Raw genomic sequence first — 55,675 nt, 5'->3', positions numbered from 1 at the left:
AGCCGCCCGGTTCGCGGGAAAGACTTCTCCGAGCCGGGCCGTCAGGACCCCGTCCTGCACGAGATCGACGACGGCTTCGAGGATTGCCTGGTCAGGCTCGACCCAGGTGGGGCGCAACTCGATCGACCGCTCGCGTTCGAGCTCGCCGGCCATCGTCGTGGCAACACCCCCGTCGCGTACGGCAGCCAACGCCCGCTGGTCGGCCGGACCGGCCGCCACCAGACCGTCAACCCCGTGCGGATAGATCTTGCGGATCTCGCCGGCGACGTCGGCGTCGCGGTCGATGACGTGCCTGGCACCGAGTCGGCGCAGGCGATCCACGTCACCGGACCGGCCGACCGTGACCACCTCCACGCCACGACTGGCCGCGATCTGTACGGTGAACCCACCGATCGCACCGGTGCCACCGGTGACCAGCAGCACCTGCCCCATCTGGACGGGCGCGCGTTCAAGCGCCCACACGGCAGTGAGACCGTTCAGCCCAAAAGTCGTCAGTTCGGTCGCCTCGATCTGGTCCTTGACCTGAACCACGGAGGAGCGGGCCAGACGGACGAGTTCGGCCTGGGTGCCGTTCGCCGCGTGGAACCACTGCGAGAAGCCAAGCACACGTGCGCCGACCAGATCCGGCCCGACGTTGTGGCCAACGCTCTCGACCCGACCCGCAAGATCCCACCCGGGCGTGTACGGAGCGGAGGAACCCTTGGGCAGCAGCGCCGACAGGTGGCCGGCGATCAGTGCACCGTCCACCGGATTGACGGTGGCGGCCTCAACCCGTACGACGACCTCGCCCTCCCCCGCCTGGGGCTCGGGACGCTCGGTGAACGTGATTTCGTCGGGTGATCCGAAGTCTGAGATCGTTACGGCTCGCACGGGAGTCGCCCTTCTGGAGATGGTTGAGATAGGGATTGCGTTGATCAGGGAAGGGCGAGAATCGCCTCTTGACGGCCGAGTTCGGTGCGCGCCGCGTCGAGCAGCCCTCGCTCCCCGGCGGCCGCCCAGCGGGCAGCGGCCACCCCGGCGGCCTGGCCGGTCGCGAAACACGTGCCCATGACACGCACCGACGCGCCGGCACGCATGCCGCCGCCCATCACCCGGCCGGCGCCGAAAAGGTTCCTGGTGTCGGCGCTGCGCAGCTGGTCGAGGACGACACCGTAGGCTCCCTCGCCGCCGATCCGCGTCCAGTCGGAGGCAAGGCCCCTCCCGCCGTGGTGCTCGGCCGGCCAAGCCGCGAGAGCGACCGAATCCGCCGGGACGATGCCCCCGGTCAGCCAGTCGTCCTTCAGCGGCTGGACGGTGACGAGGTGCCGCGACTCGCGGATCCCGAGTTCGGGGCCGGTCGACGCGATGAAAGCGCCATCGGCCCCTGGAAGGCTCCGGATCACCTCCAGATAGCTCCACGCCTGCGCCCGCGCGTCAACGGTCGCGGTCGCGTAGGCAATCGGGTCCAGCGCGTCGACATCCTCGTCGGCCAGATAGGTGACCAGGTCTCCAGAAGTGGGAAGCCGGAAGAGATATCCCACGCTGGAGGTGAGTCGCAGTGTCGGGCAGTCACGGCGTGCCGCCTCCACCGCGGCCTGAACAGTCGCTGGCGACACGTCGGCGTCCGGAGAGATCCCGCCGTACCGTACCCCCAGGGTCGCGGTCTGGGTTCGGCCGCCATTGCCACCGGTCACCGCGGCGCCGGACAGGGCGGCGAGATTCGCGTCCCCGGTCGCGTCGACATAGGCTCCCGCCGTCACGTCGCTCATGCGGCCGCCGAAGTCGAGGATGGTCACAGTCGCGAGTTCGTCGCGATCGCGGTGCGCCGCGCTGACCATGGCACCGAGGAGCACGTCCACGCCTGCCTCCCGCACGATCTCGTCCAGGGTGACCTTCACCGCCTCGGGATCGACATAGACGACCGCCAGATCGTGCTCGGTGGTGATCTCCCGGTTGCTCACACCGGCGCGCTCGCGCAACCGGCGCAGCACCTGGGATGCGATGCCGCCGACCGCCTGCACCGGATCGGGGCGGCAGGTGAACAGCCCGCAATAGCCGGCGACGTTGCGCTGAGTCGCGGCACCACCGAGAGCGGGCGTCCGCTCGACGAGCAGCACACTCGCGCCGGCCGCGGCGGCGGCGGCCGCGGCGGCGATGCCAGCCGCACCGCCGCCGGCGACGACCACGTCGTACGGGCCGGGCCAGTTCTTCGCTGCCATGATCGTCCTCGGGGGTCGGCCGGTAGAGCTGCGTCAGCTAAACACCGCCTGAGGGCCGCTTCTCGGTCGATACGGGAACCGGCGAATCGTCATGCGCTTCGGTTATCGTCCGGCCCGCTCGGCCATGTCCTCGATCCCGCGCGCATATGCCGGGACTACTGACGCCAGCACCTTGAGGAAGGAACGGAGCGCTGGATTGCGCAGCGGCGGCTGGATGACGACGACCAGGTCCGGCAGCGGTATCGCCGGGATCAGATCAGCCATCCACACGTCACCGTGGCCCAATGACCGCAACGAATTCGGGCCCAACCCGACCCCCAGGCCGGAAGCCGCGAGGGTGATGATGGAGTGCACTCCCCGGCCCTCGATCGGTTCGTCGTCGGGTGGGCGCGTGGCCAGAAGGTCACGAATAGCCGCGCCGGTCCGGGGTTCGTCAGCCGTCGGCGACAGGATCAGCGGCCAGGCGGTGATCTGCTGGGCGGTGACCTGTTTCTGCCCCGCCAACGGATGCCCGCGATGCACAACGGCGATCATGTGGTTGCGCTCCACCGGAGCCGACAGCAGAGCGGCGGCGTGATCCCCAGGTGGCATGCCACGTCCGATAGCGACGTCGATGTCGCCTTGAGCCACCGCCTCGGTTCCTTCCGACGTCGGCATCTGCTCGAGACGTACGTGTATCGCCGGAAAATCGGCCGTGAAACGAGGCAGCACTCGAGGCAGCAATTCCAGCAATGCCGAGGCTATGACCCCAATTCGAAGACTGCCCGTCTCACCGCGGCCCGAGTTGCGCGCCGCGCGTACGGCGTTGTCAAGTTCTTCGATTCCACGACGCGCGAAGCGCAGAAAATCGGCGCCGGCGGCGGTCGGCACCACCCGGACGCGATCCCGGTGGAACAAGACGGCGGCCACTTGGCTCTCGAGCTGAGCGATTCCTCGCGACAGGGCCGGCTGGCTGACCCCAAGCGACCGAGCGGCCCGGCCGAAGTGTCCCTCCTCAGCCAAAGCGACGGCATAACGCACCAAACGCGTCGAGATGTCGACAAGCATCACTACTCGGCAACGGGGCAGCGTGAAGGCGAAAGCCGGCCAATGGACACCGGGTGAAACTCCCCCTCAATCCGAACTTCGGCCCAGCACACCAACAGCGAGATGCACCCGGCCGGGCTAAGCCTAGTACGGCGACCATCATTTGTGATCATGGATGGAGTCTTGAAGGCGACCGAGGCGATAGCGCCGAGAAGAGATCGGGAGCACGTGACCCGCCTACCTGGCCGCGGCCGGCGACCGCCCTCCCGTCGGGGCAGGCTGGTAGTTTCCGGGCCAGGCTGGAGCGGCGGCGGTAGGTGATCATTCTTGGGTGATCCCCGGAAACGATCTCGGAGGGGCGCTCCGGCGCTGGCGTGAGCGGGCGACCGCGCCGCCGGGCGAGGCCGGCTCGCCCACGCGCCGGCGTACGCCCGGGATGCGACGGGACGAGCTGGCCGCCGCGGCGGGAGTCTCCGCCGAGTATGTCAAGCGTCTCGAACAGGGGCAGGGGCGCCCGTCCGCCCAGGTGCTGTACGCGCTGGCCCGGGCCCTGCGCCTGTCCAGCACCGAGTACGAGTATCTCTGCTCGCTGGCCGGACACGTGCCGTCCCGGGCCGGCCGGGTGCCGCACGAGGTCGGCCCGGGCCCACGGCACCTGCTCGACCGGCTCGGCGACGTGCCGATCTGTGTCCTGGACGCCGCCTGGACGCTGCTGGCCTGGAACGCGGCCTGCGAGGCGATGTGCTCCGTCTCGATGCTGGCCGACGGCCGGCAGCGGAACCTGGCCTGGCGTGCCTTCACCGGCGCGGAGGGATGGGCCCGGGCCGGGTCCGCGGCCGAACTGCGGTTTCAGCACGCGATCGTCGCCGATCTGCGAGCCACCGCCCTGCGTTATCCGGGCGACGACTGGTTGACCGATCTGGTCGCCGACCTGCGGGCGGTGAGCGAACCGTTCGCCGCCATGTGGGAGTCGCGGGTCGAGTACGACGACCGGCCGCATCGGCTCACCACGCGCCATCCGGTGGTCGGGGAGATCACGCTGGACTGCGACATCATGACGATCCACGAGGGCGACCTCCGTGCGGTCGTGTACACGGCCGAGCCCGGCTCGATCGACGCCGAGCGCCTGGCCGCCACCCGTTCGTAAACACGAAGGACGAATCCACTGCCATGAACGAAGAGTTGCTGAACGCTGCCCGCAAGACGGTGCCGACGCTGCTGGCGAACGCGGCGCGGACCGAAGCCGAGTTGACGCCGGCGCCGGACAGCGTGGCGGCGGTGCGGGAGGCCGGACTGTTCGCGCTCGCGGTGCCGCGCGCGGCCGGCGGTCAGGAGGCTGATCTGCGTACGCTCGTGGAGACGCTCGCCGAGCTCGGCCGCGGCTGCCCGTCCACCGCCTGGGTCACCGGCCTGAACGCCTCGAACAAAGGCGTGACCCGGCTGCTGACGGCGGATGCGGCCCAGGACGCGATTCTGGCCGACCCGGACGCGGTGGTCTGCGCCTCGGCCGTGGTCGCCCGGGGCAGCAGCGGGGTTCGGGTGCCCGGCGGCCTGCGGATCTCTGGGCGGTGGGCGATGGCGTCCGGTTCCGAGCTGGCGTCCTTCGCCATCGTCGGGGCGCCGCTTCCGGACAACGGGACGCCGGCGCCGGCGATGGTCCTGGTGCCGCTGGCCGACCTGGCGGTGGAGCGGACCTGGAAGGCGGCCGGCCTGGCCGGTACGAGCAGCCACACCGTGGTGGCCGAGGACGTCTTCGTGCCGGAGAGGTTCGTGAGTTTCCCGGACGCGGGCCGGGCGATCGCGCCGGAACTGTTCTTCACCGGCGGCCTGGCCGCGCTCGCCCCGATGATCGGGGCCACCCGCGGGGCCCAGGACCTGGTCGCCGCCGCGATCGCCGGCGGCCGGGCGCCCTACATGACGACGTACGCCCGGATCGCTGACTCTCCGCTCGGGCGTTACTGGTTCACCGAGGCGAAGCGGCGTACCGATGAGGCGATGCGGCGTGCGGTCCGGGTGGCCGGGGTGCTCGACGATCGGCCGGCGGGCGAGGGGCTGCCGGTGGCCGAGCGGATCGAGCTGCGCGTCGAGTTGTCGACGGCCGCCCGGGAGTGCCGTGAGGCGATGGAGTTGCTGCTCGATCTGCACGGAGCGAGCGGGTTCGCGGACGACAACCCGCTGCAGCGGTTCTGGCGGGACGTCGCCGTCGGAACCCGGCATCCGTTCTTCTCGCCGTACATCCTGGCCGAGGACCACGGCCGGCTGGCGTTCGACGTGCAGCCGCTCGTGTCGCTGGCACTCTAGGACCTGTCTCGAATTCAGTCCCGGTTGAAGCGCCCCGGCGGCGAATCTGCGACCGGTCCTGGCGGCCGGCGTACGACTCAGGTCGTACGCGACGGTTCATCATCTGGGTGGACGCCGGCGCCCCAGCCGCTCCCTAGCGTCGTGGATGTCCTCGATCGTCCACCTCGCCGGGAGTCGCCCGTGTCCTCTCCACCCCTGCTCGTCGCCGACGGCGTGAGCAAGTCGTTCGGCGCCACCCAGGCCCTCAACGGCGCGTCGCTGCAGGTCTACCCGGGCGAGGTGCTCGCGTTGACCGGGCCGTCGGGCTCGGGCAAGTCGACGCTGCTGCACTGCCTGTCCGGGATCCTCGACCCGGACTCGGGGCGGGTGAGCTTCGACGGGCGGGATCTGGGCGGGCTGAAGGACCGGGAGCGCAGCGCGTTGCGGCGGGGCGCGTTCGGGTTCGTGTTCCAGTTCGGGCAGCTCGTCCCCGAGCTGACCTGCCTGGAGAACGTCGCGCTGCCACTACGGCTGGCCGGCGTACGGCGGAGGAAGGCCGAGCGGCGGGCCGGTGACCTGCTCGACCGGCTCGAGGTGACCGAGGTGGCCGGCAAACGGCCCGGTCAGGCCTCGGGCGGGCAGGGTCAGCGGGTCGCGGTGGCGCGGGCGCTGGTCACCGGGCCTCGGGTGATCTTCGCCGACGAGCCGACCGGTGCGCTCGACACGCGCAACGGTGAGCAGGTGATGCGGATGCTGGTCGCCGCGGTCCGGGAACGAGGCACGGCGGTGGTGCTGGTCACCCACGAGGAGCAGATCGCGGCGTACGCCGACCGCAAGGTCACCTGCCGCGACGGGGTGGCCCGATGAACGACCTGGCCATCGGCGTACGGCTGAGCGTGGCCGGCGGAAAGCTGCGTCTGCTCCTGATCGCCGCCGGGGTCGGTCTGGGCGTGGGCATGCTGCTGCTCCTGGCGGCCGCCCCGACCGCCGTCTCGGCCCGGGAACAGCGCCGCAACGACCGCGTGTCGGGGCCCTCGGTGGACCGGGCGGCACCGAACACGCTGCTGTCCCTCGCGGTCGAGACCCGTTTCGGCGACGAGCCCGTACGCGGAAAGATCCTGCGCCCGGACGGTGACCGCCCGCCCGTACCGCCCGGACTCCCCCGGGTTCCCCGAGCCGGCGAGCTGTTCGTCTCCCCGGCGCTGAGCCGCCTCATCGACGGCCCGGGCGGCGCGGTCCTGGCCGAGCGCTGGTCGGCCCGGGTGGCCGGCACGATCGCGCCGCAGGGGTTGTCCGGGCCGGACGAGGTGTACTTCTACGCCGGCTCCAACACGCTCAGCATCGACGACGGCGCGCAACGGATCGCCTCGATCGGCGGCGGCGGCCCGTCCGAGACCGACCCGATGATCGTGGTGCTGGTCGTCATCGGGGCGGCCATCATGCTGCTGCCGGTGCTGGTCTTCGTGACCACGGCCGTGCGGTTCGGCAGCGCGAGCCGGGAACGGCAGCTCGCCGCGATCCGCCTGGTCGGCGCCGACGGCCGGATGACGCGTCGGATCGCCGCCGGTGACGCCCTGGTCGGCGCGCTCCTCGGGCTGGCCGTCGGCGGTGCCGTCTTCGCCGGCCTGCGCGGGGCGGTCGGCGGTCTGCTGCCGCATGACTTCAGCCCGTACGCCGCCGATCTGCGTCCGGTCCCGGCCCTGCTCGCCGCGATCCTGCTGGTCGTGCCGGCCGGCGCTGTCCTGGTCGCGCTGGCCGCGCTGCGCCGGGTCGTCATCGAGCCCCTGGGTGTGGTCCGGCAGAGCGGCGGCCGGCGCCGGCGGCTGTGGTGGCGGATCATCCCGCCGGGCCTGGGCCTGGTGCTGCTCTATCCGCTGCTCGGCGGGCTGTCCGGCCCGGTCGGCGACGGCACCCGGGCTCAGCTCGCGGCGGGCGCGATCCTGCTGCTGACCGGGGTGGTCGTGCTGCTGCCGTGGCTCGTGCAGGTCGTGGTCCGCCACCTCGGCCGGGGCGGCGTGGGCTGGCTGCTCGGCATCCGGCGGCAGCAGCTGGACAGCGACGCCGCCGTCCGCTCGGTGTCCGGCATCGCCGTGTCGGTGGCCGGCATCATCGCCGTCCAGGGGCTGCTCGGCGCGTCCATCGCCGCGTCCAGTGGCAGTCAGCCACCGGCCGACCAGTTCCAGGCCGTCGTCTACACCAACGGCGCCGACGGGACCGGCTGGGACAAGGCTCTGACGGGTACGCCGGGAGTCGAGGCGATGCGCACCGCCGGTTACGGCTACCTGCGGGCGGACTCGAACGACAAGGCCGGCGTGACGGTACGGGTCGGTGACTGTGCCGTGCTGCGGCAGTACGCGAAGCTGCCGTCCTGCTCCGACGGGGCCAGTTTCGCCGCCGTGCAGCAGGGCTGGCAGGGCACCGCGCTGCGGCCGGGCAGCACCGCTCCTCTGTTCGGCACCGACGACGCGGCGCCCCTCGCGCGCTGGGTCGTACCCGGCGATCTGCCGACCGTGTCGCTGTATCCGGGCGACGGCTTCCCGGTGTCGTACCTGGCCACACCGGGCGCGCTCCGGGTCCGGCCCGACCTGCGCGGCCTGTTCGTCGACGCGTACCTGCTGCGTTTGACGGCCGGGCGACCGGATGCCGTCGAGCGGGTCCGCAACACGATGACCGCGCTCGCCCCGGCCGCGCCGCTGCAGGTGTTCGGCGACGACCGGATCGGCGACCAGTTCGCCGGCGCCCGTCAGGTGACCCAGGCCTGCGCCGTTCTCCTGCTGCTCTTCATCGGGGCCAGCATGCTGGTCAACGTGGTCGAGCAGCTGCGCGAACGCCGGCGGCTGCTGGCCGTGCTGGCCGCCTTCGGCACCCGCCGCCGCACCCTGTCGGCGTCCGTGCTCTACCAGGTCGCGGTGCCGGCCTCGATCGGGCTGCTGCTGGCCGTCGTGGTCGGAAGCAGCCTGTCGGCGGCCCTGCTGGCGGCCACCCGCGCGCCGGTCGAGCTCGACTGGCCGGCCATCGCCGCGGTCACCGCCGCCGTCGCTGTGATGATCATGGGGGTCACGGCCGCCGGGCTCCCGCTATTGTTCCGTTTTCAGCAGATCCAGGAGCTGCGCAGTGAATAGGATCTCGCCCGCCGACCTGCTGGTGTCCGGTGCCGTGGCCGTCCTGTCGACGTGGTGGTGGCACCAGTTCCGGCTCGGCGGGCTGCTGTTCGGCGTACTGGCCGGGGTGGTGCTGTTGTGGCGGCGGCGGTATCCGTCCGGCGTACTCGCCGCCGTCTCGGCCTTGACCCTCGTGACCGCGACGATCGAGGTCAACGAGACCAAGCTGCACGACGGCATGCTGCTGCTGACGCTGGCGGTCGCGATGCACGCCGTCATCGCGCACGCGGCGACGCTGCGCCGCGCGATCGCCGGTGGGCTGGCCGCCTGGCTGGTCTCCACGCTGATCATGCCGCTGCAGAACAACTACGGCACCGAGTCGTGGTCGAGGATCTCCCTCGGATCGTTCACCCCCGGCCTGGTGGCCCTGCTCGGGTACGGCGGCCTGGTCTGGGCGGCCGCCCTCACCGAGCGGTACATCGGCCAGCTTCGGATCAGCGCCGGCGAGCGCCGGCACAGCGCTGAACGTGAACGGCAGCAGGTGGCCCAGATCGCCGTGGCCGAGGAGCGCACCCGGATCGCCCGCGAGCTGCACGACATCGTCGCGCACTCCCTGTCGGTGATCATCTTGCAGGCCAACGGCGCCGCGTACGCCTTCGACCGCGACCAGCAGCGGGCCCGGGACGCCCTCCGGACCATCGGTACGACCGGTGTGAACGCCCTGGACGAGATCCGGCAGCTGGTCGACCTGCTCCGCGGCGACGGCGACAGCGCCTCCAGCCGCCTCCCGGCCGCCCTCGACCAGGTCGAGGCCGTGGTCCAGCGGGCCCGCGACGCCGGGCTGATGGCTGAGCTGACCGTGCACGGTCCACCGCCCGAGGTGCCGGCCGGGGTGGCCCTGGCGGTCTGCCGGATCGTGCAGGAGTCCCTGACCAACGCCCTGAAGCACGCCGGTACCGACCCGGTCGCCCAGGTGACCATCAGCTACCGGCCGGCGGTCATCGACATCGAGGTGACCGACACCGGCACCGGCAGCGGGCCCACCTGGTCCGGTGGGCACGGCCTGGCCGGCATGCGCGAACGCATCGCCCTGTACGGCGGGACGTTCGAGGCCGGACCCGGCCCGGCCGGCGGCTGGCGGGTGCACGCCGGCATCCCGCTGGCCGGCGCCCGCGCGGTGCCGGCGTGATCCGCGTCGTCCTGGTCGACGACCAGCATCTGGTCCGGGCCGGGTTCCGGATGGTCCTGGACTACCAGGACGACATGACGGTGGTCGGCGAGGCCGGCGACGGCGCCGAGGCCCTGCGCCTGCTCCGCGCCACCCCCGCCGACGTAGTCGTGATGGACCTGCGGATGCCGGTGCTCGACGGGGTGGCCGCCACCCGGCGGATCTGCGCCGCCGGCCCGTCCCCGCGGGTCCTGGTCCTGACCACCTTCGACACCGACGCCGAGGCGTTCGCGGCGCTGCAGGCCGGGGCCAGCGGATTCCTGCTCAAGAGCGTGCCGCCGGACGAGCTGCTGACCGCGATCCGGGTGGTGGCCGGCGGCGACGCGGTGGTGGCGCCCCGGGTGACCCGGCGTTTGCTGGACCGTTTCGCCGGCCGGCTCACCGCGAACGCCGCCGTCGCCACGCCGCCGGCGGACCTGACCGACCGGGAACGGGAGGTTCTGCTGCTGGTCGCCCGGGGCCTGTCCAACCTCGAGATCAGCGCGCGGTTGCAGGTGGCCGAGGCGACGGTGAAGACGCACGTCGGCCGGATCCTGAACAAGCTCGGCCTGCGGGACCGGGTGCAGGCCGTGGTCTTCGCCTACGAGGCCGGGCTGGTCCAGCCCGGCCGTTAGCCGTTCGTTTCGTCGTACTCGGCCTGATGGGCGGTGACCTCGTCGACGTGGTCCTGGGCCCAGATCTTCAGCCCGCGCATCATCCGGTGCAGGGAAAGCCCCAGGTCGGTCAGTTCGTAGGAGACCGTAACCGGCACCGTCGGGGTGACGGTGCGGCTGATCAGCCCGTCGCGTTCCAGGTTGCGCAACGTCTGGGTGAGCATCTTCTGGCTGACCCCGGCCAGCACCCGGGACAGCTCGGAGTAGCGCATCGGCCGCGGATCTCCGGTGCAGTCGGGCCCGCTGCCCAGCGCCGACAGAATGAGCATGACCCATTTGCCGGAGATCCGCTCCAGCATCTTGTGACTCGGGCACACCGCGAGGAAGGCGTTGTACTGAGCCTTGGCCTCGGCCCGCTGCTGAGCCGCCGTCGTCGTCACCATGACGGCGATAGTGACTCGCTATCACCTCAGACGCCAGTGCCGGCGATCCGATCCAGCTCGGCGACGTCCCCGGCCGCGAGGGCGAGACCGGCGCCGGCCACGTTCTCGCGCAGGTGCGCGGTCTTCGAGGTGCCGGGGATCAGCAGGATGTTGGGCGAGCGCCGCAGCAGCCAGGCCAGCGCGACGGCCATCGGGGTGCTGTGCCGCCGGGCCGCCACCGCCGTGAGCGCCTCGGACTGCAGCGGCGAGAAGCCGCCGAGCGGGAAGAACGGCACGTAGGCGATGTTCTCGGCGGCGAGCCGGTCGATCAGCGCGTCGTCGTGGCGGTGGGCCAGGTTGTACATGTTCTGCACGCTGACGATCGGCGCGATGGACTGCGCCTCGGCGACCTGCTCGGCGGTGACGTTGCTGACGCCCAGCCGGCCGATCAGGCCGTCCTTGTGCAGCTCGACCAACGTTCCGAAGGCTTCGGCGAGCGAACCGGGCCGGGGTCCCTGGGCGTCGCCCATGCGCATGTGCACCAGGTCCAGGCGTTCGACCCCGAGGGTTTCCAGGTTGGCGTGAATCTGTTTGCGCAGGTCCTCGGGGGTCCGGGCGGTCGGCCAGCCGCCCTGCGCGTCGCGGAACGCCCCGACCTTGGTGGCGATCACCAGCGATTCCGGGTACGGGTGCAGAGCCTCCCGGATCAGCTCGTTGGTCACTCGGGGCCCGTACGCATCACTGGTGTCGATGTGGGTGATGCCGAGCCCAACCGCCTCGCGCAGGACGGCCAGCGCCCCGTCGTGGTCGGCGGGCGGGCCCATCACCCAGGGGCCGGCCAGTTGCATGGCGCCGTAACCGAAGCGGGTGACAGTCGAGTCGCCCAGCCGCCAGGTGCCGCCGGGAAGGGAGAGAGAAGACATGCGCTCCACTCTGTGCCGGTAACTCTCCATCGGGAAGTACGCACCTGAAGGTTTGTAAGTCTCCGGGAAGGTCGGCACCACCCCGTTAAAGAAGGTCGAGGGTCACCTCGCCTTCTTCCCGAACGGCCGGCACGTCGCCTTCCGCAACGCCGACGGCCAGCACGCGCACCTGCTCGGCTGGTACTGACGGTTGCCGGCCTGGCGGCGGGAGCCGTCAGGCCATCAGCTTGGCGCGCAGCGCGGCGTCCTTCTCGGCGACCATCTGCTCGAGACCGGTCTGGAAGTCGGCCATCCGCTTGCGGATCACCGGGTCGGCGGCGCCGAGAATGCGGGCGGCCAGCAGGCCCGCGTTGCGCGCGCCGCCGATCGACACCGTCGCCACCGGCACGCCGGCCGGCATCTGGACGATCGACAGCAGCGAGTCCATGCCGTCGAGGTATTTCAGCGGCACCGGGACGCCGATCACCGGCAGCGGGGTCATCGACGCGACCATGCCCGGCAGGTGGGCCGCGCCGCCCGCTCCCGTGATGATGACCTTCAGCCCGCGGTCGGCCGCCGAGGTCGCGTAGTCGACCATTTTGCGTACCGTGCGGTGGGCCGACACGACGCCGACCTCGAACGGGATCTCGAACTCGGCCAGCGCCAGCGCGGCCGCCTCCATCGTGGACCAGTCCGAGTCGCTGCCCATGATGATGCCGACGACGGGAGCCATCACTCGCCCTCCTGCAACCAGCGGGCGGCCCGGGCGGCGCGCGCGCGTACCGAAGAAAGATCGTCACCCAGCACTGTCACATGGCCGATCTTGCGCCCAGGCCGGACCTGCTTGCCATAGAGGTGCACCCGCGCCCCCGGATCCTCGGCGAACAGATGGTGCAGCCGCTCGTCGATCGAGATGCCGCCCGCCGGCCCGCCGAGCACGTTGGCCATCACGACAACCGGGGCGGTCAGCGTCGTCTCGCCCATCGGATAGTCCAGGACGGCCCGCAGGTGCTGCTCGAACTGCGAGGTGCGGGCGCCCTCGATGGTCCAGTGGCCGGAGTTGTGCGGCCGCATCGCGAGCTCGTTGACGACCAGCCCCTCGTCGGTCTCGAACAGTTCCACCGCGAGCAGCCCGACGACGCCGAGCGCGGTGGCCAGGTCGATGGCCAGCTGCTGCGCCTCGAGCGCGCGCTCCTCGGGCAGTCCTGGGGCCGGGGCGATCACCTCGACACAGATGCCGTCGCGCTGCACTGTCTCGACCACCGGATAGGCCGCGACCTGCCCGAACGGCGACCGCGCGACCAGGGCGGCAAGCTCCCGGCGCAGCGGGACGCGCTGTTCGAGAATGATGTCCTTACCATCCAGCGCGGCGACGTCGGCCATGCTGGAGAGCATCCAGACGCCGCGCCCGTCGTACCCCCCGCGAGCGGCCTTGGCCACCACCGGCCACCCATACTCTTCCGACATTTCTGAAATGTCAGAAGGGGACGGTCGCCATCCCGGCATCGGCGCCCCCAGCGCCCCCAGCCGCTCCCTCATCCGCCGCTTGTCCTGCGCGAAAATCAGAGCGTCGGCCGGCGGGTAAACCTTGAACCCGTCTTTCTCCAGCGCCCGGATCAACTCCCCCGGCACATGCTCATGATCGAACGTGACCGCGTCACACCCGTCCGCGAACTCCCGCAACGCCGCGAGATCGAGATGCGACCCCAGTCGCACATCCGCAGCCACCAGAGCCGCACTGTCATCCGCCGACTCTGCCAACACGCGCAGCGACTGCCCCAGCGCCACGGCAGCCTGATGCGTCATGCGCGCCAGCTGCCCGCCACCAACCATGCCCACAACGGGCAACCCAGTTCGACCATCCATGACCCGACCAGCCTACCGAGCCCCCCGAAGATCAAATTCCTCAAGGGGTACGCCGAACAAAGCCCCCAACCGCAACACCTCGCCCCCGCTGCCGCCGCAAGGCCGTCTCTCCCGCCGCAGGCCGTCTCTCCCGCCGCAGGCCGTCTCTCCCGCCGCAGGCCGTCTCTCCCGCCGCAGGCCGTCTCTCCCGCCGCAGGCGCCTCTCCCGCCGCAGGCGCCTTTGCGAAACGAAACAGTTTCGTTCAGGCCGGGCCCCGCCCGAACCCATCGGCCCGCACCGGACGCCCGACAATTGCCTCCCCCTACGAAACAAAACAGTTTCGTACAGGACGGCGGCCCACGCACCACCCTGCCGCGCGACCCCACCGCCCAGCCTGAGCGAAACGAAACAGTTTCGTACAGACCAACCCGCGGTTGACGCCCAGCGGCACGATCCGGACGTTGGCATCGACGACGGGCACGGCCGGCCGATCTTCGCTCCGGCCGGACCGGCGAGATCGGCTCGTGACCGGACAGGTGTGAGACGGCCGACCCTGTCCGGAGGTGACATGACCGAGGAAGCGTTCCGCGATTTCTTCGCAGCGCAGTTCGAGGCCGTCTGGTATTTCGCGGTCCGGCGTACCCGCTCGGCCGCCGAGGCCGACGACGTCGCGAACGAGACGTTCGCGGTGGCCTGGCGCCGCCGTGCCGACATTCCCAGTGACGGCGGCGACCGGATGTGGATTTTCGGCGTCGCGCGCAACGTGCTGGCCAACCATCGCCGTGGCGCCAACCGGCGCGACCGGCTGCGCGATCGTATGGCCGCCGTGCACGAGCCGCCGCCGGCCGAACACGAGGGCGGCGACCCGGCCGTCTGGCAGGCCCTCGCCGCCCTGGCCGAAACGGACCGTGACCTGCTGCTCCTGCGTTTCTGGGACGGTCTCGACGTGGCCGGTATGGCGACCATGCTCGGCGTCCGGCCGGCGCTCGTGTCGTCGCGGCTGCACAAGGCCAAGGAAAAATTTCGGCGCGAACTCAGGCGGCGAGATCGCGACGCCGCGGGACAGGTGATCGATGAATCCCACCCGGAGAGGAGCACAAGGCCATGAACGATGACGAACTGGACCGCCTGGCGCGGCAGGACGTGGCTCTCCGGTTCGCGCCACCGGCGCCGGGATCGGACCGTTACCAGCGTCTCCTGGAGAGAGCCATGACGACGAACGTGATCGAACTCCCGAAGCCCCGCCGCCGGCGGCTGGTCTGGACCGTCGCCGCCGCGGGGGTGGCCGCGTCGGCGATCGTGGCCGCTACGGTCGTGCTGCGGGTTCCCGCGGCGCCCGCGCCGGCCGAGCCGGCGGCGGTCACCATGCGCCTGGCCGCGGACCGCATCACCGAGGTCAGCTCCGTACGCGTCAAGTCCGGGATCCCCGACCCGAAGCCCGGCCAGAGCTGGTGCGAGTCCGAGGTCAGCGGCGACCGGATCCACAGCGCCTGCTACGACTACGGCAAGACGACTCCGGGCAGCCAGTTCACCCGGATCGGGGACACCATCTGGGAAACCGACGAGCACGGCAAGGTCACCAAGCAGAGTGCCAGCCGTCCGAGCGATCCCGACCAGGAGCCCCGCGACACCACGCCGGCCCCGTTCACCCAGGCCGCCAACCACATGATCGCCGCCGCGGCCGGTGATCCTTCCCTGCGTGAACTGGGCCATCAGCCGCTGTCCGGCGTGGACACTCGACACTTCCAGATCACGGTCGAGGAGCGTTCCTCGGCCGCCGAGCCGGTGCCCGCCGTCGTGCGGCTCCCGAAGTCCGAACTGATGTGGTTCGACCTGGAGGGTCTGGACGGCTATCCCACCACCACGCTGGACTTCTGGGTGTCCGACGACCACCTGATCCGCCGGGTCGGCGTGACCGCACCGTGGGGCAACTCGACGACCGACTTCTACGACTTCAACGAGCCCGTCACGATCGAGGCGCCGAAGGTGTGACGAGCGGCCTGACGCAGTAGAAGTTCAGGTTGTCCGCTCGGTCCGCCAGCCGGTGAGGATGGCCTGGAGGGCGCGCTCGGCCAGGCGCTGGGCGCGCACTCCGCCGACGGTGTCGAGGTGGCCGAGGGAGGCGATGCCGTAGACCGTGCCCCAGACGATCTCGCTCGCTTCCTCGAGGTCGGTCAGCCGCACGCCGCGGGCGCCGGCCCAGGTGGTGAGCAGGTCTTTGAGGACGTCGACGGCCGGTTCGGCGGCCTGGCGGCGCCGGTGGGCGTCGACGCCGGCGCCGTTCATGATCTCGAAGAGGTGGGGGTGCTCGCCGGCGAACCGGACGTACTCGGCGGCGATCCGGAGCAGGCGCCGGTCGATGTCCGGTTCCTCGGCGGCCGTCCGGAACTCGTCCAGCATCAGCCGGTGGCCGTAGGCGACCAGTTCCAGCACGAGCGCCTCCTTGTTGGCGAAGTGCTGGTAGACGACGGGCGCGGTGTATTCGACGTCGGTGGCGATGCGCCGGATGGTCAGCGCGGCGGCGCCCTCGGTCTCGAGGACGTGCAGGGCGGCCTCGATGATCCGTTCCCGGGAGCTCGCCCGTTCGCGGCCCTGTCGTCTGCTGATCGGCATGTTCCCGGACCTTAGCCGTCGCCTTGACGGTCCCGCGCGGCGGAGCTAACTTAACAGCGTTAGGAATCTAACAACGTTAAGTTAGCGAGTGTGGTCATGTCTGAGCATGTCGTCGTCGGCGCCGGTTCGATCGGCACGAACGTCGCCCTCCGGCTCGCCGGGCGCGGTGAGACCGTACGGATCGTCACGCGCAGCGGCTCCGGGCCGGAACATCCGCTGATCGAGCGGGTCGCCGCCGACGCCTCCGACCCGGCCCGGCTGACCGAGCTGGCCCGCGGCGCCGCCGTCATCTACCACTGCGCGAACCCGCCCACGTACCCGACCTGGGAACGCCTGTTGCCACCCCTGCAGACAGCGATGATCGCCGCCGCCCGGGCCACCGATGCCGTCCTGGCCCTCACCGGCAGCCTCTACGCGTACGGCCCGCAGCCCGGCGGCCGGATGGACGAGCACACCCCGCCGGCCGCCACCGATCACAAGGGCCGGCTGCGGAAACGCCTGTGGGACCAGGCCCGCACGTCCGGCGTCCGGACCGTCGAGGTCCGCGGCTCCCACTTCATCGGCAATAACGCGGCCAGCTTCCACTCCCTGATAATCGCGCCGGCGCTGAAGAAGGGCGGCACCGCCTGGGTCCCGGCCGACCTGGACGCGCCGCACAGCTTCACCTTCAACGGCGACATGGCGCGGGCCCTCATCACGCTGGCCGGCGACGACCGCGCGTGGGGCCGGCCGTGGCACGTGCCGTCCCCGCCCGCCGTCAGCGTCCGCGAGCTGGTCCGCCGCTACGACACCGCCGCCGGCCGGCCACCGACCAGACTGATCCCGGTGCCGCGCTTCGTCATGCGTCTGGCCGGACTGGTTGTGCCCATCGCCCGCGAGACGGCCCAGATCGACTACCAGTGGTACGCGCCGTACGTCATGGACGCGACCGAAACGGCCGCCACCTTCGGCCTGACCGCCACCGACCTCGACACCGCCGTCAGCGACGAGGTCGGAGTAAAGGTGTAGGACCCACCGACAACGCACCCGTGTCGCAACTCACGTTCGGCTTGAAAAAGCGCGGAAGAGGCCGATGGCAGGCTCAGTCGAGAGGAGCAACCGTGCCCACCCTGAGCCCCGCCGCACCCGCCCCGCTGCGCCCGCCCACCGCCACCTGCATCGTCGTGGTCGACGACGACGAGGACATCCGGGAACTGGTCGCGTTCAAGCTGCGCGCCGCCGGCTACCGGACGCTGACCGCCGCGGACGGCGACGCCGGCCTCGAACTGGCCCTACGCGAACGCCCCGACCTGATGATCCTCGACGTGTCGATGCCGGGCATGGACGGGCTGGCCGTGTGCGGCCAGGTGCACCGCAAGGCCGAGATGGCCGACCTGCCGGTGCTGATCCTCAGCGCCCGGGCCATGCCCTACGACATCGACCTGGGCCTGGCCGTCGGCGCCGACGACTACATGACCAAGCCGTTCAGCCCGGCCGAACTCCTCAGCCGGGTCGACGCGCTGCTCGCCGGCAACCGCCGTTAGGCCAGTCCCGCCACTTCCCCAAAACCGGTGCTCATTCAAGCATCCTGTCCGGGACTCGACTCTTTCGTTGCCCCGGCCGCGCGAACCGGGCGAGAGTGAATGAAATCCATCGATTCAAGTGGGGAGGGTACGGCGATGAACGGCAACGGGCTGGGCGGTATCTGATCCGGAGGAGCGCCCGGCGGCGGACGGGCGCGCGACCGGGTCAGAACCGGGTGAGCAGTTCCTCGACCGTGGTGGCGGGACTGTCGCAGACGAATCCACGACACACGTACGCGGTGGTCACACCGCCCCGCAGCGGCCGATCGGCCAGCAGCGGGACGCCGGGACGATCCGGTTCGCCGGCCACGAGCACGGCACCGGGCGGGGCGTGTTTCAGCGCCGCGGCGAGCAGTTCCGCATCCTCGGACAAGGCGATGGCGATCTCGTACGGGCCGGAGAGGGCCGCCTCGGCCACCATGGCGGCGTACCCGGCGAACCGAGGGTGACCACCGATCAGCGGGCCCACCGTCTCGAGGGCCGCGTCGGCAGCGGCCCGGTATCGCTCCTCGCCACTGAGCGCGGCGTACGCGACCAGCGCCGCGCAGATCGCCGACAGCCCCGACGGGGTCGCGTTGTCGGTCGGGTCGGCGGGCCGGGTGACCAGGCGTTCGGCGTCGTCGGCGGTGTCGTAGAACCCGCCCTCGCCGGTGCCGAAGTGCTCCAGCGCCACGTCCAGCAGCGCCCGCGCCCGGGTCAGCCACACGCCGTCGCCGGTGAGCTGGTGCACCGCGCAGAACGCCTCGGCCACGCAGCCGTAGTCGTCCAGCACCCCCACCGGCGCGCCGGCGACACCGTCCCGGGAGGCCCGCCGCAGCCGCCCGTCGACCACATGCCGCTCGGCGAGCACCTCGGCCAGGGCGACCGCGGCATCAGTGTGATCGCCGGTGAGCTGCGCGTATTCGGCCAGCGCGGTGATCGCCAGGCCGTTCCAGGAGGCGACCACCTTGTCGTCGCGGGCCGGCTGGGGCCGCTCGCCCCGTTTGGCCAGCAGAACCCGCCGGACCGCCCGCCACCTCTCGACGACGGCCGGGTCGGCGTCGTCGACGTCCCGGGCCAGCACCAGCACACTCTGGCCGTGTTCGAACGTGCCGCCGGCCGTGACCCCGAACAGGTCGGCCGCCCAGGCGCCGTCGGCGTCGCCCAGCGCCTCGGTCAGCTGCGCCGGCGTCCACGCATAGGTCAGCCCCTCGACGCCGTCGGTGTCCGCGTCCAGCGCCGACGCCAGCCCACCGTGGGTCGTGGCCAGATCACGCAGGAGGAAGGCGGCGGTCTCATCCGCGACGCGCCGCGCCAGCTTGTCGTCGGTCAGGCGCCAGAGCTGGGTGTACGCGCGGAGCAGCAGCGCGTTGTCGTACAGCATCTTCTCGAAGTGCGGCACCGTCCACGTGGCGTCCACCGCGTACCGCGCGAACCCGCCGCCGAGCTGGTCGTAGATCCCACCGCGAGCCATCTGCTCGGCGGTGTGCCGGACCACCTCCAGCGTCCGCTCGTCGCCGGTCCGCTGATAGCCGCGCAGCAGGAACAGCATGTTCATGTGCGGCGGAAACTTGGGCGCCCCACCGAACCCGCCGCGCACCGTGTCATGGTCCATGACCAGCCGTTCCACCGCCTGATCGAGCAGTTCGACCGAGATCGGCGCGGTGGGCCCGCCGACCAGCTGTGCGCCCCCGATGGCCTCCACCACCGCCGCGCCCTGTTTGAGAACCTGCTCCCGCTGGTCCCGCCAGGCCGTCCCGACCGACTCCAGCAGCCGCACGAAGTTCGCCTTGGGGAAGTACGTCCCGCAGAAGAACGGCTCCCCTTCCGGGGTGGCGAACACGGTCATCGGCCAGCCACCCTGCCCGGTCATCGCCTGCGTGGCCGTCATGTAAACGGCGTCGACGTCGGGCCGCTCCTCCCGATCAACTTTGATCGCCACGAACCCGTCATTGATCACCTTGGCGACGCCGTCATCCTCGAACGACTCGTGAGCCATCACATGACACCAGTGACAGCTCGAATACCCCACCGACACCAGAACCGGGACGTCTCGCCGCCGCGCCTCCTCGAACGCTTCCGGGCACCACGGCCACCAGTCCACCGGGTTCTCGGCGTGCTGGAGCAGATACGGCGAGGTCACAGCACCCAGTCGGTTCACGTTGACCAGCCTTCCACATTCGGAACGGCCGCCCGATTCGCGTACGTCCTTCACTCATCGGCCGTCACGTGATCGATACGAATCACTTCTCTCTGGGTGCCACCGCGACCTTGAAGCGCTTGCCCGGGTTAGGGCCCGGTGTCGCGGTGATCCGCAGCGGCTGCCCGGGGCGCGGTAGCTTGACGGTCAGCTGTCTGACCAGCGTCGCCACCGTCGCGACGGCGAGCACCTCGGTCATCCCGGCACCGAGGCAGGTGTGACCGCCCACCGAAAACGGCGCGTACACCGAAGCCTTGCGCGCCGCTGCGAAATCACGGTCGATGTCGAACCGCTCAGGCGCGGGGAAGTGCTCCGGCAGCATGTGCGGCACCGATGCGGCCACGATGACCCGGCGGCCCGGCGCGATACGGAAACCCTCGAAGTCGAAGGCCTTTGTCACCGTACGTGCGGAGCCTGGCGCCGGCGGGTAGACGCGCAACGTCTCGAGCACCAGCCCCTGCAGCGCCGGCATGTCGCGCAGCCGCTCGAAGGTGAGGGGTCCCCCGGCGTCGGCCTCGGCGCGTACGCGCTCCAGCACCTCGGGGTGCCGCAGCAATGCGTACAGCATGAAGCTGTAGAGATAGGCGACGGTGTTGATGCCGGCGAAGTAGCCCTGCAACGCCATCCCCGCCCGCACCTCCACCGGATACGGCTGCCCGTTCTCGTCCGTCGCGGCGAGCGCCCGGTCGAGCAGGTCGGCGGGTCCCCCGGTCGGATGTTGGGCGCGCTGCTCCAGCGACTCCCGGGCGAAGGACAGGATCTCGGCCCGGGCCCGCCGGTGGGCCGGCCGGCGCAGCACCGCGCGCGGCCACTTTCCGGTGATGGTGGCGTCCAGGACCAGCTCGAACGCTGACCGCAGCTGCTCGAACCGGGCCGCCGAGCTCGCCCCGGTGAACGCGATCGAGAGCTGATCGGCGGCGAGACGCTGGAACCGGTCGACCACCGGCAGGGCGGGGTCGCCCTCCCATGACCGCAGGGTGCGGTCGGTGACCGCCATGACGTCGTCCCAGCGCGCGGCGAGCAGGTCCCGGGACACGCCGGACGCCAGTTGCTTGCGCAGGTGCCGGTGCGGGCGCCCGCGCAGCACGTGCACCCGCATGTTGAACTGCTGATCCAGCCCGCCGAAACTCTCCTCGCTGGTGAACACCGCCTCGCCGTGCTCGATCAGGAATCGGTTGGCGCGCTCGCCGGCCATGATGACGAACGACTGGTTCAGAGCGCGGACCTGGAAGACCGGGCCCATTCTGCGATATGTGTCCACCAGGAAACCCTGGACGTCGCCCATCATCCGAAGCGCGTTGCCGAGCAGCGGGATCCCGGGCACCGCGGGCGGTGGCGCGAGTTGGTCGACGGCCATGGGGGGCTCCTTACCTCGGGGATCAGCGAAGCCAGTGCAGAGTGTCGTCCGGAGGGATGCGGTCCCGGGCGTCCGGCCGCTCCGCCGTGCCCCGGCCGATCACGTCCGTGCCGGCCGGGGTGACCAGGGAACGGTCGAAAGTAAGGACGATCAACTCGTGGTCGTCGCTGAGATGGGTCACCCGCCACCGGCTCGACAGCGGGCCGAGCAGCCCGGTGCCTCGCCACGTGAACCGGCCCGATGCGGCGTCGAAGCGGTCCACCCCGGTGATCCGCCGGGTGGCGCCCGCCTTGGTCCGGTAGCTGACCTCGTCGCTGAGGACGAGCGGCGAGCCGGGCAGCAGTCCGTACGTGAAACAGGGGTTGACCCGTCGCCCGGTCAGCCACATCGGGAACGTCGTCGCCAGCACCCGCCATTGCCCCGGCAGGGTCTCGCGCAGCACGTCGGCATCGATCATCGGGGGAATGCCTCGGCTCTCCGCATCCGCAGAAACATCGCGATCGCCCCGAGCAGCCAGGGCAGGTAGGCCCCGAGCACGACACCGAAGTGCGGGCTGGCCGAGACGCCGAACCGCTGCTCCATCAGGATGATCAGCACGTTGGACGCCATCATGCCGGCCCAGATCAGGGCCGGCACCCGGATCCAGGACCGCGACCGGACGAACGCGTAGACGGCGGCCAGATAGAACGGGCCGAAGAGCAGAACGTCGATCCAGATGGTCATCTGCCAGAACGCCGGCCGGGCCATCAGCAGCGGGTCGAACGACCGTCCGTACCAGTGGATGAAGTCGACGACGGCCGGCGGCGGCCAAAGTGGATAGCTGAACCGATCCGGATCAGAGATGACCAGCTGCTCTATGTCGATCGTGTAGGTGACGACGACCGCGTTGAACACATAGAACACCACGAACAGCAGGTCGATCGGCCGTTTGCGCAACGGCACCGGGGGCAAGGGTTCCATCCCCGTCGATCTTAAGCATCTTTCCCGAGCAGGTCCATCGCCTGCCGTCGGCCCGGGGCGCCGGCGAACGCGACGCCGCACGCATCGGCTACGTCCGGGCGAGGGACAGCAATGCCGCGAATCCCATCCGGGTGAGGAAATCGTCCGCCTCGGCGTGTGCGGCGTTGGTGACGGCCTCGACGTTCGACCGGGTGAAGTCGACGACCGATCGGAAGGGCTTCTTGCCGGGCGGGAACACATCGAGCTCGGCGACGTCGAGCCGCAACCCGTCGCGGCGTCGGACCTCGGCGATTTCGGCGGCCACCGCGGCGTTGCGGCCGGTGAGATCCCGCATTCCGGCGAAGACGTGATGGCCGGCGCGGGCGAGGGCTTCGGCGGTCAGCCGGCCGATACCGGTCGATGCTCCGGTGACGAGAACGACGCTCATGAGGTGATTCCTTCGTCGATGGGAAGCTTGCCCGTGGTCAGCCAGAGCGCGGCCTCAGCCTTGAGTTTCCGCTCCGGTTCGCTGCCCCTGGTCGGAAAGACGTTCGCGACCGGGAAGCCGCTGGCCTCGAGGAGGTAGGCCAGAGCGGCGTACTCAGGGGGAAAGGTGTCGAACGCCGTACGATCGACGGGGGTTTCGGCGGCGACCGGGAAATTGAAGGTGCTGAAGTCGTACACGCTCTTGCGGTCGACGATGCCCCAGCGGCCGGCCCTGCGCTCGATGCAGTCGACGAAGGCCGGCCATCAAGGCGCCGATATCGTACGCGTCCTGCGGTCCGAGGCGGTCATTGTTACTCCCATCGAACGGTGTCTGCTCGGCCCGGAGGGCATCAGCGGGTCATGGACCTAGTCAACGGGTGCCGCGGCCCGCGTAGAAGGACACGCGCTGCCGCTGAATGACAGATCGTGGCTAGCTCGTCGGGCTGCGCTGTAGTCCTCTATCGAGACATCCAAATAGGGAGGGGAAGGGCGTCCGTGGCGCGTTCCTTCGGCCGGCCTGGTTAGCCTGACGCGCCCGCGCGCGACGGTGTGACCGCTGCGCGTATTCCCTCACCCCCACGAGGAAGCGTCCGCATGAATGAACACCGTCGACGGCGACCCCCGGCGCGTCGGGCCGGTCTGCTGTCGTTGCTGGCCCTGCCCCTGCTCGTTCTCACCACAGCGGCCGGGGTCCCGCAGCACCCTGTCGCCGCACCGATGCCCAGTGAGTCCAAAGGAGAGGAGCCCGGCGGTCCGGATGCCGGTGATGTGATCCCGGGCCGCTACATCGTCACCGTCAAGGCGAGCGCCGCTGACAAGATCCGGTCGGACGCTCGCGATCTGGCCGCTGACTATGACGGCCGGCTCGGCGATGTCTGGACCGCGGCGTTGCACGGCTTCTCGATGCAGCTGTCGGCCGCACATGCGGGCCGGCTCGGCCGAGACCCGCGTGTCGTGTCCGTACGGCCGGATGTGGTGGTCACTACCGCCGGCACGCAGAGCGATCCGTCCTGGAGTCTGGACCGGATCGATCAGCCGGCTGGTCCCCTCAGCGGCACCTACGACTACGACAACGACGGGTCGGGTGCGCACATCTACGTGTTCGACTCCGGCGTACGTACCACGCACGAGGAGTTCGCCGGCCGGATCGGTGCTGGTCCGCCCGGCACCGATCACAACGATTGCGGCGGGCACGGCACGGCCGTGGCGGGTGCCGCCGCGGGCACGGTCTACGGGGTGGCGAAGAAGGCGGTCGTGCACCCGGTCCGCGTGATCGGTTGCGATGGTGCGGGCGCCGCCGCGGACGCGCTGACCGCCATCGACTGGGTCACCGGCAGCGCGCCCCGTCCGGCCGTGGTGAACATGAGCTGGATCACGGGCCCGCAGGACAGCCTGGACAATGCGATCCGCGCGTCGATCGCGGCCGGAATCACGTACGTCGTAGCGGCCGGGAACGACAACTACGGCGGTTGCACGAATTCGCCTCAGCGAGTCGCCGAGGCGATAGTGGTCGGCGCCGTCGACGACCGGGACCGGCGTGCTGGATTCTCCAACTTCGGACCGTGTGTGGATCTGTTCGCACCGGGCACCGACATCACGAGCTCCCACTGGGACAGCGACGACGCGATCGGCGCGGCCGGCGGCACGTCCCTGGCGGCACCGATCGTGACCGGTGCGGCTGCCGTCTATCTGGCCGCGCATCCGTCGGCCACCCCCGTTGAGGTCCGGGATGCGCTGGTCGGCTGCGCTACGGCCGGTGTGATCTCCGACCCGGGCACCGGATCGCCGGACCGCCTGCTGAACACGCGCTGCGGCGGCCCTGTGGTCACCAACCCGGGCCAGCAGTACACGGCGGTCGGCCAGTCCGTGACATTGAAGAAGATCGGCGCACCGGCGGGGACCCGGTTCAGCGCTACCGGCCTGCCCGACGGCCTGTCGATCAACCCCACGACCGGCGTGGTCAGTGGCGTCAGCAGTTCCGGAGGACAGAGCGTCACTCAAGTCACCGGGACCGACACCGACGGTGCCAGCACCGTTATCTCGTTCCGCTGGAACGTCGTGCTCGGCCGCGGCCGGATCACCGGGCCGGATTCGCTCTGTGTGACCAGCCGGGGTCCGGAGACCAACGACGATCATCCGATCGTGCTGTTCACGTGTCAGGTCGACGATCGGGAGAATCGTTTCACCCTGCGGCCCGATGGCCGCTTCGAGGTGAAGGGCACGTGCATGACCGCGGGCTCGCCGGTGGTCCAGCGATCCTGTGACGGTTCGGCCGAGCAGGTATGGAGCGCGCGGAGCTCCGGTGAGATCGTCAACCCGGCCAGCGGTCGTTGCTTGACCGCCGCATCGGCCGACTGGGATGCCGCGCTGTCGCTGACCGCCTGTGCGGCCGGTCCGTTGCAACTCTTCCGGGCACCGTCCGGCTTGGACCAGGATCGGATCTCGGTCGAGAATCCGCGCTTCCAGGGAACGCTCAAGGGCACTGCGATCCGCAAGCGCTTGTTCGCCTCGAACCTGGACACGACGCAGCGGCTCACCTGGGCCGCCACCGGTCTGCCGGCCGGCCTCTCGATCGACGCCACGACCGGGATGATCAGCGGCACGGCGACCACGACGCAGACGTCGCAGGCCACGATCACCGTGACGAACGAGACCGGTCAGACGACGACCGAGTCCTTCACCTGGCAGGTCGGCGACGGCCGGATCCTCGGACTGAACGGCTACTGCGCCGACTCGACCGATGCCAGCGATGCCGACGGCAACCCGATCCAGCTCTTCGACTGCGGCACCAGCAACGCACAGCTGTGGACGGTCCGCCCCGACGGCCGCCTCGAAGTGCTCGGCAAATGCATGACCGTGGCCGGCGACGACGTCTCGATCGTGCTGAACGCCTGCGACACCGCGGCCGCTCAGGTCTGGGCCGTCTCCGGCAGCACGGTACGGCACACCCTGACCGGGAAATGCCTCACCGCGCCCACCGCCGACCGCAACGTGAAGCTCACCATCACCGCCTGCGGTGACGGTGCCGGTCAGGTCTGGAATCTGCCGACCGCCCCGGTCGTGCTCGACGCCGTCACCAAGCGGAAGTGGACGACTTCCACCCCGCCGGTGCTCGACGTCACCGCCCGATCGGCCAAGCCCATCAGCCGGTACACGGCCACCGGCCTACCGGCCGGCCTGACGATGAACCCGTCGAACGGCCAGCTGTCGGGCACACCCACGGCCGTCGGATCCGGCGAGACCGTCGTGACGGTGACCGACGCGGCCGGTGACAGCGGCGCTACCGCGTTCCAGTGGTCGGTGTTCCACGGCCAGATCCGGAACACGAGTGGCTGGTGCCTGGACAACTCACGCGGCGGGACGTCGGACGGTAACCCCATCCTGGTCTGGTCGTGCAGCGACAGCGACACGCAACTGTGGAAGGTCCGCTCGAACGGCGCGCTGGAGGTGCAGGGCGGCTGCATGGTCGCGTCCACCCTGATCGTGCGCCGAGGCTGCGACGACGCGGCGGACGAGGTCTGGCAGGCGACCGAGAAGGGTGAACTGCGTAACCCGGCCTCCGGCAAATGCCTGAGCGCACCGTCCTTGGCCTACGACGTGCAGTTCACCCTGGCCGACTGCGCGGCGACGGCCCTGCAGATGTGGGCGCTGCCGACCGCACCACGACTGACCACGCCGATCACCCAGCAGTCGGTCATCGGGACCGCCACGTCGCTGACCCTCGGGCTCACCTTCAACGGTGGCGCGAAACCGACCGTCACCGCGACCGGGCTACCGGCCGGTCTGAGCCTTTCCGGCACCACGATCTCCGGCACGCCCACGACCGCGGGAAGGTACCCGGTGTCGGTGCGGGCACAGTCCACGTCGGGCGTCGCCGTCACATCGTTCGATTGGCTGATCATCGCGCCGGGCGCGGCCGGGCTGATCATCCACCCGGCCGGCAATTGCGTCGACCGCGGCGGTCCGAACAACAGCCTGTGGCTGTTCGGCTGCAACTTCACCGGTGCTCAGATGTGGAAGATGCGCGCCGACGACCGGATCGAGGCGTCGGGCACCTGCATGATGCCGCTCGGCGGTGGCACCGCGGCCGGCACACAGATCGGCACCGGTCCTTGTAGCAACACCGACGCCACCCAGACCTGGACCGTCGAGTCCGGGACCGCCCTACGGAACACCGCGGCCGGTTTGTGCCTGACCGCGTCCAGCCCCAACGGGTCGTCGCCCCTCTCTCTCGGCGCCTGCCCCGGAACCACCTGGGCGCTACCCGCCCGCGCCTGACCGTGGTGGCCGGGCCGCATCGAGCGGTCCGGCCACCACGGCATCCGAACGACCGGTCGGCCGTTCCGGCGCAAGGCCGCCCAGACCTGTGCCATATCGGAACCAGCAGGCAACCGCATGGATCGCGCTGTGCGGCGGCCGAAGCGGTACCTCACCGACCCGGCCCACGGCTCCCCGTCAGACGATGGCCAGGCGTTGCCACGGATTCTGGACCTCGAACTGGCCCGCGATGGACAGCAGGAGGGTTTCCGAGTCGGGCGGGCCGACCAGCTGAACCGCCAGCGGCAGGCCGTCGGGGCGGGTGCCGACCGGGACCACGATGGCGGGCAGGCCGGCGAAGTTCCAGGGCGCGTTGAACGGCGCGTACTGGGTGCTGGCCTGCATGCTCTTGCGCCACGAACCGTTGGCCCAGCCGTCGGCCGGTGGGGGCGGGCCGGCCAGGGCGGGGGTGAGGAGGACGTCCACCTTGCGGTCGGCGAAGAACGCGATCGCCCGTTCGCGCCAGGCGTCGCGGTGCTCCTGGCGTACCCATCCTCGCTTGTGCACGAATTTTCCCAGGCGGGCGTGCACGCGGCTGCGGGTCTGGAGGGCCGAACGGTCGACGCCGCTGGCCTCGATCTCGCGATGCGCCGCGGCCAGCCAGGTGGCCACGACCCGCGGGCCGAGGGCCGAGCCATACCTGGGCTCGGCCGTCAGGGTGCTGTGGCCGGCGTCGACCAGCAGTTTGGCCGCGGTGGCGACGGCGTTGCGGTTGGGCTCGTCGGCCTTCGTACCGGCGACGGGCGAGCGCAGCGAGACGCCGACGCGGAGGCGGGACGGCTCGGTCAGTTTCACCGGGCGGCGGCCGGCCAGCACGCTGAACCCGACCGCGGCGTCCCCGACCGTGGTGGTCAGCACGCCGTTCTCGGCCATCCCGAACCAGCCGTCGATGCCCAGGTCGCACGGGATGACGCCGCGCCCGGGCTTGAGACCGACCAGGCCGCAGCAGGCCGCCGGGATGCGGATCGAGCCGAGGCCGTCGTTGGCGGTGGCCATCGGGACCAGGCCGGAGGCGACCGCGGCGGCGGAGCCACCGGACGAGCCGCCGGGCGTACGGTCCAGCGACCACGGGTTGCGGGTGGCGAACTCACCGTCGTCGGTGAACGGCCACAGGCCCATCTCGGGCATCCGGGTCACACCGACGACGACCGCGCCGGCGCCACGGAGCCGGCGGACCACCTCGTGGTCCTCCTCGGCGACGTCGGCGGTGCGGGCGGCGGCCGAGCCGTTCCAGGTCGGCAGGCCTGCCACCGCGGTGTTCTCCTTGACCGCCACCGGCACCCCGGCCAACGGAAGGTTGGAGAGGTCGTCCTGGTCGTCGACCTTCTCCGCCTCGGTCATCGCCTCGCCGCCCCGGATCACCCGGAAGGCGTGCAGTTCCGGATCGCTGATCGCGATCTGTTCCAGATGATCGGCGACCACCTGGGTGGCCGAGGTGTCGCCGCGGCGCACGGCCCGCGCTATCTGTTTCGCGGTGGCGCCCACCAATGTGGTCGGTACGTGTTCCATCGCGTATCCCGTTCTCGGCGGAATGAGGCTTTATACGCTCAGGGCCTGCTCCAGATCGGCGAGCAGATCCTCCAGCGTCTCGATGCCGACAGACAGTCGCACGAGATCCGCGGGGACTTCAAGCGCCGAGCCCGCGGCGGAAAGATGTGTCATCTGTCCCGGGTGCTCGATCAACGACTCGACACCGCCCAGCGACTCGGCCAGAACGAACAGCTTCGCCCGGTTGCACACGTCGATGGCCTGCTCACGGCCACCGGCGACGCGGAACGACACCATTCCGCCGAAGCGCCGCATCTGCTTGGCGGCGGTTTCGTGTCCGGGATGCGACTCCAGACCGGGGTACAGGACTTCCGCGACCTTGCGGTGGGAGAGGAGGTACTGCGCGATCCGCTCGGCGTTGTCACAGTGCCGATCCATGCGTACGCCCAGAGTCTTGATGCCGCGCATGGTCAGCCAGGCGTCGAACGGGCCGGTGACGGCGCCCATCGCGTTCTGGTAGAAGGCCAGTTCCTCGCCCAGCCCGTCGGTCGCCGTGACCAGCGCGCCACCGATCACGTCGGAGTGCCCGCCCAGATATTTGGTGGTCGAGTGCACGACCACGTCGGCGCCCAGCGCGAGCGGCTGCTGCAGGTAGGGCGAGGCGAACGTGTTGTCGACCACGAGCATGGCGTCGTACTCGTGGGCCAGGCCGGCCAGCGCGGCGATGTCGGCCACGTTGAGCAGCGGGTTGGTCGGCGTCTCGGCCCAGATCAGCCGGGTGTGGCCGGGGCGGAAGGCGGCCCGGACCGCGTCCAGGTCGTCGAGCGGCACCGCGGTCCAGTCCAGGCCCCAGTTCTCGGCGACCTTGGCGAAGAGGCGATAGGTCCCGCCGTACGCGTCACCCGGGATCACCACGTGGTCACCCGGCCGGCAGACCGCCCGCAGCAGGGTGTCCTCGGCGGCCAGCCCGCTGGCGAAGGCCAGGCCGCGGCGGCCGCCCTCGAGCGCGGCCAGGCACTCCTGCAGCGCGTCGCGGGTCGGGTTGCCGGAGCGGCTGTACTCGTACCCGAGCCGCGGGGCACCGACGGCGTCCTGCGCGTACGTGCTGGTCTGATATATCGGCGGAACGACCGCCCCGGTCCGCGGATCGGGTTCCTGCCCGGCGTGGATGGCGAGGGTGTCGAATCCGTGCTGATCGGCGCTCATCCCGGCAAGGCTAGTCTTCCCCCATGGCGGGTTGCCTGTTCTGTGCGATCGTGGCGGGGGATGTGCCCGCCTTCCGGGTGGCGGAAAGTCCTTCCTACCTGGCGTTCCTCGACATCCGCCCGGTGTTCAAGGGCCATGTCCTGGTGGTGCCGCGTCCGCACGTACCCCAGCTCACCGACCTTGACCTTGACCTTCTGCCGGGTTTCTTCACCTTTGTGCAGGAGGTCGCCGCCGCTGTTCCCGCCGCCCTCGGGGCACAGGGCACGTTCGTGGCGATGAACAACGTGGTGTCGCAGTCGGTGCCACATCTGCACGCACACGTCGTACCCCGGACAAAGGGTGACGGACTGCGCGGATTCTTCTGGCCGCGGACGAAGTACGCCTCCGACGACGAGGCTGTTTCCTACGCCGAACGCATTGGTAAGGAACTGGGTGACGGCGGCGTTACACCTGCCGGATGAAGGGAGTGACCGTGTTCCTACGGCACAAGAAGCTCGACCTGCCCACCGCTGAGACCGCCCTCCCCGGCCGACTGCTGGGGATGCCGGTGGCCGACAAGCACACCGAGCTGGGCACCCCGCTGAAGGGCCCGTGGCCCGAGGGCTACCAGGTCGCGGTCTTCGGGATGGGCTGCTTCTGGGGCGCGGAGCGGATCTTCTGGCGGCTGCCCGGCGTGTACTCCACGTCGGCCGGCTACGCCGGTGGCATCACGCCGAACCCGACCTACGAGGAGACCTGTTCCGGGCAAACCGGACACGCCGAGGTCGTCCAGGTGGTCTACGACCCGGCCAAGATCACCTACGAGCGCTTGCTGAAGGAGTTCTGGGAGAACCACAACCCGACCCAGGGCATGAGGCAGGGCAACGACACGGGTACGCAATACCGCTCGGCCATCTACACCACCACCGACGACCAGGCGCGCGTCGCACAGGCATCCCTGGAAGCCTTCCAGCCAGTGGTGACGGCGGCCGGCCACGGCCAGATCACCACCGAAATCGAGCCGCTGAACACCTACTACTACGCCGAGGACTACCACCAGCAGTACCTTTCAACTGACAAAAACCCCGGCGGCTACTGCAACCACGGCCCCAACGGCATGACCTGCCCAATCGGGGTCGCCGAGACGGGCGTCTGAGACGCGGTCGCCACGCCGGGGTCGACCGGCGTGGCGATGCCATCCGCACCCTTGGCGATGCACGACACAAGGTAATACAGTCTGTCTTATGACCACGATTACGTTTCGCGCTGACGATGACGTTGATCGAGCGCTTGCCGACCTCACTTCCACCGACCGGGACCGCTCGCAGGTGATTCGTGAGGCCATCCTCGCTGCTTGGCGGCTCCGCCAGGCGGAACAGCTTCGCGCCGAGGCCGCGGCGGTGGCGAATGACCCCGACGATGTCGCCGAGGCACGGGCAGTCCTCGCCGACATGGGGGAACTCCGTGCGTGGTGACGTCCATGAGCTGAAAGCGGCTCGGGATGCCCGGGGCCATGAGCAACGCGGCAACCGGTTCGCCGTCGTCGTGCAGTCGGACCTGCTGCCGCTGTCCACGCTGCTGGTCGCTCCGACCTCGACCAGTGCCCGGCCGACCAGTTTCCGGCCCGAGATCGAGGTCAACGGCAAGACGACCTACGTGCTAGCCGAGCAGACTGTCGCTGTTCAGCCCGAGCGGCTCGGTAGCGTCGTCGCCCATCTGACGCACGACGAGATCACCGCCGTTGCCAAAGCTCTCCGCACCGTTCTCGACCTCTGAGTTCGGATCGACACCGGGCACACATCGTCAGCCCTGTCCCCAACGGCTTGACCTGCCCAATCGGGGTCGCTGAGGTCGGCTGACGCACACCCGAGTGCCTCCGGTCGCGCCGGGGGCACTCGCACAAACGGGGACGCTAAGCCGTTGTCGCGGATGCGAGAACGAGGACCGGCCGCCTTCAGCCATCCGCGCTCGTCCCGCGCTCTACGTTGAGTATCTGAGGGGTTACCGGCGTCTATCAACCGAGCTTCAGTAGAAGCTCGGTCAGTTCGGTCGGCACGGTGATCATGCAGTCGTGCCCGCTGGTCAGCTCCCACACTGTCGCCGGGGCGGCAACCGGCCGCCGCTCGAAGCCCACCGGATCGCTGCCGATGCAGTGGATATGGGTCTGCGAGATCGCGTGGACCGCCGGGTTGTCCAGCCGGGCCGGCTGTAGCAGGCAGAGCACCGGCTGGTCCGACAGCATCGTGCGCAGCCAGGCGACGTCCGCCGGATCGGTGATTCCGAACAGGCCGAAGGGTGCCGGGAACTCGGGCATCGGCGGGATCCGCCACGGTGCGGCGGAAGTCGCGGCGCTGTCGATGAGCGTCTGGGTGACCGGCATGACGTCGACTGCGGTCTCTCCGTCGACCGGCACCATCGCGTCGAGGTAGACCAGCTCGGCGATTCGCTCCGGCAGCCGGTTCGCCACCGATGAGATCACCATCCCGGCGTAGCTGTGGCCCACCAGGATCACCTCGGTGAGATCCTCCTCGAGGATGAGCCCGGCGACGTCGTCGACGTGCGTCTCCAGCCCGACATCCGGGCCGAGCAGGTCCCGCTTGTCACCGTATCCGGTCAGCGAGGGAGCGAGGACCCGGTGCCCGGCCGCCTCCAGCAGCGGTACCACCCGGTCCCAGCTGCGCCCGCTGTGCCAGGCGCCGTGTACGAGCAGGTAAGTGGACATGGTTGTGCCTCATGCGCTTTCGTGGGTTCTGAATCGTTACTCGGTACCTTTGGGTAACCGCGCTTACGATCATCGGACGCCCACGACCGTCGCGCAATCAGGCACATTCGCGTGCCCCGGTTCTCTGGAGGTAACCATGACCACGCCGACAAGCCCGCCGAACCGCAAGGACGGCTGCCGGGCCATCATGGGCGACAAGTGGGCCATCCTGATCGTGTCCGACCTCGGCGCCGGCCCGCGCCGCTTCACCGAGCTCAAACGCGGCATCGGCGGCATCAGTCAGCGCATGCTCACCGTCACCTTGCGCAGCCTGGAACGCGACGGCCTGGTCACCCGCACCGTCCACAACGTCATGCCGCCCAATATCAGCTACGGGCTCACCCCGATGGGACGCTCGCTGCTCGAAGCAGCCACCCCGTTGCTGGAATGGGGCAACGGCCACCTGCCCCGGATCAACGCCGCCCGCGCCGCGTACGACGACCGCTCCGCCACCGCCCGATGACCCATGGTGCGGGAACTTCAAATCTGTACAGACTTCGCGCCAGTTACTGCCTACGCTCGGGGCCGCTAGGCCGCTCTGCGCACCGGTCTCAGCCTCTGGCGGCGGTCTGACCGCTTTCTCACAACTGGTCGCGATACTCGGCCGAGGAGCTTTCCCCGCCCGAGAGGACCAGGCTGTGGCAACCAAACGTGGGCTCGTGACGGTCGTCGCGGTGCTTCTCGCCGTGCTCGCCGGCGGCTCGGGGTGCTCGCCGGAGCCGGCCACGACCGCCGCCCCTCGGGTGGCGACGTTGGCCAGCCCGAGCACCGGCCCGGCGGCGTCACCGTCGGTCGCACCCTCGGAACGGCCCCGCTACCGGCTCGACACCACCCGCGAGGAGGAAGCGGTTCTGCTGCGGCCGTACTACAAGTGCCTCAAGGACAAGTCCGGCTTCGATTGGGAGCACATGACCGAGAAGCCGCCGCCGGCCTCGATGAAGAAGATGGGCGACATCAAGCAGGCCTGTTCGGCCGAGTTGCCGCTGCCGGCCTGGGAAGAGGACCCGGCCAACCCGGAGGCCAAGGACTTCGCGCACGACGTGGTCGCCTGCCTGAAACGCAGGGGCGCCAACAACGTCCACGTCGGCGAGGACGGAATCGGGCTCGAGTACGACGGCGGGTACGAGAAGCGGGACACGATCCGCACGACGATGGACATGGTGCCGGACTGTCAGCGTGAGGTCGCGGCCACGAAGAAGGACTGACCTGGTGATCCAGGAGACAGCCCGGGGCGCCGGTCGTCTGCGACGATCTGGGCATGTCGGCGCTGGATCTGGTACGGCTGGAAGACATCGAAAAGGCCCGTGACCTGCTGTCGGGGGTGATCGTGCGGACCCCGATGGAGGAGTCCCGGCCGCTGACCACGCTGCTGGGTGTGCCCACGTTCCTCAAGTGCGAGAACCAGCAGCGGGCCGGGTCGTACAAGGTTCGCGGCGCGTACACCCGGATCTCGGGTCTGAGCGAGGCCGAACGGTCGCGTGGGGTGGTCGCGGCCAGCGCCGGCAACCACGCCCAGGGGGTCGCGCTGGCGGCGGGGCTGGTCGGCACGCGGGCCACCGTGTTCATGCCCGAGGGGGCGCCGCTGCCCAAGGTCACGGCGACCAAGGGGTACGGCGCGGCCATCGAGTACGCCGGCCACACGGTCGACGACGCGCTGGTGGCGGCGAAGGCGTTCGCCGAGCTCACGGGGGCCGTGCTGATCCATCCGTTCGACCATCCGGACGTGATCGCCGGGCAGGGGACGGTCGGCCTGGAGATCCTCGAGCAGTGCCCGGAGGTCCGGACGATCATCACCGCGGTCGGTGGCGGCGGGCTGGTCTCGGGGGTGGCGGTGGCGGCCAAGGCGCTGCGGCCGGACATCCGGGTCGTCGGGGTGCAGGCGGCGGGCGCGGCCTCGTACCCGCCGTCGCTGGCCGCCGGCGCGCCGCGGAGGCTGCCCGCCTCCGACACGATCGCCGACGGCATCGCCGTGCTGCAGCCCGGCGAGCTGACCTTCGCCCACGTCAGCGAACTGGTCGACGAGATCGTCACGGTCACCGACGACGACCTGTCGGCGGCCCTGCTGATGCTGCTGGAGCGACACAAGATGGTGGTCGAGCCGGCCGGTGCGGCCGCGGTCGCCGCTCTGCGTACGCACAGACCGGAGTCACCGGGCCCGGTGGTGGCGATCCTCTCCGGCGGCAACATCGACCCGATGCTGCTGCTCCGCGTGATCGAGCACGGTCTCGCCGCCGGTGGCCGCTTCCTGCGGCTGTCGGTCCGCTGCGGCGATCAGCCGGGCGAGCTGGCCGGCGTCCTCACCAAGATCGCCCAGCACCGGGCCAACGTGGTCGACGTCGAACACTCCCGGCAGAACCCGCGGCTGGCGTTCGGCCAGGTCGAGGTGGCCCTGTCGGTCGAGACGCGCGGCCCCGACCACTCGAAGACGGTGATCGGGGCGCTGCGGGACAGCGGCTACCAGGTGACGATCCTTCCCGGCCAGCACCCCGCCACCACCTTCGCGGTGCCGTAGCGAAAAAGATCAGCGGGGGCTGTGGACCTTGTCGACCTTGACGGTGAGCAGGACCCGCTGCTGCGGGCCGGCGCCGAAGCCCGGGTAGGGGCGGCCGAGGTACTTCTGGGACAGCTCGTCGATGTTCTCGCGGGCGCCGTCGGTCGTGGCGGCCACGACAGTCCCCCGCAACGCCCAATACCGGGAGGGCGCGGCCGGGTCGGCGATGCCGAGGGCGATCCGCGGATCGCGCTTGATGTTGCGGGTCTTCTGGTGGGTGTCCACGGTGTTGATGAGCACGTGCTCGCCGTCGGTGCCGGCCCAGGTCTGTGAGATCTGCGGGGATCCGTCGGGCATGAGCGTGGTGACGAAGCAGATCGCCTTGGTGTTGAGCACGTCGAGCAGGGTGTCAGGCAGAGTCATGGGGGGCTGGTCCTTATTTCCGCTGGTCGTTGTCGAGACGGCTGATGACCGTCGGGTCCGGTGGGTCGCCGGTCCGGTCGGCGTGCCGCAGGCCGGTCAGGGCCCCGGCGCCACAGCTGCGGGGCGAAGTCGCGGATGGCGTCCATGACGCTGCCGACCATGACGTGGGCGGCGGCGAAGCCGGCGGGGTGGTGCCGGCCGCTTCGGGGGCGGAGTGCACCCCGGGCCGGCGCGGGAACGACCCGCGCCGGCCGGACGAGATCGCTGTCAGCCGCCGTAGGGCTCGGCCTTGACCACCGTGACCTTGATGTCGGCGCCACTGGGCGCGGTGTAGGTCACGGTCTGGCCCTCGGACGCGCCGAGGATCGCGGTGCCCAGCGCCGACTCGGGGCTGTACACGGTCAGGTCGGTGGTCGACGCGATCTCTCGCGAGCCGAGCAGGAAGGTCTCGGTGTCGCTCTGGTCGTCGTCGAAGTAGATGGTCACGACACTGCCCGGTGCCACGTTGCCCGCGCTCGGCGCCTCGCCGACCTCGGCGGTGCGGAGCAGCTCTTTGAGGTAGAGGATCCGGCCCTCGGCCTTGCCCTGCTCCTCACGGGCGGCGTGGTAACCGCCGTTCTCCCGGAGGTCACCCTCCTCACGACGGGCGTTGATCTCGGCCGCGATGGCGGGTCGGGCGGCGATCGCCTCGTCGAGCTCGGCCTGCAACCGGTCGTAAGCCTCCTGCGAGAGCCAGGTCTTCGAGGCCTCTGAACTGGACACGGTCGATCTCCTCGTTGTGGCAGAATCGGGTGTGGTGGGCAACGGAACGTAGCGAATCCCCAACTCTACCAGCGTCACGCCCAGCGGGCTCAGCTCGATGCGGCGCACCGGAGGACGTCGCCGTGCGACGCCCGAGCCCTGGTCGGAACGTCTTCCTTGGCCTGGATGGCGGCCGTTTCCCCCGGGTTGGTGACCCGCACCTCACGCTTACCGACCTCGGCCCCGTCGTATTGCCGGGCGCGCAGCACACACGTCGCGGTGCCGCCGGCCGGGACGCGAACCTCGAACTCGATGGTCAGCCGGGTGTCCGAGTCGTTGCTCCAGCCGACGACCCGCGACTCGTAGTCGGTCTGCCCGTACCGGCCGTAGAGCTCGACCGTCAGCAGCACCGAGCCCACCAGGATCAAGACCAGGAACGCGATGGGTACGATGCGCCGGCGCATCCCGGGCGCGCGGCGATGGCCGTACCGACCGGGCGGGAACACCGGAGCTGTGGCGCGCGTCTCGCTCACCTGGGATGCCTCTCGGACGTTTTCTGTCGTAGCCATCGGCCAGAATGGCAGTGTTCATTCTTCCAGTTCACTTCCGGCGTCCGGTCTGAAGGGTCTTTTGCAGTGGCGGAGCAGTTGCGGTTGATGGCGGTGCACGCGCACCCCGACGACGAGTCGAGCAAGGGCGCGGCGACGATGGCGCGCTATGTCGCCGAGGGCGTCGACGTGCACGTGGCGACGTGCACGGGTGGCGAACGCGGCAGCGTGCTCAACCCGAAGATGGACCGGCCCGAGGTGCTGGCCGACATCACCAACATCCGCCGCGCCGAGATGGACAAGGCTCGCGCGATCCTCGGCGTCAAACAAGACTGGCTCGGCTTCATCGACTCCGGCCTGCCCGAGGGCGACCCGCTGCCGCCGCTGCCCGAGGGCTGCTTCGGCCTGCAGGAACCCAAAGAGGCGGCACTGCCGCTGGTCAAGCTGATCCGTTCGTTCCGTCCGCACGTCATGACGACCTACGACGAGAACGGTGGCTATCCGCACCCCGACCACATCATGTGCCACAAGATCTCGGTGGTGGCCTTCGACCTGGCCGGCGACCCCGAGGCCTACCCCGAGCTGGGCGAGCCGTGGCAGCCGCTGAAGCTGTACTACAACTCCGGCTGGACCAAGGCACGCATGCTCGCGCTGCACGAGGGCATGATCGAGCAGGGCATCGAGTCGCCCTACGCCGAGATGCTCGAGAAGTGGAAGGACCGCGACGACCGCGGCGACAAGATCACCACGCGGATCGAGTGCGGAGAGTATTTCGGCGTACGCGATGACGCGCTGCGTGCCCACGCCACCCAGGTCGACCCCGACGGTTTCTGGTTCAAGGTGCCACTCGAGCTCCAGCAAAAGGTGTGGCCGACCGAGGACTTCGAGCTGGCCCGGTCGCTGGTCGACAGCCCGGCGCCGGAATCCGATCTGTTCGCCGGCATCCGGGGCACTGAGTTCGCCGCTCGGTAACGGGGTTACTCTCAGTACGTGGACTTCGAGGCGGTCAACAACTTCGGCGACACCCGTGAGGGCGGCCTGGCCGGCCCCATGGGTCTGTTCATCATCGTGCTGCTGTCCATAGCGACTGTTCTGCTGATTCGCAACATGAACAAGCGCTTGCGTCGGCTTCCCGACAGTTTCGACAACGTCGATGCATCGAAGCGGGACGCCGGCAAGGTCGACTCGACGTCCCGCGAGCCCGGCGACGACGACGTCGAAACGGCGCCGTCCGTCGACAATGATCGATCAGATTCGACCACCGTCGAGACAGAACCGCAGGTCAGCGGGGTCGATGGGCAAGATCGACCGACCGCCGAGGGCGGCAACGCAAAGTAACCCGGCCCGGCCCGGCGCCCGTCCACAGTGGTCGGACAGGCGCCATGGATGGACGTCACCCTCCGTTACACAGAGGAGATCGACGATCACATTCCGCCGACCCCTGTTCTCTTCCCGTGGATTGGCTTAGCCTTCCGCCGGGGGCTTGAATGCCCTCGGGACCCTGTGCGGAAGGGGGCGCCGATGTCGACGACTTTCCGCCCGCCGCTTCCTCCACTGCAGATGCACGTGCATCCGCCAGTGCCGATGTTGATCAGCGCTCCTTCGCTGGTGGTGCAGGGGGACCGATGGTGACGTCTACCCTGACCAATACGGCCCCGGCCCCCGATCGGTTCGGTCTGGCCGGCCGCCCGCGACAGGTGCTCGCGCTGTACGCGACAGTCCTGGCCGCCGCGATCGCGCTCATCACCGGCGGGCTGCTCATCCCCGGCCCGGTGCCCGGCGATGCTCCACTGTCGGTATTCGGCGGACTCGGCGTGGCCGCGGCCGTCGTCGCCGGCGGACAACTCGCCCGGCTCCGCTTCCGGCTCGGCCGCGGCACGGTCAGCGTGTCGTGGGGCGAGGCGGCTTTCATCATCGGCTCCGCGCTGGTGCCACCCGGCTGGCTGCCGCTGGCCACCTTCGCCGGCGCCGCCGGGGCGTGGCTGCTCATCTCCTGGCTCAGCGACCACCGCTCGATCGCCGACATCGTCCACCTGGCCGCCTCGCTCACCGTCGGCGCCGCCGGCGCGGCCGCGGTGTCCACGCTGGTCGGGGCCGGGTCCGGGGCCGGCGACACCCGATGGCTGGCCGGCATGGTGGCGGGCGCCTGCGCGTACCTCGTCATCACCCTCGGCCTGGCCACCCTCACCCTGGCCCTGCATCGCGACGCGTCGGCCGGCCAGATCCTCGGCCGCGCGCTCAACGCCAAGATCCCGATGCTGGTCGGCAACGTGCTGATCGCCCTGCTCGGCCTCTGGGTGCTGCTCCGCGAGCCGCTCTGGCTGCTCGCCTTCCCCCCGGCGTTGTGGCTGCTCCAGCGCACCTACCGGCACCACCTGGTGGCCGAGGAGGAGCGTCGGGTGTGGGCCGCCTTCGCCAAGGCCACCGCCGCGCTGCCCGGCGTCGTCGAGGCCGACGTGGTCACCGCCGGGCTGAGCGGGGCGATGGACGTGTTCGGTGCCCGTCGGGTCGAGATCGAGCTACGGCGGCCCGGCGGCGGGCTGCGGCGCTACTACGAGGACGCCCCCGGTCAGGATGTCGCCGCCTCGGGCCTGCCCGGCCCGGTGATCACCCGGACCATGACGGTCGCCGGCACGACGGTCGGCGAGCTGACGGTCTGGCTGTCCGAGCCGACCCTGCCCGTGACCCGGGACGAACTGGCGGTCTCGGCGTACGGGGACGCGCTGGCCGGCGCCCTGCACGACGCCGCCTCGCACGAACGCCTGGTCCAGCTCGAAGCGCGGGTCGCCCGCGACGACGTACAGGACCAGCTCACCGGCCTGCTCAACCGGTCGGCGCTGCTCGGCGACGGCGACCGGGCCCTGCGCGCCGTCGCCCGCGAACGGCACGTCGGCCTGATGCTGGTCGACCTGCGCCGCTTCCGCGAGGTCAACGACACCCTCGGCCACCGCTCCGGCGACGAGGTGCTCACCGTCATCGCCCAGCGGATCACCGACCTGGCCCGCGACGGCGAACTGGTGGCCCGGATCGGCGACGACGAGTTCGCCGTGCTGATGCCGGCCGTGCTGGCGCTCACCGACTCGGCGTCCCGCCTGCAGGAGGCACCCAACCCGCTGCCACAGGTGGTCCGCCGGGCGCGCGACCTGGCCGAGCAGATCGCCCGGCCGATGGAGGTGGCGAGCGTACGCCTGTCGGTGGAGGCCAGCGTCGGCGTCGTCGTCAGCCGGGCCGGCCTCGGCGACGCGGCCGAGCTGATCCGCCGCGCCGGCCTGGCCCTGCAGCACGCCAAGGACCTCGGCCTCACCGTCGGCACCTACGACAGCGCCCGCGACCTGGGCTCGACCGACCGCCTCGCGCTGCTGGCCGAACTCCGCGACGCCCTCGAGGTCACCGACCAGATCGTGCTGGCCCTGCAGCCGGCCGTCGATCTCGAGACCGGCGCACCCACCGGCGTCGAGGCACTGACCCGCTGGAAGCACCCGCGCCGAGGGCAGCTCTCCCCCGGCGAATTCATCCCGATGGTCGAGCGCAGCGAACTGCTGGGCGCCTTCACCCGCTACGTCCTCGACCGTTCCCTGGCCGCCGCCGCGAGCTGGGCCCGGGCCGGCTTCGACCTGCCCGTGTCGGTCAACATCTCGGCCCGCAGCCTGCTCGACCCGACCCTGCCGGCCCAGGTCGCCGACCTGCTGCGCCGAAACCACACCCCGCCCGACCAACTGGTACTGGAAATCACCGAGTCGGTCGCGGTCAGCGACCTGGAGATCGTCGACGAGGTGCTGGCCGGCCTGCGCGACACCGGGGTCCAGCTGTCCGTCGACGACTTCGGCACCGGCTACTCGTCGCTGACCTTCCTGACCCGCGTCTGCGTCGACGAACTCAAGGTCGACCGCTCCTTCGTCGACGGCATGATCGACTCCCCCGCGGCCGAGGCGGCGGTACGCGGCGCCGTCGAACTGGGCGGCCGCCTCGGCGCCCGGGTCGTCGCCGAGGGCGTCGAGACAGCCGAGCAGCGGGTGGCCCTGATCGAGCTCGGCTGCACGGTGGCCCAGGGCTACCACTTCTGCCAGCCCCTCCCCGACGACAAGATCGTCTACGCCCTCCGCCAACTGGCCGAAGCCGCCCCCGCCAAGATCGTCCCCCTCCGCGCCGACGACGCCAGCTAGTCATAACCCGCCCGTTCGGCACCGCGGCCTGCCCCTTTCGGCTCCCGCCCAGCCCCGGCCGCCGTCTCCAAGCCGGCCCGCCCGGAGCTCAAGCAGCATCCGCTGGCGTGCTCGCGGTGGTGGGGGGTGGGCTGTGGGGCGTACACACGGAAGGGTTTGACCCTTGCGGGTGGAAAAGATCGACATGTGCGGACATTGACATGAGACTGGGAGAAACGGCACGGACTACCGGGAGGTGCGTTATGCCCGGGTATCACACCGATGACGAGCGGGTCGCCTGGGCGATCGCTGAATCGCTGCTGGAGAAGGCGCGCGCGATGATGCGGCAGGCCGAAAACGCTCTGGACACCTTCAAAAAGGGCAAAGAACTCAACCGACAACAATGCGCACGGCGTGGGATAAATGAGACCGACGCCGAGATCCGCTGGGCGTCCAGTGCGCGGGCGCAGAACGCGCTGTCCGACAACAGCTTCCACACCGGCCTTGCCACGATGTACTTCGGGGCCGCCAACGCCTACTACGCGCGGGCCCTCTACCTGCACAGCCGCAGCGACCTATCGGTATAGAAAGCACCGCTCCGACCGGGGCGGCGGTCGGAGCGGTGCCTGTCGTGACCTCGGGGCCGCCCGGCTCGCACGGGGGACGGCCGGACGACCCCGAGGGGTCTGAGTCCAAGGATGCGAGCGGTTCCTGTGATTCCGCTGAGGGTCCGCAACTGATCGACTGAGAAATTGGGACAGGCTGGGTTGGCGGGTGCTCAGCGGGCAACATGGACAGAATGCAGATCAGCACGGAGACCGAGCGCAAGTACGACGTGCCCGCGGGTTTCGTGCTGCCGGACCTTCCGGGGGCCGGGGGCGGGGCGACGCACGAGCTCGACGCGACCTACTTCGACACCGCCGACCTGAGACTGGCCCAACATCAGCGCACACTGCGCCGGCGCACCGGTGGCGGGGATGCCGGCTGGCATCTGAAGACGCCGGGCGACGGCTCGTCGCGCACCGAGCACCGGATGCCGCTCGGTGAAGCCGACGAGGTGCCCGCCGACCTGCTCAAAGAGGTCCGGGCGCTGGTTCGCGACACCCCACTGCGGCCGGTCGCGCGCCTGCGCACCCGTCGGCTCGAGACGCCCGTACGCGACGACAAGGGCCGCACTCGCGCGCTGATCGCGCAGGACACGGTGACCGCGGAGACCGACGGGGTGGCTCAGACCTGGCAGGAGGTCGAGGTCGAGCTGACCGAGCGGGGCGACGCCAAGCTCCTCGACGAGATGGAACGCCTGCTGCTCAAGGCCGGCGCCTCGCCCGCCAGCGGCCCGTCCAAGCTGGCCCGGGCGTTGGGCGGCAGGCTCGACAACAAGACGCCGGCCCGCAAGAAGACCAGGTCGAACCCGGTTCTCGCGTACGTTCGGGAGCAACGCGAAGCCATCCTGGAGCACGATCCGGGGGTCCGCCGCGGCGACGCCGAGGCCGTGCACAAGATGCGCGTCGGCACCCGCCGCCTGCGCAGCACCCTCAAGACGTGGCGCCGCTCGTTTCCGCCCGAGGCCGTCGAGTCGCTCAAGGCCGACCTGAAGTGGCTGGCCGGATCACTCGGCGAGGTCCGCGACGGCCAGGTGCTGGAGGGCAAGCTGCTGGCCGCCGTGGAGGCCGAGGGTGACGAGTTCGCGCCGGTCGCCGACCGGGTCCGCGAGCACCTCGAGGCCAAGGTGCGGGCGGGCCGGGCCCAGCTCGACCAGGACCTCGACGGCGAGCGCTACTTCCGGCTGCTGGACGCGATCGACGAGCTGATCGCCGGGTGGGACGGCGGTGAGTCAAAACCGATTCGGCGGGTACGCAAGGAGCTCGACAAGGCCGACCGGCTGCTCGACGAGGCGACGCTGAAGGGCCAGGACGAGCCGCTGCACGAGGCCCGCAAGAAGTACAAGCAGGCCCGGTACGCGGTCGAGGTGTTCGCCCCGGGCGCCGGCAAGCCGGGCCAGGCGCTGGTCAAGCGGCTGACCGAGCTGCAGGACGTGCTCGGCGCGCATCAGGACTCGGTGGTGGCCCGGGAGATCCTGCACGACCTGGCCGGCGGTTCGGCCGACGGGTTCCCGTACGGCGTGCTGTGGGCCAGGCAGCAGCAGGTCGGCTACGACACCCTGGGCGAACTGCCGCTCGTGACCCAAGCCTCCCGCAAGCGGAGCCTGCGTTCCTGGCTGGGGTAGGCCTGGTCCCACCTTCGCATGCGCGGCGCTGGCATGGAGGCGAATGTGTGACCAGGGCTAGTTAACCTGTGGGACACCTGCCGTAGGGCGTGGCTTTGCCGTCGCTGGGTAGGAAATCGATATGCAGGCGGAACAGCAGAACCACAACGGGACCGAGGTTCCGGACGACGGGACCACGCCGCCGTACGACGGGCCGGTCAAGGCCCTCGGCGGCTACCGGGTCGCGGACGACGACGATGACGACCCGGTGCTGCTCAACGCGGATGGCACCCCGGTCGACACCTGGCGCGAGGACTACCCGTACGACGAGCGCCTGGCCCGCCACGAGTACGACCACCACAAGCGCCTGCTCCAGATCGAGCTGCTGAAGCTGCAGAACTGGTTCAAGGAGACCGGCGAGCGTCTGGTGATCCTCTTCGAGGGCCGGGACGCGGCCGGCAAGGGCGGCACGATCAAGCGTTTCATGGAACACCTCAACCCCCGCGGCGCGTCGGTGGTGGCCCTGGCCAAGCCGAGCGAACGCGAGAGCACCCAGTGGTACTTCCAGCGCTACATCAACCACCTGCCCGCCGCCGGTGAGATCGTGATGTTCGACCGGTCCTGGTACAACCGGGCCGGCGTCGAGCGGGTGATGGGCTTCTGCACCCGTCAGGAATACCTGGAGTTCATGCGGCAGGCCCCGGAGTTGGAGCGGATGCTCGTCCGCTCGGGCATCAACCTGGTCAAGTTCTGGTTCTCGGTGGCGCAGGGGGAGCAACGGACCCGGTTCGCGATCCGGCAGGTCGATCCCGTACGCCAATGGAAGCTCTCCCCCATGGATCTCGCCTCGCTCGACAAGTGGGACGACTACACCGAGGCCAAGGAGGCGATGTTCTTCTACACCGACACCGCCGACGCCCCGTGGACCGTGGTCAAGAGCAATGACAAGAAGCGCGCCCGTCTGGAGGCGATGCGGCATGTGCTGAGCCGCTTCGACTACGACGACAAGGACGAAGAGGTCGTCGGCCGCCCCGACCCGCACCTGGTCGGCCCGGCCTCGATGGCCGTCGAGGGCGGCGACATGTCCCCCCGCGCATTCCCCCGGCTTTAGTGACTTTAAAGGCGTTGTCGGCGGGCCTCCTTGATGGTTAACGTGGCGGTACACGTGAAGGGAGGTGGTCCGAAGTTGTATAGCAACGGGACTCGTGAGGTGGCTGTCCGTTAGCCGCTGTCCTTGACAGCTTCGTTTGGCTGCTCTCCTGGCAGCCCTGTAGTGCGTCGAGACCGTGTGGCAGCGGTGCGGCGAATCCAAGACAGCCACCCGACCCCTGGGGATCCGGCCTAGTCCGACCGGACCACGCTGCGGCGTGGAAGTCCCCAGGGGTCGCTTCATTTGTGGGGTTCCTGATGCGCGAGCTGGTCGTCCTCGGCACCGCCAGCCAGGTGCCGACCCGGTACCGCAACCACAACGGGTACGTGCTGCGCTGGGACGACGAGACGATCCTGTTCGACCCGGGCGAAGGCACCCAGCGGCAGATGCTGCACGCCGGCCTGGCCGTCACCCCGCTCACCCGGATCTGCGTCACCCACTTCCACGGCGACCACAGCCTCGGCCTGCCCGGCGTCATCCAGCGGATCTCGCTGGACCGCGTGCCGCACCCGGTGGCCGTGCACTTCCCGGCCGGCGGCCAGGTGTTCTTCGACCGGCTGCGGCACGCCACCAGCTTCTGGGATCAGGCCGACCTGGCGGTCGAGCCGGTCGGCGCGGGCTTCTCGACCGAGACCAGAGCGGGGCGGCTCACGGCGCTGCCCCTGCGGCACGTCATCGACACGTACGGGTACCGCCTGGAAGAACCGGACTCCCGGCGGATGATCCCGGCGCTGCTGGACGCGTTCAACATCCGCGGCCCGGCCGTCGGCGAGCTGCAGCGCACCGGCCGGCTCGGCGCCGTGCGGCTGGCCGACGTGAGTGCGCCCCGCCCCGGGCAGCGGTTCGCGTTCATCATGGACACCGGGCTGTGCGACGCCGTCTACGAGCTCGCCGAAGGCGTCGACCTGCTGGTCATCGAGTCGACCTTCCTGGCCGAGGATGCCGGGCTGGCGGCGCAGGTCGGCCACCTCACCGCCGGGCAGGCCGGTGCGGTGGCCCGGGAGGCCGGCGTCCGTACCCTCGTCCTGACGCACTTCTCCCAGCGCTACACCGACCCGGCGGCGTTCCGGGCCGAGGCCGCCGAGCAGTTCGACGGCACGATCGTGGTGGCCGAGGATCTGATGCGCGTCCCCGTCCCGCCCCGGCTACCGTCGACGGATGACCGTGCAGCTGCGAGCCGGACGGAACTCTGACCTGGCCGGGGTCGGCGACCTCCACTTCCGTTCCCGGGCCGACGCCTACCGCGACATCCTGCGCCCGTCCACCCTGGAGTTCGGCGGGGATGGCCGGCTGGGCGAGTGGTGGACCGAACGCTGGAAGTGGGAGCAGCCCACCCACCGCCTGACCGTGGCCACGAACGGCGACGAGTTGATCGGTTTCACCTATCTGGGCCCGTCCCCCGACGACGTGACCGAGCTGTACGCCATCCACGTCGACCCCGCCCACATCGGCACCGGCGTCGGCCGCCTCCTGATGGCCGACGCCCTGCCCCACCTGGCCCCCCGTGCCGTCCTCTGGGTCCTCCCCGGCAACGTCCGCGCACGCCGCTTCTACGAAAGGGCCGGCTGGCACCCCGACGGCGAGACCCGCGCCGAAAAAATGGGCGACGAAAACGTCGACCACATCCGCTACTCCTGGCCCACCACCCCCTGACCACGAGCCCACCCCGCAACACACCCGCCCCGCGCGCCCACGCCCGCGAATCCGGCACGCCTTCGCGACGGGGTGGGTAGCCACGACACGGCACCGGCGTCCGGCACGCGTTCGCGATGCTCGGCACCGGACTCGTCGCTCCGGCCGCCTTTGCTCTGAGCACAAATATGCATCGCTCCCGCATACCAGCGGTATCTGGCTGATGCGTATTTGTGCTCAGAGCAAAGCGCGCGGGTGGGACTATGGCGAGCCTGCGCGGGGTGAGCGTGCGTCCGACGGCGCTCGGAACGGACTACGGCGAGCCTGCACGAGGTGAGCGCGCGTCCGACGGCGCTCGGGACGAAGGCGGTGACGCCGAGCACGCCACACACGACGGGGTTGACAGCGAGCGCCGGCCGGCGGGCACGCGCGCTGGGCGGCACCCCGAGAGTGGTAGCCCAGGGCGGTATCCGCGGAGCGGATAGCGTCCTGGGCTACCACTGGGGTCTGGGCGCAACCACTTACGCACGTGGAGCGAAGCGACCCTCGGCGGGAGCAGCGGTCAGCACCACCCACCCCGCTACGACCGGATCTTGATCTGGAACTTTGCATCGAATCCTGCGGATATGGTGGCGGGGGCGCGTGACGTGAATGCGGGGGAACCTAATCACGCGTCCCCGCCACCCATTGCCCGCCCAAACCGGGGGTTGCGCCTGGCCGGAGGCGCGGACCGGCGGAGGCGTGCCGGTCATCCGTTGTGGGCGGGTCTGGGGTGCGGGAAGCCGTTGTGCTGGCGGGGCACAACGGCTTCACCGCCGTTGGACGAGGTCCCGGGCGTTTGCCGGGGGACGGTCAAGCGTTCCTCGGGGCGCTCGTCCGCGGACTCTGCTGTGGAGTTGGGGTCAGATGAAGGCACCTCGGTTGCGGCGGCGCCGGGTGTCGTCGAGGCCGGGCATGGCACGGATGCTGTTCAGGTCGTGACGCACGGTCCACGCCTCACGCCACGGGCGGCGGGACGCGGTGGCCGCGCGTTCGGCCAGGCGGCGCGGTGCGCACGGCCACTGCCATCCACACCAGACACACGTGCCGTCCGGATCGGGCTGCCTGTGTCGGCCGAGCATCTCCTGCGCGTCGTGCCAGAGGAGGCGGTCCACCACATCGGCCGGTGCGAGCTCAGTCTGGTCGGCAGTGACCATCCTTCCCCCTCCGTCTTCGGCGACTTCCGTCACGACACATACAACGCCCGCGGTCACCCGACGCAGCGGACTTTCTGTGCGATTGTCACGACGCACCGTGACTGCACGTTGTTCGCCGTGGGCGTAGGCGCAGGTGGGATGGGGTGTGGCGGCGTGGTTGTTTTCCAGGCATGGACGCACTCGACGCCTACAGCCGCGTGGTGACCGAGGTCGCCACCAGCCTCCTGCCGTCCGTCGCCGCGCTGTCCGTGCGTACGCCTCGCGGAGGCGGCGCCGGATCCGCGGTCACCTTCACCGACGACGGCTTCCTGCTCACCAACGCTCACGTGGTCGGCGGCGGCAGCGGCGGGACAGCCGCCTTCGCCGACGGCACCGAATCCCGCTTCGACGTGGCCGGCGCGGATCCCCTCTCCGACCTGGCGGTGGTGCGGGTGCAGCATCCGGGCGCACCCGCCGCCCCGCTCGGCGACGCCGACCAGCTGCGCATCGGCCAGCTGGTGGTGGCCGTCGGCAACCCGATGGGCCTGGCCGGCTCGGTGACCGCCGGCGTGGTCTCCGGCCTGGGCCGGTCGCTGCCCGCCCGGGACGGCCGCCGCATGCGGGTCATCGACAATGTCATCCAGACCGACGCCGCTCTCAACCCGGGCAATTCGGGTGGGGCGCTCGCCGATTCGAGCGGCCAGGTGGTGGGGGTCAACACCGCGGTCGCCGGGTACGGGCTGGGCCTCGCCGTCCCGATCAACGAACCGACCCGGCACATCATCGGCGAGCTGGTCGCCCACGGACGGGTGCGCCGGGCCTGGCTCGGGGTGGCCGGCGCGCCGACACCGCTGCCGCCGCCGATCGCCGAGCGCCTCGGGCAGAAGTACGGCCTTCGCGTGGTCGAGGTGGTGCCGGGCAGCCCGGCCGGGGTGGCCGGGATCTACCTGGGCGACGTACTGATCACCGCGGGCGGCCGTCCGACCGCGACGGTGCAGGCGTTGCAGCGGCTGATGCTGGGGCCGGCGATCGGGGTCGAGTTGCCGATCACGGTGCTGCGGCGCAACGCGTTCGTCGACGTGATCGCCGTGCCCCAGGAACTGCGCTGAGCGCGGCGGCTCAGCCGGCCAGGCCGATCTGGCCGAGGAAGGTCCGCACGTCGAGGTAGACGTGCTTCTCGACGATCTTGCCGTTCCGCCACTTGGCCGCGGTGGAGATCGGAACCGAGAACGCCTTGCCGGTCGGCGGGATGAAGCCGCCCTTCCCGTCCGGCATGGGCCGGGTAAAGGTGCCCTCGAAGACGCCGCTGACCTGGGTCAGGTCGCCGGAGGCGAAGCTCAGCACGTGCTTGGAGATGCGGGCGTCGGGTGCGTAGACCGAGTACGACTCGAGCTCCTTCAGGTGCGCGGCGAGACCGCGGGTGATGCTGCCGTCGGGCTGGTAGACGACGATGTTGGCGGCGTGGCTCTCCTTGACCCGGCTCCAGTCGTGGCCGTTGAAGACGACGAAGTCGTACACGTCGAACTTCCGCAGATTGGACGAGGCCGCGTGGGCGAACGGGGCTCTTTCCGCGGCCGGGGCGGCGCCGCCACTGGCGGCGGTCAGGGCACCGGTGGCGACGAGCGGCAGGACCAGCATGGCGGCGGCTTTGCGAACGGTGAACATGGTCAACTCCTGAAGTTGTAGCAACAACCTTTTCCGCGTCAGACGCTACCGACGCGGATAAGGTTGCCGCAACAGATACTTCCATGGAATGGAGTTGGCCATGCCACTCGAACACCGCACCCGGACGGGAATAAAACCGGTCAGGCGACGTGCGCGAGAAGGTCCTGCCTGGTCAGTACGCCGGCCGGCTTACCGTCGATGAGGACCATGGCGGCGTCGGCGTTCTCCAGCAGGGCGACCGCCTCGGCCACCGGCTGACCACCGCCGATCATCGGCAACGGGGCACCCATGTGCCGTTCGATGGTGTCGTGCAAGTGGGCCTGACCGGTGAAGATCGCGTCGAGCAGCGCCTTCTCGGCGATCGAACCGGCCACCTCACCGGTCACCACCGGCGGCTCGGCCTTGAGCACCGGGAGCTGGCTGATGCCGTACTCCCGCATGTAGTCGATCGCGTCCCGCACCGTCTCGGTCGGATGGACATGCACCAGCGGCGGCATCGACCCACCCTTGCCGGCCAGCATGTCGGCCACCGTGGGCGCGCCCTCCGACGTGTGCAGGAAGCCGTACCGGGCCATCCAGTCATCGTTGAAGATCTTGGAGAGGTAACCGCGGCCGCCGTCCGGCAACAACACGACCACCACGTCGTCCGGGCCGGCCCGGCGCGCCACCTCGAGCGCCGCCACCACAGCCATGCCGCACGAGCCACCGACCAGCAGCCCCTCCTCGCGGGCGAGGCGGCGGGTCATCTCGAACGAGTCCGAGTCGGACACCTCGACGACTTCATCGCAGACCTCACGGTCGTACGTCTCCGGCCAGAAGTCCTCACCGACCCCCTCGACCAGGTACGGCCGGCCGGTCCCGCCCGAATAGACCGACCCCTCCGGATCGGCGCCGACCACCCGCACGCCGCCCTGTTCCTTCAGATAGCGGCCCACACCGGAGATCGTGCCGCCGGTACCCACCCCGGCCACGAAGTGCGTGATCTTGCCGGCGGTCTGGTCCCACAGCTCCGGCCCCGTCTCCTCGTAATGCGAGCGCGGGTTGGCCGGATTGCTGTACTGATCGGGCTTCCACGCGCCCGGAATCTCCCGGGCCAGCCGATCGGACACGTTGTAGTAGGAGCGCGGATCCTCCGGCGCCACCGCGGTCGGGCAGACCACCACCTCGGCGCCGTACGCCCGCAGCACGTTCTGCTTGTCCTCGCTGACCTTGTCCGGGCAGACGAAGACACAGCGGTAGCCACGCAACTGAGCCACCAGAGCCAGGCCGACCCCGGTGTTGCCGCTGGTCGGCTCGACGATCGTGCCGCCCGGCCCGAGGATGCCCGCCTTCTCGGCGTCCTCCACCATCCGCAGCGCGATCCGGTCCTTGACCGAGCCGCCGGGGTTGAAATATTCCACCTTGGCCAGCACCGTGGCCGCGATGCCCTCGGTCACGCTGCGAAGGCGGACAAGAGGCGTATTGCCGATCAGTTCGACGACGTTGTCGTAGTAGCGCACACCTCAGACTACGACGACGCGATCACGTTCCTTCTCCCACTCCAGGAAGCGCTCGGTCTCGGCCAGCATCGCACCGGCCAGCCAGGCGACCATCACGGCGTCGTCGGCCAGGCCGACGACGAGCAGGGCCGCCTCCGGGATGAAGTCGAACGGCGACACGACGTACGCGGTGGCCGCGGCCATCGCCGCGACCCGCCAGCCGCCGTCGTAGTCACCCTTGGCACTTGCCTTGATCATGCGGGGCAGCGCGGCGACGCGCTTGCCCAGAGACGGACCGCCGCGCGAGCCGCGCAGGAGGGCCCGCCCGAGAGCGTTGAACGCCGAGGCGCGCTTGAGCGTTTTGGCCATACTCTCTTCCTTTCCCCGATTCCACCAATATGACTCCCGCGCGCCAGCTGTTACTAGACAGCGAAGAGTCGTACCCGCGAGTTAGCTTGGGACTGTGGAGGGGATCAACTGGGTCCGCGCCGGGCGCGTAGCGGGCGGAGTGGCAGGTGGTGTCGCGGGGGCGGCGGGCCTCTCGCTGGCCGTGCTCCTGCACCAGGCCGCGGACGCGCGGCGGATCATCCCGATGGCCGAAGCGCCACCCCCACGCGGTGACGGTGTGTACGGACCCAAGTTCCCCGGCAAGCCCCTGAGCATGGTCATCCTCGGCGACTCGTCGGCCGCCGGTTACGGAGTGCATCGCCCGCGCGAGACGCCGGGCGCGCTGCTGGCCACCGGGGTGTCCCGGCGGCTCCGCCGGCCGGTCCGCCTGCACCGGGTCGCTGTCGTCGGCGCCATGTCGGCTGGTCTTCCCTACCAGGTGGATGCCGCCCTGGAGTACGCGCCGGAAGTCGCCGTCATCCTCATCGGCGGCAACGACGTCACCCACGCCGGCGCCTTCGGATCCGCGGCCAAACACCTCGGCGACGCCGTCCGGCGGCTGCGCGCCGCCGGCTGCAAGGTCGTCGTCGGCACCTGCCCCGACATCGGCGCCATCCAGCCGATCAAGCGACCGCTGCGCTGGCTGGCCCGGCACTGGAGCCGCCAGCTAGCCGCCATCCAGACCGTCGCCGTGGTCGAGGCCGGTGGCAGCACCGTCTCCATCGGCGACCTGCTCGGGCGGCAGTTCGAGGCCGACCCCGTGCGAATGTTCGGCTCCGACCACTTCCATCCTTCGGTCGAGGGGTACGCCCGAGCCGCCGCCGTGATCATGCCAACCTTGCTGGCCGTGCTCGGCGAGGACGACCGCGTCCCGCCCAGCGGCGTCGAGGGCGTGCGCAGCCTCGAACAGGCCGCGCAGGAGGCCGTCCGGGCGGCCGGCACCGAGGTCAGCCCGACCAAGGTCAACGGGCGGGCTCGCGGGCCGGCCGGGTTGTGGGCCGAGTTGCGCCGCCACCCGTGGTTCGGCGAGCAGCGGTTCTGGTTCACCCACCGCGCGGCGCGCCCGGTCGAGGCGGCGGGTGTCGCGGCGTTCGCGGGCGGCGTGCTCTCCGGGGGCGTGGCGGGCTCGGCCGGTGGCCCTGGCGGTGCAGGCAGCTCTGGCAGTGTGGACAGCCCTGGCGGCGTGGACAGCCCTGGCGGCGCGAGCAGCTCTGGCAGCACGGCCAGCCCTGGCAGCACGAGCGGCACCGGCGGTGGGAGTGCGTCGCACGGGGCTGACGGCTCGGGCTCGGAGCACGGCGGGGGTGACACAGGCACGCGGCCCGGCACACGCGACGCGGGCGCGGGACCCGGTGCGGGCGGCGCGAGGTCGGAGGGCGGCGCAACCTCGGGGGCGTCTGGAGCGTCTACCGGAGGGGCGGTTCCGAGCGGCCGTTCGTCGGCTGCGGCCGTAGGCTGGACACCGGAAGGGGGCCAGGCATGACGACGGGTTGGACGGGCCGCATCGGCAAGGCGGCGGCGACCACGCTGATCGCGAGCGCGGTGGGCAGCGTCGCGTTGCTGGCGGGCGAGGCGATCGCCGCCAAGGGACGCCGCTACGCCAAACCGACCATGGGCCTCGCGCTCCGGACGTCGATGGGGCCCGCCCACGCGCCCAAGCTGCGGCTGGTCCTGTTGGGCGACTCGGCCGCGATCGGCGTCGGCGTCGAGTGGCTGTCCGAGACGGTCGGCGGCCAACTCGCCCGGATGCTGGCCGAGGGCTCCTCCGACACCGGCGAGCGCCACGTGCTGCTGTCCAGCGTCGGCGTGGCCGGCTCCCGCTCCACCGACCTGGCCACCCAGGTCGCCCGCGCCCTGCTCGGCGACCGGCCCGATGTGGCGGTCGTGCTGATCGGCGCCAACGACGCGGCCGGTCTGCGCGTCCCCGAGGAGGCGGCCGACCACCTGGGCGCCGCCGTCCGCCGGCTGCGCGACGCCGGCGTCGAGGTCGTCGTCGGCACCTGCCCCGACCTGGGCGCGGTGCGTTCGATCGCCCAGCCGCTGCGCCAGGTGGCCGCACTGCTCGGCCGCCGCATGGCCAAGGCCCAGGCCCGAGCCGTGACCGAGGCGGGCGGCGTGGTCGTCGAGTTGGGCCGCGAGACGGGCGCCGTCTTCCGCGCCGACGCCGGCACGCTCTGCTATGACGGCTTCCACCCCTCCGCCGACGGCTACCGCGTCTGGGCCCACGCCCTCTACCCCGCCGTAGAGGAAGCCGCCCTAGCCGCCGCCGTCTGACTCCCCCGCTCCGCCCCGGGCTACCACTGGAGCGGGACCGGTCACGCGCGGGTTTTTTTGGGGGTGACCACTTACGCAGGTGGAGCGAAGCGACCCTCGGCGTGAGCAGCGGTCTGCACCACCCACCCCGCTACGACCGCCCCTTGAAGTTGACCTTGAAGTTGAAGTTGATCCGCACGCTACCGGTGTGACGAAACCGGACTACCACACCAAGTTACCGCCGCGTAACCTAACCCACATGCCGGAAGCTGTCATCGTCGCCACCGCACGCTCACCGATCGGCCGCGCCGCCAAGGGCTCGCTCAAGGAGCTTCGCCCCGACGACCTGGCCACCACCATCGTCGACGCCGCGCTGAACAAGGTGCCGGGGCTCGACCGCACCCTCATCGAGGACCTCTACCTGGGCTGCGGCCTCCCGGGCGGCGAGCAGGGCTTCAACATGGCCCGGGTGGTGGCGACCAAGCTCGGCCTGGACGGGCTGCCCGGCGCGACGGTGACCCGCTACTGCTCCAGCTCGCTGCAGACCACTCGGATGGCGTTCCACGCGATCAAGGCCGGCGAGGGGGACATCTTCCTGTCGGCGGGGGTCGAGACGGTTTCCCGGTACGCCCGGGGCAACTCCGACGGCCTTCCCCCGGAGGCGCAGGCCCTGGTCGGCGGCGGCTGGGAGAATCCGGAGTTCGACGAGGCGCGGGCCCGCACGCGGGAGACGGCCGGCAGCGGCGGGGTGTGGCACGACCCCCGCGAGGACGGCAAGATTCCGGACATCTACGTCGCCATGGGCTACACGGCCGAAAACCTGGCCCAGGTCAAGAACGTCTCCCGGGCCGAGATGGACGAGTTCGGGGTGCGCAGCCAGAACCTGGCCGAGAAGGCGATCGCCGACGGCTTCTGGGAGCGCGAGATCACCCCGGTGACGCTGCCCGACGGCACGGTCGTCTCGGTCGACGACGGGCCCCGGCCGGGCGTGACCATGGAGGGTGTGGCCGGGTTGAAGCCGGTGTTCCGCCCGGACGGCCGGGTCACGGCCGGCAACTGCTGCCCGCTCAACGACGGCGCCGCCGCGGTCGTGATCATGAGTGACACGAAGGCCCGGGAGCTCGGCATCACTCCGCTGGCCCGGATCGTGTCGACCGGCGTGACCGCGCTGTCGCCCGAGATCATGGGGCTGGGCCCGGTCGAGGCGTCGAAGCAGGCCCTGTCCCGGGCCGGCATGACCATCGGCGACGTCGACCTGGTCGAGATCAACGAGGCGTTCGCCGCGCAGGTCATCCCCTCCTACCGCGACCTGGGCATCCCGCTCGAGAAGCTGAACGTGAACGGCGGCGCGATCGCGGTCGGCCACCCGTTCGGCATGACCGGCGCCCGCATCACCGGCACGCTGATCAATTCGCTCGACTGGCACGACAAGAGCATCGGCCTGGAGACCATGTGCGTGGGCGGCGGCCAGGGCATGGCGATGGTCATCGAGCGGCTCAGCTGAATTCGACATCCAGATCAAGGGCTCGATGTCGTAGCTGGGTGGTGGGTACGGACCGTCGGATGATCCGGGTGAGGGGATATCCGTCGGCCGGATCCTCGCCTTGTGTTGGCGGGCCGTCGGTCCCGTACCCATCGCCGACGTTGCTGGGTCTGCGCCGTTCCCCGCCGAGCGGGACCGAATGCCGGGACAACAGGACCCCGACGTCGCACCTGATCAGGACGGACCGGTTCGACTCGACCTCGATGAGGGGCGTTTCCGTCGGTGTTCGGTCTGACTCCGCGTCATCTGCCGGCGGTTTCCGCTCGAGCCCCGCTCGCGGCGTCCGCCCCCTGGCCACACGGCAATCAGCGAGTCTGTCACCCTCGTCCCGGCCGACGATCAGGAAGAGCGCTGCGGCGGCGACGGTGGCGAGACCGGTGATGACGAGAATGATTCGTCCCATGCTCGATTCTGTGCGAACGGCCGGACCGACGCCCACCGACGACCGGCATGCACCGAATACGACTTATCCGGCAAGCAGGCGACGCGTCTCCTCCACCGCGGCCGTCGCCTCGCCGGGTACGCCGACGGCGCTCAGTTCGTCGGCGACCACGCGGAGCTGGTCGGGCAGGACCATGTCGTGCAGGCGCGGGACGGGGCGACGCGGCCGCTCCTCGGCGTCCGCACCCAGGTCGGCCAGCTGCTGCACCAGGGCGTAGACCGCGTCGCCGCGGGTGCCCGGTCCGTTGGCGGCGGGCGCGCGCCAGCGGTTCTCAGCCCAGTGGGCGACCTGGCTGATTAGGCGCTGCACGCCGGTGTCGAAGGCGGTCACCCGGGAAATGTACCGGGCCGGAACGAGACAGCGCCCGGGCCGTGGGGAGACGGCACGGGCGCTGCCGGCGGCCCGCGAATCGCCGGCCGTCGTCGGGATGCTGCTAGTCGTCGCCTTGGAAGTAGCTGATCAGGCGGAGGACCTCCAGGTAGAGCCAGATCAGGCTGACCAGGATGCCGAACGAGGCGGTCCAGGCGTAGCGGGCCGGCAGGCCCATGCGGACGCCCTCTTCGACCTCGTTGAAGCTGAGGATGAAGCTGAGCGAGGCGACCACGATGCAGACGAGGCTGAAACCGATGCCGAGAAGGCCGTTGTCGCGCAGGCCGGTGTTCACGCCGAACAGCGAGAGCACGAAGTTGATCAGCATGACGGCGAAGAGGCCGCCCATGACGGCAATCAGGCCGCGGGCGAATTTCGGCGTCGCCCGGATCACACGGGCGCGGTAGAGCACGGCCATCAGGAAGAACACGCCGAAGGTGGCGAGCACCGCCTGCAGCACGATGCCGTGGTAGAAGCCTTCGTAGGCCTTGCTGACCAGGCCGACGAACGCGCCCTCGACGACCGCGTAGGCCACGACGAGGCCGGG

Annotated in this window: 55 protein-coding genes and 1 pseudogene (2 of these 56 cut by a window edge); 30 read left to right on the top strand and 26 right to left on the bottom strand. The window is 70.3% G+C overall.

The features are described 5' to 3' along the window. The 3 genes from ACGFIO_RS38395 to ACGFIO_RS38385 form a co-directional block, all read right to left on the bottom strand. Positions 1-870: the 5' portion of an NADP-dependent oxidoreductase gene (locus ACGFIO_RS38395; RefSeq protein WP_392834674.1), read on the bottom strand. The gene continues 60 nt to the left of window position 1, outside the view; 870 of the gene's 930 nt are visible here — the first part of the coding sequence; its start codon is at positions 868-870; its stop codon lies beyond the left edge, outside the window. A gap of 44 nt (positions 871-914) precedes the next feature. Beyond that, positions 915-2,165: an FAD-dependent oxidoreductase gene (locus ACGFIO_RS38390; RefSeq protein WP_392834672.1), complete on the bottom strand. Its 1,251-nt coding sequence runs from the start codon at positions 2,163-2,165 to the stop codon at positions 915-917. A 135-nt stretch (positions 2,166-2,300) separates the two neighbouring features. Continuing rightward, positions 2,301-3,245 (bottom strand): LysR family transcriptional regulator, encoded by a 945-nt coding sequence (locus ACGFIO_RS38385; RefSeq protein WP_392834670.1) that lies wholly within the window; start codon positions 3,243-3,245, stop codon positions 2,301-2,303. Between the two features lie 310 nt (positions 3,246-3,555). Here ACGFIO_RS38385 and ACGFIO_RS38380 point away from each other — a divergent pair, with 310 nt between their 5' ends. The 6 genes from ACGFIO_RS38380 to ACGFIO_RS38355 all read left to right on the top strand — a co-directional run bounded on the left by ACGFIO_RS38380 (position 3,556) and on the right by ACGFIO_RS38355 (position 10,447). Further along, positions 3,556-4,371 (top strand): helix-turn-helix domain-containing protein, encoded by an 816-nt coding sequence (locus tag ACGFIO_RS38380; protein WP_392834669.1) that lies wholly within the window; start codon positions 3,556-3,558, stop codon positions 4,369-4,371. A gap of 23 nt (positions 4,372-4,394) precedes the next feature. Then, positions 4,395-5,525: an acyl-CoA dehydrogenase family protein gene (locus tag ACGFIO_RS38375; protein ID WP_392834667.1), complete on the top strand. Its 1,131-nt coding sequence runs from the start codon at positions 4,395-4,397 to the stop codon at positions 5,523-5,525. 180 nt (positions 5,526-5,705) lie between these two features. Next, positions 5,706-6,371 (top strand): ABC transporter ATP-binding protein, encoded by a 666-nt coding sequence (locus ACGFIO_RS38370; RefSeq protein WP_392834666.1) that lies wholly within the window; start codon positions 5,706-5,708, stop codon positions 6,369-6,371. Beyond that, positions 6,368-8,626 carry an FtsX-like permease family protein gene (locus tag ACGFIO_RS38365; RefSeq protein ID WP_392834664.1) on the top strand — a complete coding sequence of 753 codons (2,259 nt, stop codon included), beginning with the start codon at positions 6,368-6,370 and terminating at the stop codon, positions 8,624-8,626. The genes ACGFIO_RS38370 and ACGFIO_RS38365 overlap by 4 nt, the downstream gene beginning before the upstream one ends. Beyond that, on the top strand, positions 8,619-9,794 hold the full coding sequence (locus tag ACGFIO_RS38360; protein WP_392834662.1) for a sensor histidine kinase: 1,176 nt from the start codon (positions 8,619-8,621) through the stop codon (positions 9,792-9,794). The genes ACGFIO_RS38365 and ACGFIO_RS38360 overlap by 8 nt, the downstream gene beginning before the upstream one ends. Then, positions 9,791-10,447, top strand: a complete 657-nt coding sequence (locus ACGFIO_RS38355) for a response regulator (RefSeq protein ID WP_392834660.1) — start codon at positions 9,791-9,793, stop codon at positions 10,445-10,447. The genes ACGFIO_RS38360 and ACGFIO_RS38355 overlap by 4 nt, the downstream gene beginning before the upstream one ends. Here the strand turns inward: ACGFIO_RS38355 and ACGFIO_RS38350 are convergent. The 4 genes from ACGFIO_RS38350 to ACGFIO_RS38335 form a co-directional block, all read right to left on the bottom strand. Next, the gene (locus ACGFIO_RS38350; protein WP_392834658.1) at positions 10,444-10,869 is read right to left on the bottom strand and encodes a winged helix-turn-helix transcriptional regulator; all 426 of its coding nucleotides are present in this window, start codon (positions 10,867-10,869) and stop codon (positions 10,444-10,446) included. The two genes, ACGFIO_RS38355 and ACGFIO_RS38350, sit on opposite strands and share 4 nt — an antisense overlap. 26 nt (positions 10,870-10,895) lie before the next feature. Then, positions 10,896-11,771 carry an oxidoreductase gene (locus ACGFIO_RS38345; protein ID WP_392834655.1) on the bottom strand — a complete coding sequence of 292 codons (876 nt, stop codon included), beginning with the start codon at positions 11,769-11,771 and terminating at the stop codon, positions 10,896-10,898. Between the two features lie 214 nt (positions 11,772-11,985). Next, complete coding sequence (gene purE / locus ACGFIO_RS38340) at positions 11,986-12,483, bottom strand: 5-(carboxyamino)imidazole ribonucleotide mutase (protein WP_392834653.1); 498 nt, start codon at positions 12,481-12,483, stop codon at positions 11,986-11,988. After that, positions 12,483-13,616 (bottom strand): 5-(carboxyamino)imidazole ribonucleotide synthase, encoded by a 1,134-nt coding sequence (locus tag ACGFIO_RS38335; protein WP_392834650.1) that lies wholly within the window; start codon positions 13,614-13,616, stop codon positions 12,483-12,485. The genes purE and ACGFIO_RS38335 overlap by 1 nt, the downstream gene beginning before the upstream one ends. Before the next feature lie 548 nt (positions 13,617-14,164). Here ACGFIO_RS38335 and ACGFIO_RS38330 point away from each other — a divergent pair. After that, on the top strand, positions 14,165-14,704 hold the full coding sequence (locus ACGFIO_RS38330) for an RNA polymerase sigma factor (protein WP_392834648.1): 540 nt from the start codon (positions 14,165-14,167) through the stop codon (positions 14,702-14,704). Further along, positions 14,701-15,588 carry a hypothetical protein gene (locus ACGFIO_RS38325; RefSeq protein ID WP_392834645.1) on the top strand — a complete coding sequence of 296 codons (888 nt, stop codon included), beginning with the start codon at positions 14,701-14,703 and terminating at the stop codon, positions 15,586-15,588. The genes ACGFIO_RS38330 and ACGFIO_RS38325 overlap by 4 nt, the downstream gene beginning before the upstream one ends. Before the next feature lie 24 nt (positions 15,589-15,612). On the opposite strand, the gene ACGFIO_RS38320 is transcribed toward ACGFIO_RS38325, so the two are convergent. Continuing rightward, positions 15,613-16,209 carry a TetR/AcrR family transcriptional regulator gene (locus tag ACGFIO_RS38320; RefSeq protein WP_392834643.1) on the bottom strand — a complete coding sequence of 199 codons (597 nt, stop codon included), beginning with the start codon at positions 16,207-16,209 and terminating at the stop codon, positions 15,613-15,615. 96 nt (positions 16,210-16,305) lie between these two features. Between ACGFIO_RS38320 and ACGFIO_RS38315 the strand changes: the two genes are divergently transcribed. Together ACGFIO_RS38315 and ACGFIO_RS38310 are read left to right on the top strand one after the other, a co-directional pair. Then, complete coding sequence (locus ACGFIO_RS38315; RefSeq protein WP_392834641.1) at positions 16,306-17,217, top strand: NAD-dependent epimerase/dehydratase family protein; 912 nt, start codon at positions 16,306-16,308, stop codon at positions 17,215-17,217. A gap of 92 nt (positions 17,218-17,309) precedes the next feature. Next, positions 17,310-17,732 (top strand): response regulator transcription factor, encoded by a 423-nt coding sequence (locus tag ACGFIO_RS38310; protein WP_392834639.1) that lies wholly within the window; start codon positions 17,310-17,312, stop codon positions 17,730-17,732. 205 nt (positions 17,733-17,937) lie between these two features. On the opposite strand, the gene ACGFIO_RS38305 is transcribed toward ACGFIO_RS38310, so the two are convergent. The 6 genes from ACGFIO_RS38305 to ACGFIO_RS38280 all read right to left on the bottom strand — a co-directional run bounded on the left by ACGFIO_RS38305 (position 17,938) and on the right by ACGFIO_RS38280 (position 22,930). Further along, positions 17,938-19,911 (bottom strand): thioredoxin domain-containing protein, encoded by a 1,974-nt coding sequence (locus tag ACGFIO_RS38305; protein WP_392834637.1) that lies wholly within the window; start codon positions 19,909-19,911, stop codon positions 17,938-17,940. Positions 19,912-19,993: 82 nt separating this feature from the next. Next, a complete protein-coding gene (locus ACGFIO_RS38300) occupies positions 19,994-21,307 on the bottom strand; it encodes a cytochrome P450 (protein ID WP_392834634.1) in 1,314 nt (437 codons plus the stop codon). Between the two features lie 22 nt (positions 21,308-21,329). After that, positions 21,330-21,764, bottom strand: a complete 435-nt coding sequence (locus tag ACGFIO_RS38295; RefSeq protein ID WP_392834632.1) for a hypothetical protein — start codon at positions 21,762-21,764, stop codon at positions 21,330-21,332. Further along, positions 21,761-22,267, bottom strand: coding sequence for an EXPERA domain-containing protein (locus tag ACGFIO_RS38290; protein WP_392834630.1), 507 nt, complete (start codon positions 22,265-22,267; stop codon positions 21,761-21,763). Before ACGFIO_RS38290 ends, ACGFIO_RS38295 begins: the two co-directional genes overlap by 4 nt. 88 nt (positions 22,268-22,355) lie before the next feature. Then, positions 22,356-22,694: an SDR family NAD(P)-dependent oxidoreductase gene (locus ACGFIO_RS38285; RefSeq protein WP_392834627.1), complete on the bottom strand. Its 339-nt coding sequence runs from the start codon at positions 22,692-22,694 to the stop codon at positions 22,356-22,358. Next, complete coding sequence (locus ACGFIO_RS38280; protein WP_392834624.1) at positions 22,691-22,930, bottom strand: hypothetical protein; 240 nt, start codon at positions 22,928-22,930, stop codon at positions 22,691-22,693. Before ACGFIO_RS38280 ends, ACGFIO_RS38285 begins: the two co-directional genes overlap by 4 nt. A gap of 396 nt (positions 22,931-23,326) precedes the next feature. On the opposite strand from ACGFIO_RS38280, the gene ACGFIO_RS38275 reads away from it, so the two are divergent. Continuing rightward, complete coding sequence (locus ACGFIO_RS38275) at positions 23,327-27,010, top strand: ricin-type beta-trefoil lectin domain protein (RefSeq protein WP_392834622.1); 3,684 nt, start codon at positions 23,327-23,329, stop codon at positions 27,008-27,010. Positions 27,011-27,187: 177 nt separating this feature from the next. On the opposite strand, the gene ACGFIO_RS38270 is transcribed toward ACGFIO_RS38275, so the two are convergent. Together ACGFIO_RS38270 and ACGFIO_RS38265 are read right to left on the bottom strand one after the other, a co-directional pair. Further along, positions 27,188-28,558 carry an amidase gene (locus ACGFIO_RS38270; protein WP_392834619.1) on the bottom strand — a complete coding sequence of 457 codons (1,371 nt, stop codon included), beginning with the start codon at positions 28,556-28,558 and terminating at the stop codon, positions 27,188-27,190. Between the two features lie 30 nt (positions 28,559-28,588). Continuing rightward, positions 28,589-29,743: a cystathionine gamma-synthase gene (locus tag ACGFIO_RS38265; RefSeq protein WP_392834617.1), complete on the bottom strand. Its 1,155-nt coding sequence runs from the start codon at positions 29,741-29,743 to the stop codon at positions 28,589-28,591. Between the two features lie 23 nt (positions 29,744-29,766). Here ACGFIO_RS38265 and ACGFIO_RS38260 point away from each other — a divergent pair, with 23 nt between their 5' ends. From ACGFIO_RS38260 to ACGFIO_RS38245, 4 genes are all read left to right on the top strand, one after another. Then, positions 29,767-30,204, top strand: a complete 438-nt coding sequence (locus tag ACGFIO_RS38260) for an HIT family protein (protein ID WP_392834615.1) — start codon at positions 29,767-29,769, stop codon at positions 30,202-30,204. 11 nt (positions 30,205-30,215) lie between these two features. Then, positions 30,216-30,878, top strand: coding sequence for a peptide-methionine (S)-S-oxide reductase MsrA (gene msrA, locus ACGFIO_RS38255; RefSeq protein WP_392834684.1), 663 nt, complete (start codon positions 30,216-30,218; stop codon positions 30,876-30,878). A gap of 88 nt (positions 30,879-30,966) precedes the next feature. After that, positions 30,967-31,197, top strand: coding sequence for a hypothetical protein (locus ACGFIO_RS38250; RefSeq protein ID WP_392834613.1), 231 nt, complete (start codon positions 30,967-30,969; stop codon positions 31,195-31,197). Next, positions 31,187-31,498: a type II toxin-antitoxin system PemK/MazF family toxin gene (locus ACGFIO_RS38245; RefSeq protein WP_392834612.1), complete on the top strand. Its 312-nt coding sequence runs from the start codon at positions 31,187-31,189 to the stop codon at positions 31,496-31,498. The genes ACGFIO_RS38250 and ACGFIO_RS38245 overlap by 11 nt, the downstream gene beginning before the upstream one ends. A gap of 238 nt (positions 31,499-31,736) precedes the next feature. Here the strand turns inward: ACGFIO_RS38245 and ACGFIO_RS38240 are convergent, their stop codons facing one another. After that, positions 31,737-32,444 carry an alpha/beta fold hydrolase gene (locus ACGFIO_RS38240; RefSeq protein WP_392834611.1) on the bottom strand — a complete coding sequence of 236 codons (708 nt, stop codon included), beginning with the start codon at positions 32,442-32,444 and terminating at the stop codon, positions 31,737-31,739. 136 nt (positions 32,445-32,580) lie between these two features. On the opposite strand from ACGFIO_RS38240, the gene ACGFIO_RS38235 reads away from it, so the two are divergent. The 3 genes from ACGFIO_RS38235 (at position 32,581) to ilvA (ending at position 34,995) form a co-directional block, all read left to right on the top strand. Then, positions 32,581-32,946 carry a winged helix-turn-helix transcriptional regulator gene (locus tag ACGFIO_RS38235; protein ID WP_392834609.1) on the top strand — a complete coding sequence of 122 codons (366 nt, stop codon included), beginning with the start codon at positions 32,581-32,583 and terminating at the stop codon, positions 32,944-32,946. Positions 32,947-33,121: 175 nt separating this feature from the next. Next, positions 33,122-33,688, top strand: a complete 567-nt coding sequence (locus ACGFIO_RS38230; RefSeq protein WP_392834607.1) for a hypothetical protein — start codon at positions 33,122-33,124, stop codon at positions 33,686-33,688. Positions 33,689-33,741: 53 nt separating this feature from the next. Next, complete coding sequence (ilvA, locus tag ACGFIO_RS38225; protein WP_392834605.1) at positions 33,742-34,995, top strand: threonine ammonia-lyase; 1,254 nt, start codon at positions 33,742-33,744, stop codon at positions 34,993-34,995. A gap of 9 nt (positions 34,996-35,004) precedes the next feature. Here the strand turns inward: ilvA and ACGFIO_RS38220 are convergent, their stop codons facing one another. The 3 genes from ACGFIO_RS38220 to ACGFIO_RS38210 all read right to left on the bottom strand — a co-directional run bounded on the left by ACGFIO_RS38220 (position 35,005) and on the right by ACGFIO_RS38210 (position 36,671). Further along, positions 35,005-35,397 carry a PPOX class F420-dependent oxidoreductase gene (locus ACGFIO_RS38220; protein WP_392834603.1) on the bottom strand — a complete coding sequence of 131 codons (393 nt, stop codon included), beginning with the start codon at positions 35,395-35,397 and terminating at the stop codon, positions 35,005-35,007. A 267-nt stretch (positions 35,398-35,664) separates the two neighbouring features. Continuing rightward, positions 35,665-36,159, bottom strand: a complete 495-nt coding sequence (gene greA, locus ACGFIO_RS38215; protein WP_392834600.1) for a transcription elongation factor GreA — start codon at positions 36,157-36,159, stop codon at positions 35,665-35,667. A gap of 89 nt (positions 36,160-36,248) precedes the next feature. After that, positions 36,249-36,671, bottom strand: a complete 423-nt coding sequence (locus ACGFIO_RS38210) for a DUF4307 domain-containing protein (RefSeq protein ID WP_392834599.1) — start codon at positions 36,669-36,671, stop codon at positions 36,249-36,251. Between the two features lie 102 nt (positions 36,672-36,773). On the opposite strand from ACGFIO_RS38210, the gene mca reads away from it, so the two are divergent. The 8 genes from mca to ACGFIO_RS38170 all read left to right on the top strand — a co-directional run bounded on the left by mca (position 36,774) and on the right by ACGFIO_RS38170 (position 45,837). Beyond that, on the top strand, positions 36,774-37,658 hold the full coding sequence (mca, locus tag ACGFIO_RS38205) for a mycothiol conjugate amidase Mca (RefSeq protein WP_392834597.1): 885 nt from the start codon (positions 36,774-36,776) through the stop codon (positions 37,656-37,658). A gap of 78 nt (positions 37,659-37,736) precedes the next feature. Then, positions 37,737-38,024, top strand: a complete 288-nt coding sequence (locus ACGFIO_RS38200) for a hypothetical protein (protein ID WP_392834682.1) — start codon at positions 37,737-37,739, stop codon at positions 38,022-38,024. Positions 38,025-38,311: 287 nt separating this feature from the next. Further along, positions 38,312-40,849, top strand: coding sequence for a putative bifunctional diguanylate cyclase/phosphodiesterase (locus tag ACGFIO_RS38195; RefSeq protein WP_392834594.1), 2,538 nt, complete (start codon positions 38,312-38,314; stop codon positions 40,847-40,849). Between the two features lie 242 nt (positions 40,850-41,091). Continuing rightward, entirely contained in the window at positions 41,092-41,415 is a 324-nt protein-coding gene (locus tag ACGFIO_RS38190) for a hypothetical protein (protein ID WP_392834592.1), read from the top strand. A 212-nt stretch (positions 41,416-41,627) separates the two neighbouring features. Beyond that, the gene (locus tag ACGFIO_RS38185; protein ID WP_392834589.1) at positions 41,628-43,055 is read left to right on the top strand and encodes a CHAD domain-containing protein; all 1,428 of its coding nucleotides are present in this window, start codon (positions 41,628-41,630) and stop codon (positions 43,053-43,055) included. A 121-nt stretch (positions 43,056-43,176) separates the two neighbouring features. Then, entirely contained in the window at positions 43,177-44,145 is a 969-nt protein-coding gene (ppk2, locus tag ACGFIO_RS38180; protein WP_392834587.1) for a polyphosphate kinase 2, read from the top strand. A 296-nt stretch (positions 44,146-44,441) separates the two neighbouring features. Next, entirely contained in the window at positions 44,442-45,377 is a 936-nt protein-coding gene (locus ACGFIO_RS38175; protein ID WP_392834586.1) for a ribonuclease Z, read from the top strand. Continuing rightward, positions 45,343-45,837 carry a GNAT family N-acetyltransferase gene (locus ACGFIO_RS38170; protein ID WP_392834583.1) on the top strand — a complete coding sequence of 165 codons (495 nt, stop codon included), beginning with the start codon at positions 45,343-45,345 and terminating at the stop codon, positions 45,835-45,837. Before ACGFIO_RS38175 ends, ACGFIO_RS38170 begins: the two co-directional genes overlap by 35 nt. Positions 45,838-46,718: 881 nt before the next feature. On the opposite strand, the gene ACGFIO_RS38165 is transcribed toward ACGFIO_RS38170, so the two are convergent. Beyond that, positions 46,719-47,012 carry a hypothetical protein gene (locus tag ACGFIO_RS38165; protein WP_392834580.1) on the bottom strand — a complete coding sequence of 98 codons (294 nt, stop codon included), beginning with the start codon at positions 47,010-47,012 and terminating at the stop codon, positions 46,719-46,721. Positions 47,013-47,182: 170 nt separating this feature from the next. On the opposite strand from ACGFIO_RS38165, the gene ACGFIO_RS38160 reads away from it, so the two are divergent. Further along, a complete protein-coding gene (locus ACGFIO_RS38160; protein ID WP_392834577.1) occupies positions 47,183-48,100 on the top strand; it encodes a S1C family serine protease in 918 nt (305 codons plus the stop codon). 10 nt (positions 48,101-48,110) lie between these two features. On the opposite strand, the gene ACGFIO_RS38155 is transcribed toward ACGFIO_RS38160, so the two are convergent. The 3 genes from ACGFIO_RS38155 to ACGFIO_RS38145 form a co-directional block, all read right to left on the bottom strand. Further along, entirely contained in the window at positions 48,111-48,656 is a 546-nt protein-coding gene (locus ACGFIO_RS38155) for an ester cyclase (protein WP_392834575.1), read from the bottom strand. Positions 48,657-48,796: 140 nt separating this feature from the next. Beyond that, positions 48,797-50,155, bottom strand: a complete 1,359-nt coding sequence (locus ACGFIO_RS38150) for a cystathionine beta-synthase (protein ID WP_392834574.1) — start codon at positions 50,153-50,155, stop codon at positions 48,797-48,799. Positions 50,156-50,158: 3 nt separating this feature from the next. After that, positions 50,159-50,503: a YkvA family protein gene (locus tag ACGFIO_RS38145; protein ID WP_392834571.1), complete on the bottom strand. Its 345-nt coding sequence runs from the start codon at positions 50,501-50,503 to the stop codon at positions 50,159-50,161. Positions 50,504-50,597: 94 nt separating this feature from the next. Here ACGFIO_RS38145 and ACGFIO_RS38140 point away from each other — a divergent pair. The 3 genes and pseudogenes from ACGFIO_RS38140 to ACGFIO_RS38130 form a co-directional block, all read left to right on the top strand. Next, positions 50,598-51,548: pseudogene (locus tag ACGFIO_RS38140) on the top strand (SGNH/GDSL hydrolase family protein); the annotation flags it as partial. A gap of 452 nt (positions 51,549-52,000) precedes the next feature. Then, positions 52,001-52,795, top strand: coding sequence for an SGNH/GDSL hydrolase family protein (locus ACGFIO_RS38135; protein ID WP_392834569.1), 795 nt, complete (start codon positions 52,001-52,003; stop codon positions 52,793-52,795). Between the two features lie 238 nt (positions 52,796-53,033). Then, positions 53,034-54,278 carry an acetyl-CoA C-acetyltransferase gene (locus tag ACGFIO_RS38130; RefSeq protein ID WP_392834567.1) on the top strand — a complete coding sequence of 415 codons (1,245 nt, stop codon included), beginning with the start codon at positions 53,034-53,036 and terminating at the stop codon, positions 54,276-54,278. 505 nt (positions 54,279-54,783) lie between these two features. On the opposite strand, the gene ACGFIO_RS38125 is transcribed toward ACGFIO_RS38130, so the two are convergent. Next, on the bottom strand, positions 54,784-55,089 hold the full coding sequence (locus ACGFIO_RS38125) for a hypothetical protein (RefSeq protein WP_392834564.1): 306 nt from the start codon (positions 55,087-55,089) through the stop codon (positions 54,784-54,786). 103 nt (positions 55,090-55,192) lie between these two features. Next, positions 55,193-55,675, bottom strand: partial view of a Bax inhibitor-1/YccA family protein gene (locus ACGFIO_RS38120; protein ID WP_392834562.1) — the 3' portion only. 330 nt of this gene lie beyond the right edge of the window; the window shows 483 of its 813 coding nt (coding positions 331-813); the start codon falls outside the window, past its right edge — the gene reads right to left on this strand; the stop codon is at positions 55,193-55,195.

The sequence above is a fragment of the Actinoplanes sp. NPDC049265 genome, from assembly GCF_043197135.1.
GTDB lineage: Bacteria > Actinomycetota > Actinomycetes > Mycobacteriales > Micromonosporaceae > Actinoplanes.
Note: the sequence above shows the minus strand (reverse complement) of the source record. Positions and strands in the feature narration are given on the sequence as shown.

What these genes read in the sequence shown, in the direction of transcription:
- ACGFIO_RS38315 (WP_392834641.1), top strand. Translation starts at nt 16,306, where the DNA reads ATGTCTGAGCATGTCGTCGTCGGCGCCGGTTCGATCGGCACGAACGTC.
- ACGFIO_RS38385 (WP_392834670.1), bottom strand. Translation starts at nt 3,245, where the DNA reads ATGCTTGTCGACATCTCGACGCGTTTGGTGCGTTATGCCGTCGCTTTG.
- ACGFIO_RS38300 (WP_392834634.1), bottom strand. Translation starts at nt 21,307, where the DNA reads ATGGCCGTCGACCAACTCGCGCCACCGCCCGCGGTGCCCGGGATCCCG.
- ACGFIO_RS38145 (WP_392834571.1), bottom strand. Translation starts at nt 50,503, where the DNA reads ATGGCCAAAACGCTCAAGCGCGCCTCGGCGTTCAACGCTCTCGGGCGG.
- ACGFIO_RS38240 (WP_392834611.1), bottom strand. Translation starts at nt 32,444, where the DNA reads ATGTCCACTTACCTGCTCGTACACGGCGCCTGGCACAGCGGGCGCAGC.
- ACGFIO_RS38345 (WP_392834655.1), bottom strand. Translation starts at nt 11,771, where the DNA reads ATGTCTTCTCTCTCCCTTCCCGGCGGCACCTGGCGGCTGGGCGACTCG.
- ACGFIO_RS38155 (WP_392834575.1), bottom strand. Translation starts at nt 48,656, where the DNA reads ATGTTCACCGTTCGCAAAGCCGCCGCCATGCTGGTCCTGCCGCTCGTC.
- ACGFIO_RS38320 (WP_392834643.1), bottom strand. Translation starts at nt 16,209, where the DNA reads ATGCCGATCAGCAGACGACAGGGCCGCGAACGGGCGAGCTCCCGGGAA.
- ACGFIO_RS38165 (WP_392834580.1), bottom strand. Translation starts at nt 47,012, where the DNA reads ATGGTCACTGCCGACCAGACTGAGCTCGCACCGGCCGATGTGGTGGAC.
- ACGFIO_RS38325 (WP_392834645.1), top strand. Translation starts at nt 14,701, where the DNA reads ATGAACGATGACGAACTGGACCGCCTGGCGCGGCAGGACGTGGCTCTC.
- ACGFIO_RS38195 (WP_392834594.1), top strand. Translation starts at nt 38,312, where the DNA reads ATGGTGACGTCTACCCTGACCAATACGGCCCCGGCCCCCGATCGGTTC.
- ACGFIO_RS38290 (WP_392834630.1), bottom strand. Translation starts at nt 22,267, where the DNA reads ATGGAACCCTTGCCCCCGGTGCCGTTGCGCAAACGGCCGATCGACCTG.
- ACGFIO_RS38335 (WP_392834650.1), bottom strand. Translation starts at nt 13,616, where the DNA reads ATGGATGGTCGAACTGGGTTGCCCGTTGTGGGCATGGTTGGTGGCGGG.
- ACGFIO_RS38275 (WP_392834622.1), top strand. Translation starts at nt 23,327, where the DNA reads ATGAATGAACACCGTCGACGGCGACCCCCGGCGCGTCGGGCCGGTCTG.
- ppk2 (WP_392834587.1), top strand. Translation starts at nt 43,177, where the DNA reads ATGCAGGCGGAACAGCAGAACCACAACGGGACCGAGGTTCCGGACGAC.
- ACGFIO_RS38135 (WP_392834569.1), top strand. Translation starts at nt 52,001, where the DNA reads ATGACGACGGGTTGGACGGGCCGCATCGGCAAGGCGGCGGCGACCACG.
- ACGFIO_RS38295 (WP_392834632.1), bottom strand. Translation starts at nt 21,764, where the DNA reads ATGATCGATGCCGACGTGCTGCGCGAGACCCTGCCGGGGCAATGGCGG.
- ACGFIO_RS38375 (WP_392834667.1), top strand. Translation starts at nt 4,395, where the DNA reads ATGAACGAAGAGTTGCTGAACGCTGCCCGCAAGACGGTGCCGACGCTG.
- ACGFIO_RS38285 (WP_392834627.1), bottom strand. Translation starts at nt 22,694, where the DNA reads ATGAGCGTCGTTCTCGTCACCGGAGCATCGACCGGTATCGGCCGGCTG.
- ilvA (WP_392834605.1), top strand. Translation starts at nt 33,742, where the DNA reads ATGTCGGCGCTGGATCTGGTACGGCTGGAAGACATCGAAAAGGCCCGT.
- ACGFIO_RS38330 (WP_392834648.1), top strand. Translation starts at nt 14,165, where the DNA reads ATGACCGAGGAAGCGTTCCGCGATTTCTTCGCAGCGCAGTTCGAGGCC.
- ACGFIO_RS38350 (WP_392834658.1), bottom strand. Translation starts at nt 10,869, where the DNA reads ATGGTGACGACGACGGCGGCTCAGCAGCGGGCCGAGGCCAAGGCTCAG.
- ACGFIO_RS38130 (WP_392834567.1), top strand. Translation starts at nt 53,034, where the DNA reads ATGCCGGAAGCTGTCATCGTCGCCACCGCACGCTCACCGATCGGCCGC.
- ACGFIO_RS38365 (WP_392834664.1), top strand. Translation starts at nt 6,368, where the DNA reads ATGAACGACCTGGCCATCGGCGTACGGCTGAGCGTGGCCGGCGGAAAG.
- ACGFIO_RS38190 (WP_392834592.1), top strand. Translation starts at nt 41,092, where the DNA reads ATGCCCGGGTATCACACCGATGACGAGCGGGTCGCCTGGGCGATCGCT.
- ACGFIO_RS38200 (WP_392834682.1), top strand. Translation starts at nt 37,737, where the DNA reads ATGGGTCTGTTCATCATCGTGCTGCTGTCCATAGCGACTGTTCTGCTG.
- ACGFIO_RS38170 (WP_392834583.1), top strand. Translation starts at nt 45,343, where the DNA reads ATGACCGTGCAGCTGCGAGCCGGACGGAACTCTGACCTGGCCGGGGTC.
- ACGFIO_RS38250 (WP_392834613.1), top strand. Translation starts at nt 30,967, where the DNA reads ATGACCACGATTACGTTTCGCGCTGACGATGACGTTGATCGAGCGCTT.
- ACGFIO_RS38220 (WP_392834603.1), bottom strand. Translation starts at nt 35,397, where the DNA reads ATGACTCTGCCTGACACCCTGCTCGACGTGCTCAACACCAAGGCGATC.
- ACGFIO_RS38265 (WP_392834617.1), bottom strand. Translation starts at nt 29,743, where the DNA reads ATGAGCGCCGATCAGCACGGATTCGACACCCTCGCCATCCACGCCGGG.
- purE (WP_392834653.1), bottom strand. Translation starts at nt 12,483, where the DNA reads ATGGCTCCCGTCGTCGGCATCATCATGGGCAGCGACTCGGACTGGTCC.
- ACGFIO_RS38235 (WP_392834609.1), top strand. Translation starts at nt 32,581, where the DNA reads ATGACCACGCCGACAAGCCCGCCGAACCGCAAGGACGGCTGCCGGGCC.
- ACGFIO_RS38270 (WP_392834619.1), bottom strand. Translation starts at nt 28,558, where the DNA reads ATGGAACACGTACCGACCACATTGGTGGGCGCCACCGCGAAACAGATA.
- ACGFIO_RS38160 (WP_392834577.1), top strand. Translation starts at nt 47,183, where the DNA reads ATGGACGCACTCGACGCCTACAGCCGCGTGGTGACCGAGGTCGCCACC.
- ACGFIO_RS38175 (WP_392834586.1), top strand. Translation starts at nt 44,442, where the DNA reads ATGCGCGAGCTGGTCGTCCTCGGCACCGCCAGCCAGGTGCCGACCCGG.
- ACGFIO_RS38260 (WP_392834615.1), top strand. Translation starts at nt 29,767, where the DNA reads ATGGCGGGTTGCCTGTTCTGTGCGATCGTGGCGGGGGATGTGCCCGCC.
- ACGFIO_RS38185 (WP_392834589.1), top strand. Translation starts at nt 41,628, where the DNA reads ATGCAGATCAGCACGGAGACCGAGCGCAAGTACGACGTGCCCGCGGGT.